Here is a 53,652-nt window from a genome sequence, read left to right on the forward strand (position 1 = left end):
GTCCCCGGCTCCGACGGCCTCCAGGGTCTCGCGCATCGGCACGGCCAGCACCGGATGCGGCCCCACCTCGACGAACGCCTCGCTGGCTTCGGCCAGGCGGCGCACCACCGGTTCCAGGAGCACTCCGTGGCGAAGGTTCCGGAACCAGTAGTCGGCGCCGAGCGAGGTTCCGTCCAAGGGCGACGCCGGGGGCTCGTCCCCCGCCCTCCACACCCGCTCGGGAGCGACAGTGGAGTGGAACGGCACGGTGCCCCGCCGAGGCTTGATCTCGGCCAGTGCGGCCCGCACCTCCTCCTCGACACGGTCGATGGCGAAGGAATGTGACGCGTAGTCGATCGGAAGCCGACGGACGAAGGTCTCCTCCGCCTCCCGAGCCGCCACGAAGGCGTCCACCGCCTCGGGGGTACCGGCGACCGTGCACGTCGTGGGGCCGTTGATCCCGGAGAGGACCAGTCGGCCCTCCATCCCGTCGAGCAGGCCCGCGACGGCGTCCGGGGCGAGTCCCACCACCGCGATGCCGCCCTCACCCGCGACCTTCGCCAGCGCACGGCTGCGAGCGACGACCACCCGGGCACCGTCCTCGATCGAGAGGATCCCGGCCACACAGGCCGCCGCCACCTCGCCCTGCGAGTGGCCGACCACCGCGGTGGGTTCGACCCCGGCGGCGCGCCACATCCGTGCCAGTGAGACCAGGAACGCCCAGACGGCGGGTTGCAGGACGTCGGCGGCGGCGCCCTCCCCTGTGAACGGAGGCGCCCCGGGCTCCTCGCGCAGGACGGAGGACAGGGACCAGTCGACCAAGGGGGCCAGGGCACGCTCGCACTCGGCCACGGAGGCCGCGAAGACCGGTGAGTCTGCCATTAGGTCCCGGCCCATGCCGGCCCACTGACCGCCCTGGCCCGGAAACACGAAGACCGGCCGTGCTGGGCGAGCGGACCGCCGAACCACTCCGGTGACCGCGCCCTCCGCGACCTCTCCGGCGGCCAGGCCGCGAAGCCCCCGCTCGATGGACTCCGGGCCACCGACGACGACCGCGCGTTCATCGAACCGCGCGCGCGTGGTGGCCAGGGAGCGAGCGATGCTCTCCGGTGACGGGGCGCCACCCGCGACGCCGGTGAACCGGTCGGCGAGGCGCGCTGCCTGGGCCCGGAGCGCGGATTCGTCGCGCGCGGACAGCAGCCACGCGGTCCTCCCTTCGACCAGCGGCCGTGCGTCCTCCGTCTCACCGGGGACGGTGTCGTCGGGCCCGGAGACGGGTACCGGGGCCTCCTCCAGGACGAGGTGGACGTTGGTACCGCTGATACCGAAGGCCGACACCCCTGCGCGGCGCACGCGTTCCCCCCGCGGCCAGTCCCGTGCCTCGGTCAGCGGTCGGACCCCGCCAGAAGCCCAGTCGACCAGAGACGTGGGCTGGTCGGCGTGGAGGGTCCTCGGTAGCCGTTCCCCGTTCAGGGCCAGCACCATCTTGACGATGCCGACCGCCCCGGCCGCTCCCTGGGTGTGTCCGACGTTCGACTTGACCGACCCCAGCCACAGGGGCTCCCGGCCGGGCCGTGCGCCGAACACCTCCAGGAGGGCGTCGGACTCGATCGGATCGCCCAGTTCGGTCCCGGTGCCGTGCGCCTCCACCACATCGATGTCGTCGGGCTCCACCCCGGCGTCGGCGAGCGCGGCGCGGATCACGCGGCTCTGCGCGGGGCCGCTCGGCGCGGTCAGCCCGCTGGAGGCGCCGTCCTGGTTGACCGCACCGCCCCGGATCACCGCCAGGACGGGGTGACCGTGGCGTTCCGCGTTCGAGAGCCGTTCCAGTACGAGGGAGGCGGCCCCCTCCGCGAAACCGGTTCCGTCGGCCCCGTCTCCGAAGGCCCTGCAACGCCCGTCATGGGAGAGCACACCCTGCTTGGCGGACTCCAGGAAGAGGGAGGGACCGGACATCACGGTCGCGCCCCCGGCCAGGGCCAGCGTGCACTCGCCCCGGCGCAGGGAACGCACGGCGAGAAGGACGGAGGCGAGCGAGGAGGAACAGGCCGTGTCCACCGTCAGCGCGGGGCCCCGAAGACCCAGCGTGTAGGCGATCCGCCCCGAGGCCACGCTCGCGGCGGTACCGGTCATCAGGTAACCCTCGGCCCCCTCCGGGGTGGGGACACGGCCCGAGGTCGTGACCCGGGCGTAGTCGGTGGTGCTGATCCCCGTGAAGACCCCCGTGCTCGACTCGGCCAGGGAGTGGGGATCGATCCCCGCGCGTTCCAGGGACTCCCAGGTCACCTCCAGCATGAGCCGCTGCTGCGGATCCATCGCCTCGGCTTCGCGGGGAGAGATACCGAAGAAGGCGGAGTCGAAACCTGCCACGTCCCGGATGAACCCACCTCCGGAGGACATACCCGGGCGACCCCGCAGATCCTCGATGTCCCAGCCCCGGTCTTCTGGCCAATCTCCGATGGCGTCGGTTCCCCGGTCCAACAGGTCCCAGAGCCCCTCGGGTCCGTCCACCCCTCCGGGCAGGCGGCACCCCATGCCCACCACGGCGATGGGCTCGGAGTCGCGTTCACGGAGTCGGTCGAGTTCGGCTCGGGTGCGGCGAAGGTCCGCCGTGACTCGTTTGAGGTAGTCGAGAACCTGTGCGTCGTCAGTCATGGTGGTGCCTTGCCGATTCGCTTCGCGGCGCTGGTGCCGGGTGGTCTGTGGTGGGGTGGATGTCCGTCATCGGCTCGTCTGCGGTGGGCCGGGAACCCTGGCCGGGCTCAGTCGGCCAGGGTCTCGTCGATGAGCGCGAAGAGCTCCTCTCGCGAGGCCGCCGCCAGTTCGGAGCCGTCGGTGTCCCGCCCGGTCTGGCCCGCTGCCCCCGGTTCCAGGCGCTTCAGAAGGGCGCGCAGTCGTTCCGCGACACGTGAACCGTCGGTCTCCTCGTACTCGTCAAGCGCGGTCGCGAGGCCGTCAAGACGCTCCAGTACGATCTGCTCCGCGCTGCCGAACACCCGTTCCTCAAGGTGACGGGCGAGTGCGTCACAGGTGGGGTGGTCGAAGGCGACGGCCGGGGCGAGGCGGACTCCGGTCAGCACCGTGAGCCGGTTGCGCAGCTCCACGGCGGTGACCGAGTCCATGCCCAGGTCCTTCAGTCCACGGTCCACCGGGACGGCGTCACCGGAGCCGTAGCCGAGGACTGCCGCGACGTGGTCGCACACCTGATCCGTGAGTGCACGGACACGGTCGGTGCGCCCGGCCCCGGCCAGTCGGGCCCTCAGGTCCCCGACCGGCTCCGACGTGGACCCGGCGCCCGCTCCGGGAACGGGTGCGGTGGTGCCGCCGGAGCCGACCGGGGCGACGTCGGTGATCAACGCGCTGGGACGGTTCGCCGTGAAGGCGAGCCGGAAACGCGGCCAGTCGATGTCGGCGACGGCCAACGCCGTGAGGTCGTGGTCCAGGACCCGGCGCAGTCCCTCCACTGCCAGGGAGGGCTTCATGGTGGGCAGTCCGTGCCTGCGCAGGAGCCCGGCCACGGCCTCCCGACCGGCCATCCCGGCACCCTCCCAGGCGCCCCACGCGATCGATGTCGCGGGTAGCCCCAGGGCCCTGCGGTGGTGGGCGAGGGACTCACAGAAGACGTTCGCGGGCGCGTAGTTGCCCTGCCCGGTCACGCCGAAGACCGCTCCCACCGAGGAGAACATCACGAACGCGGACAGGTCCAGCCCTCGCGTTAGCTCGTGCAGATGCACGGCTCCATCCGCCTTCGCGCGCAGGACACGGGCGATGCCCTCCAGATCGAGATCGGCCACGGGGGCGTCGTCGAGTTCCGCCGCCGTGTGGAAGACCGCTGTCAGAGGCAGGTGCGCCGGTACGGCGTCCAGCACCTCGGCTAGCCGGTCGCGGTCACCGACGTCACAGGCGACCAGGGTGACCTCGGCGCCGACCGCGCGCAGTTCGGCGGTGAGGTCCTCGGCGCCAGGGGCGTCCGGCCCCCTTCTGCTGAGCAGGAGGAGGTGCTCCGCGCCCTGTTCGGCGAGCCACCGTGCGGTGTGCGCGCCGAGTCCGCCGGTCCCCCCGGTGACCAGCACGGTGCCCTCGGGCCGCCACTCGCGTGCCGTGTCGGTGTCGAGGGACACACGCGCGAGCCTCCTGGCCAGCACCCTGGAGCCGTGCACCGCGATCTGGTCCTCACCGCAGGCGGCCTGACCGCTCAGGACTGAGGCCAGCGCGTCCCCGCTGTGCGGGTCCTCGGGATCGGGGATGTCGACCAGTCCGCCCCAGCGATCAGTGTGCTCCTGGGCCGCCACGCGGCCGAAGCCCCACAGCAGCGCGGCGGCGGGGTCGCCCGCTCCCCGGCCGCTCTCGACCGCACCGCTGGTCAGACACCACAGCGGAGCCGCGACACCCGTGTCGAGGAGGGCCTGGAGGAGGAGAACGGCGTCTCGGTGGGCGGGGGCGGCGGACGGAGGACGGACCGCTCCGGGGCCAGCACTCACGGAGGTGGCCAACAGGACGCCGGCGATGTCCCCGACACCCTTGCGCGCATCTCCGACCAGTGAGCTCACGGCGTGCCGATCCGCGCCGTCCGGAAGGTCGAGAACCAGGACGCGGTGGCCACGCGACTCCAGGCCCCGCACACACTCCTTGAGGGCGGGCCCGAACCGGGTCCCGACCAGCAGCCAGGTACCCCCGACCGTGGGAGGGGGGGACACGGCCCCCTCCGGGACGGGCACCCACTCCTCGCGATAGGTCCAGCCGTCGGGCGGAGCGAGCGAGGTGAGTGCCGCACCAGTGCCCCGCTCCGGGACCGAGCCGGGGCCCGGCCGCCAGTAGCGCTGGCGTTGGAAGGCGTACGTGGGCAGGGCGACCCGCGCGGCGCTCTGGTCGAACAGCGGCGCCCAGTCGAGGTCGACCCCGTGGGCGTGGGCCTGCCCGAGCGACGTCAGGAACCGGACAGGTCCGCCCTCGTGCCGACGCAGGGTCGCCATCGCCACCGCGTCGCGGGCCCCGGCCTCCTCCAACGTCTCCTGGACCGCCGGTGTCAGCACCGGATGGGGCCCCACCTCGACGAACACGTCGTGCCCGGCGTCGACCAGGGCGCGGGTCGCCTCGGCGAAGCGCACGGGTTCGCGCAGGCCCCGGAACCAGTACTCCGCGTCCAGCGGACGGTCGTCCACGGCCGCACCGGTCACGGTGGAATAGAAGGGGATCATCGGACGTCCGGGGGTGACGCCCGCGAGTCCCGCCGTGACACGGTCCGCCAGGACGTCCACCGCGGCGGTGTGGGAGGCGTAGTCGACGGCGATCGTCCGGGCTCGGAGACCGTCGGCCTCACACTCCTCGACCACCCGTGCCACGGCGTCGGGCACACCCGCCACGACCGTGTTCGTCGGGCTGTTGACCGCCGCCACGGAGACCGGACCCCGCGAGGAGGCGAGGCGGTCGCGCACGGCCCGCTCGGGGCTGGCGATCGAAGCCATCGCGCCGGTACCGGCCAGGTCGAGCACGGCCGCGCTGCGCAGCGCCACCACCTTCGCGGCGTCCTCCAGGGACAGGGCCCCGGCGATGTGCGCGGCGGCGACCTCCCCCTGCGAATGTCCGACCACGGCGGCCGGGGTGAGTCCGTGCGCCATCCACAGGCGGGCCAGGGAGACCATGACCGCCCACAGAACGGGCTGGACGACGTCGACACGGTCGAGAGAGGGAGCCCCCTCCCGGCGACGCAGCACATCGGTGAGACTCCACCCGACGTGGGGTTCCAGCGCTCGTTCGCAGGCGGCGACGTGGTGGGCGAACTCGTCGGAGGAGTCGAGCAGCTCGACGGCCATGCCCTCCCACTGCCCACCCTGCCCCGGGAAGACCAGCACGGGGCGGCGGTCGGGTCGCGCCCGGCCCGTGGCCGTGGTCGCCCCCGGCGTCCCTGACTCCAGGGAAGCCAGCGCGGCCAGGAGCTCCGCGCGGTCGCGACCCACGACCACGGCCCGGTGTTCCAACGCCGATCGTGTGGTGGTCAGTGACAGGCCGACGTCGGTCGGTGCGAGCTCGGGTCGGTCGCTGACGTGAACGCGCAGCCGGGCCGCCTGGGCGGTGAGCGCCTCGGAGTTCCGGGCGGACAGGGGCCAGACGGTGGCGCCGGTCACCGATGCGGTGACCGCGGGAGCGGTCTCCGCGGTCCCCGTCTCGACCGCCCGCGGCTCGGGGGCCTGCTCCAGGATCAGGTGGGCGTTGGTACCGCTCATGCCGAACGAGGAGACACCGGCACGGCGTGGCCTGCCGGTGTCCTCCCAGGGGCGGGACTCGTGGAGCAGCCGGACCCCGCCGTCCCAGTCCACATGGGTGCTGGGCGTCTCCGCGTGCAGGGTGGGCGGCATGACGCCGTGGCGCAGCGCCTCGACCGTCTTGACCACCGCGGCCACCCCGGCGGCGGCCTGCGGGTGACCGATGTTGGACTTGAGTGAACCCAGCCAGAGAGGCCGCCCCTCGGGACGACCGCGACCGTAGGTGTCGATCAGGGCCTGTGCCTCGATCGGGTCACCCAGCGGTGTCCCGGTGCCGTGCGCCTCGACCAGGTCGACGTCGGAGGGGGTCAGTCCAGCGTCGGCCAGCGCCCGGCCGATCACGCGGGCCTGTGACGGACCGTTCGGCGCGGTGAGTCCGTTGGAGGCGCCGTCCTGGTTGACCGCTCCGCCCCGGACCACGGCCAGGACCGGGTGCCCGTGGCGGCGTGCGTCGGAGAGGCGCTCCAGGACGACCATCCCCGCGCCCTCGGAGAAGGAGGCTCCGTCGGCGCCCCCGGAGAACGCCTTGCAGCGGCCGTCGGGGGCCACGCCTCGCAGGCGGGTGAACTCGGTGAGGGTGCCTGGGCCCGACATGACGGTGGCGCCCCCGGCCAGGGCGAGCGAGCAGTCGCCGTCGCGCAGGGCGCGCACGGCCAGGTGGAGGGCGACCAGGGAGGAGGAGCAGGCGGTGTCCACGGTCAGCGCGGGACCGACCAGACCCAGGCAGTAGGAGATGCGGCCGGAGGCGACACTGGCCGAGATGCCGGTCAGGGTCACCCCGTCCGAGGCCTCCCCGTGCACCGGGGGCCCGTACTCCTGGTAGGCGAGTCCGACGTAGACCCCGGTGTCGCTGCCCGCCAGGGAGGTCGGAGCGATGCCCCCGCGTTCGAGGGTCTCCCAGGCCAGTTCCAACAGCAGCCGCTGCTGGGGGTCCATCGCCTCGGCCTCGCGCGGCGAGATGCCGAAGAAGGCCGGGTCGAAGTCGAAGACGTGCCGGAGGAACGAACCACGGTCCATGGCGAGGCGCCGTTCGTCTTCCAACCCGTGCAGCAGCCCCGGGAGGTCCCACCCCCGGTCGTCCGGAAGGGGCCCCCGGGCCTCACGTCCCTGGGAGACCATGTCCCACAGCAGTTCTGGAGTGTCCACCCCGCCGGGGAGCCGACAGCCGGTCGCCACGATCGCGATCGGCTCGGGCTCGGGCTCGGGCCGATGGTCCAACTCGGCGCGAAGACGCGAGTTCTCCTTCATCGCGCTCCGCAGAGCCGTCACCAGACGTTCGTCTTCGCTACTCAACTCAAGCCTCCTCGTCATACGCTCGGGCCTCGCAGGGCGAGGTTCACCAGTTCGTCGACGTCCATGGCGTCGATGGCTTCTCCCCCGCCGTCCGTACCGGGAGGCGTGGTGGTCCGATACTGGCCGGTCCGCTCTTCCGGGGTCGGGGGCTCCGGTGTGAGGAGACCCGCGAGGAACCGTGCCAGCGCCCTGGGGTTGGGGTGGTCGAAGACGGCCGTGGCCGGGACACGTACACCCACGGCGGCGCTGAGCCTGTTCCGCAGTTCGACGCTGGTGAGTGAGTCCGTGCCCTGTTCGGTGAAGGGGCGATCCGGGTCCACTTCGGAGACCGATCCAGCCCGGTGGCCGAGCACCACGGCGGTGTGCTCGCGCACCGCTCGCAGCAGGGTCCGGGAACGTTCCCCCGGGTCCATCTCCGCGAAGCGCGCGGCCGGGTCGTGTTCCTCACCGCCGAGCCCCGGGGCACCGGGTGAACCCTTCCCCGCGGCCGGGATCGGATAGCGTTCCGAGTCAGGATCGGGCAGGAGGTCCCGGAGCACGCTGAGGCCGGGGACCGGGGAGAGCCACGCGGGTACCGCGTGAACCAGGTCCCGGGCCATGGCGGTGTCGAACAGGTCGAGGGCCGCCTCCGGCCGCATCGGAAGGAGTCCGCTCCGGCTGAGGGTGGCGAGGTCGTTCTCGTCCAGGTGGCCGGTCATGCCGCCGCCCTCCCACAGCCCCCAGGACAGCGACGTGGCGGGCTGACCGGCGTCCCGGCGCACGTGTGCCAGTGCGTCACAGAAGACGTTGGCCGCCGCGTAGTTGGCCTGCCCCGGGTTGCCCAGTACGCCCACGGCCGAGGAGAACAGGACGAAGGACGACAGGTCATCGGTGAGTTCGTGCAGGTTCCAGGCCGCGTCCACCTTGGGCCGCAGTACCGTGCGCAGTTGTTCGGGGGTCAGTGCCGTGACCGTGGCGTCGTCGAGTGCCCCGGCGGCGTGCACCACGGCGCGCACCGGCCGGTCCTCGGGAACCGCGTCCAGGACGCGGGTCAGGTCCTCGCGGTCGGCCGCGTCGCAGGAAACCGCGTCCACCCGGGCACCGAGCGCTTCCAGCTGCGCCGTTCGCTCCTCCTGTCCGGGGGTGTCGGGGCCACGGCGGCCAAGCAGTAGGAGGTGGCGGACCCCGTACGCCGAGACCAGGTGGTGGGCCAGGCGGTGTCCCAGGCCCCCGGTGCCACCCGTGATCAGCACCGTGCCCTCCTGGGGGAAGGGCGCGGGCACGCGAAGGACCAGCTTTCCTACGGTCTCACCGCGTTGGAGGGCTCGGAAGGCCGTCTGGACCTCGCTCAGGTCGTACACGGTGGTTGGCAGGGGCCGAAGGGCCCCCTCCTCGAACAACTCCATCACCCTGGCGAGCATGTGTCCGATCCGTCGCGGATCCACGTGGGGCAGGCTGAATGCCTCGTATTGGCAGCCGGGGTGGTCCGCCGCCACGTCCGTGGCGGCGCGCACATCGGTCTTGCCCATCTCCACGAACCGGCCGCCCGGGCCTCGCCCGTCCCTGGGCGAGCGAAGCAGGCGCAGGGACGCGTCCACGAACTCGCCGGCCAGCGAGTTGAGGACCACGTCGACGCCCCGGCCGTCGTTGGCCTCCCGCAGCCGGTCCTCGAACTCCAGTGTGCGCGAGGAAGCCAACCGCTCGGGGGCCAGTCCGTACTCGGCCAGTCCTGACCACTTGTGGGGACTGGCGGTACCGAACACCTTGGCACCCATGTGGTGCGCGAGCTGGACGGCCGCCGTTCCCACACCTCCGGCCGCGGCGTGCACGAGCACGCTCTCGCCCGGACGCACGGCGGCCAGGTCCACCAGACCGTGGTACGCGCTGAGGAAGGCCACCGGAACCGTCGCCGCCTGCTCGAAGGTCCACCCCTCGGGCATGTGAGCCAGGCGATCACGATCAGCCACGGCAAAGGGCCCGAAGGCTCCGTCGAACATGCCGACCACGCGGTCACCAGGGCCCAGGTCCGTCACCTCCGATCCGGTCTCCAGGACGACACCGGCGCCCTCGATTCCCACGCCGACGCCGTCGTCGACCACTCCAAGAGCGGTGACCACGTCGTGGAAGTTCACCCCTGCGGCCCTCACGGAGAGTCGGACCTCGCGGGGGGCGAGTGGTGCCCCTGCCTGGCGAGCGGGCACGGCCTCCAGCGCGTCCAGTGAGTCGGGGCCGCGAGTGTCCACGCGCCACAGGCGTCCACTCGGGGCGAGGACACCGTCAGGGGTCTCCACGGAGCGCCGTAGTCGCGGGACGAGTATGGAGCCCGAACGCAGGGCGATCTGTGGCTCGTCGAGACCGAGGGCCGCTGGCAGCACCCGGTGGGACTCCTCGGAACCGTCGGAGTCCAGGAGCACCAGACGACCGGGGTGCTCGCGCTGGGCGGCTCGGAGCAGGCCCCAGACCGGAGCGGCGGCGGCCCCGGGGAGCTGTTCACCGGGGAACGTGGCCACTGCCCTCCAGGTGACCAGGGCCAGGCGGGAACGGGCGGTGCGCTCGTCCGCCAACCACCCGCGGATGGAATCCAGGCCGGCCTCCAGCCCCTGGCGGACCGCGTCCGGAAGGGCGTCATGCCCGGAGTAGACGACGTGCGCGGGCAGTTCGGCGCAGACGACGTCTGGAACCGGCGCCCCCGGTGCCAGATCCTCCAGCGAGGGGAGGGCTCCGGGGATCACTTCCTCGGCGGCGGAATCCGACGTGGGGTCCACCTGCTCCCACCGGAGCTCGTACAGTTCGGAGACCTCGCCCGGCTCGGCTTCGGGGAGTGCATCCGCGGACAGAGGCCTCAGGACCACCTCGTCCACGGACCAGACCGTCCCCTCACCGTCGGGACCGGTGGCCAGCAGTCGGTACCGGTCGTCGCCCAACGGGGTGAGCCGTGCCCTCAGGCGCCGGGACGTCCGGTCGTCCTCGGCGCGCGCCAGCCGGACCCCGCTCCAGGCGAACGGCACCCTGGGGCCGCAGTCGCGCTCGGCGGCGCCCCGGTTCCCCAGTACGGCGTGCAGGACGGCGTCGGTCAGGGCTGGGTGAGGACCGTGGAAGGCCTCGCTCCCGCCCGCGGAGTCCGGTAGCTCGACCTCCAGGAAGAGTTCGTCCCCGTGCCGGTACACCGACCTCAGACCGAGGAAGGCAGGACCGTAGTGGTATCCCAGAGCCCGCAGGGAGGCGTAGTCGACCGGAATCCGCTCGGCGTCGTCCGGTGGGAGGGTACCGACGCCCTCCCCCGCGTCCGGAGCGTTCACCTCGGCCGTGCCTCCGGAGGTCGGGCCGGCGACGGAACCGGAGGCGTACCGTGTCCACGAGGCGTCCGTGCTCTCGCGGCGCGCGTAGACGTCGACCGCGCTGTGCCCCCGAGGGTCGCGGGAGCCGACGATGATCTGGATCTCGACGGCTCCGGTCCGACCCACCATCAGAGGGGCCTCCAGGACCAGGTCGGTGACGGTGTCCGCGCCGATCGCCGCCGCGGCACCGGCGACCAGGTCCACCAGCGCCGTACCGGGGATCATCACCCTTCCGAGCACACGGTGGTCCGTCGCCCAGGGGTGCCCGGAGGCGGAGACCCTGCCCCGGAACACCGTTCCCCCGTCGGCCAGACCGAGCCCGTCGTCGATCAGCCGTTCCACCGATTCCGCCGGTCGGACCTCGGGCCCACTCGGCAGCAGCCAGTGGCGGGAGCGTCGGAAGGGGTCGTCCGGCACCGTGACCGGGGCACCTTCGTCAGCCACCCCCTCCAGCACGACGTGTGCGTTGGTACCGCTGATCCCGAAGGAGGACACCGCCGCTCTCCGGGGCCGTCCGGTGTCGGGCCACTCGGCCTCTTCGGACAGCAGACGGACACCGCTGTCCCTCCACTCGACCCGATCCGTCGGCTCGTCCGCGTGCAGGGTCCGGGGCAGGCGGCCGTGGCGCAGGGCCTCCACGGTCTTGATCACCCCGGCGACGCCCGCCGCCGCCTGGGCGTGGCCGATGTTGGACTTGAGGGAGCCGAGGAGGAGGTCGTGTTCACGCTCACCGCCGTAGACCGACATCAGGGCGGTGGCCTCGATCGGGTCCCCAAGGCGTGTTCCCGTGCCGTGCGCCTCTACCGCGTCCACCTCGCCGGGGTCGAGTTCGGCCGCGGCAAGGGCCTGGCGGATCACCCGTTCCTGGGCCTCCGGGTTGGGCGCGGTCAGTCCGTTGGAGGCGCCGTCGGAGTTGACCGCGCTGCCGCGCAGCAGCGCCAGCACGGGCCGACCGTTGCGACGAGCCTGGGAGGCCCGTTCGAGCAGGAGGATCCCGGCTCCCTCGGCCCAGGCCGTTCCCTCGGCCCCGGCGCCGAACGCACGGCAGCGACCGTCGGCGGAGAGGCCGCGCTGGGCGGAGAACTCCAGGAACATGCCGGGGGTGGCCATGACGGTGGCGCCTCCGGCCAGGGCCATGGAGCACTCCCCCCTGCGCAGGGCGGAGGCCGCCTGGTGGAGGGCCACCAGGGAGCCGGAGCAGGCGGTGTCGATGGTCAGGGCGGGACCGTGGAGCCCGAGCACGTAGGCGATGCGGCCGGACGCCACGCTCAGGGTGCTCCCGGTCAGCCGGTATCCCCCGTCCGCGCTGCTGACGGGGTCGGCCAGGCGGGCGCCGTACTCGCTGGGCATCGCGCCCACGAAGACGCCCACCTGTTCGCCGCGCAGGCTGGCGGGGTCCATCCCGGCCCGTTGGATGGCCTCCCAGGAGGTCTCCAGTAGCAGCCGCTGCTGCGGGTCCATGGCGTCGGCCTCGCGGGGGCTGATCCCGAAGAAGCCGGGGTCGAACAGGTCGGCGTCGTGGAGGAACCCGCCGTTGCGCGTGTAGGTGCGACCGGGGGTACCGGGCTCGGGGTCGTAGAGGGCGTCCAGATCCCAGCCCCGGTTGTCCGGGAAGGCCCCGATGGCGTCGGTCCCCTCCTCCACCAGGCGCCACAGCTGCTCCGGGGAGCGCACCCCTCCGGGCAGTCGACAGGCCATCGCGGTGATGGCGATCGGGTCGTCACCGACCGGAGTCCCCACGAGCGCGGTCCCTGCTGGGGCCGCGCGGCGCGGGGCGGTGCCGCTGCGCTCAGGGGGGGTGGGTCCCTCGCCGCGTTCCCTCGCGACGTGCTCGGCGAGGGCGGCCGGGGTGGGAAGCTCGAAGAGGACGGAGTCCTCAAGCCGGACCCCCGTCTCCTCCTCCACCAGGTCGGCCAGTTCCAGCAGCATGATGGAGTCGAAGCCGAGGTCACGGAAGGCCCGTCCCTCGTCGGCGGGATCCAGTTCGTCCAGTTCCAGGACCCTGGCGCTCAGGGACGCCACGAGGCTCGCGGCTTCGCCACCCTCGGGGCCCGCCGGTTCGTCCGTGAGCGACGGCGCCACCGCGTCCAGCGGTTCGGCGGCACGCACGGCCGGGACCGAGTCGGGCCAGAAGCGGGTCCGCTGGAACGGGTAGGTGGGAAGGTCGATCCGTTGTGCTCCTGAGCCCCGGAACAGGCTCCCCCAGTCCACATCCAGACCCGAGGTGAAGGCCTGCGCGGCGGCGGTCAGCAGCTGGGCGGAGTCCCCGTGGTCCCGGCGCAACGTGGACAGCACCGTGCCCCGCACCTCGTGGGCGTCGAGAACGCTTTCGATCCCTCGGGTCAGGACCGGGTGCGGACCGACCTCCACGAACGTCGTGTGCCCGTCTGCCACGGCCCGCGCCACCGCCTCCGCGAAGCGGACCGGGTTGCGTAGGCCCTCGTACCAGTACCGGCCGTCCATGACCGGAGCGTCCGCGCCGGGGTCTCCGCCGGTCAGGGTGGAGAGCACCGGTATCCGGGCCGGACGCGGCGTGACGCCCGCCAACTGTTCGAGCAGGACCTCACGGACCCGTTCGACGTGCGACGAGTGCGAGGCGTAGTCCACGTCCACCAGGGCGGCGTGCACGCCGATGTCCACACAGTGGTCGACGGCGGCGCGTACCGAAGCCGGGGAGCCCGAGACCACCACGGACTCGGGCCCGTTCACCGCGGCCAGATGGAGGTCGGGCAGGGCATCCTGGAGCTCACGGGCCCGCTCCGGAGTGACTCCGAGGGAGGCCATGCCTCCACTGCCGCCGAGCGTGACGAGCGCCTGGCTGCGCAGGGCCACGACCTTGGCGGCGTCGTCCAGGGTGAGGACCCCGGCGACGTGGGCTGCGGCGATCTCGCCCTGGGAGTGACCGATCACGGCGGCCGGGCGCACGCCCACGGCCTCCCACACCCGGGCCAGCGCCACCATGACCGCCCACAGGACCGGCTGCACCACGTCGACGCGGGCCCCGGGCCCGACGTAGAGAGGGGCGCCGGGTTCCCCACGCAGAACGCGTGTGAGGGACCAGTCGACATGGGGCTCCAACGCCCGTTCGCACTCGCGCAGTCGCCGACCGAAGACCCTCGCCAGGCGGCCGTCGCCGTCCAGGAGCGTGCGCGCCATACCCGCCCACTGGCCGCCCTGACCCGGGAAGACCATGACCGGGCCGCGCCCGTCCCTCGCGGCCGTGGGGACACCGGAGGGCCGGATCGACTCCAGCTCACGGGTGCCGCTGCCGCCCGGAGCCAGGATGACGGCCCGGTGGTCCATGACCGTACGCGTCGTGACCAGCGAGTACCCGACGTCCTCGGGACGCAGGCCGGGCCGTTTCGAAACGAAGGAGTGCAGGACCGAAGCCTGGGCGCGCAGGGCGCTCTCCGAGCTCGCGGACAGGACCCACGGCACAGGGTCGAGCGCGCCCTCCCCCGGCGACTTCCGCGACGTGTCGGGCGATCGCCGGGGCGGCGGGGCCAGGACGAGGTGGCAGTTGGTACCGCCCATGCCGAAGGAGGACACCCCGGCCAGGGGGGTGTCGGTCGGCCAGGGTTCCCGCGCGGTCTGCGGGACCAGCCCCAGCCCTTCCAGGTCGATCGCGGGGTTGGGGGCGGAGAAGTTCCGGGTGGGGGGCAGCAGGCCGTGGGAGAGGCTGAGTACCACCTTGAGCAGGCCGACGATCCCGGCCGCGCCCTCCAGGTGACCGACGTTGGTCTTGGCCGAGCCCACTCGCAGGGCACCCTGGCGGTCGGCGAAGACCGAACCGAGGGCGGCGGCCTCGACCGGGTCGCCTGCCGGAGTCCCGGTACCGTGCAGTTCCACGTAGCCCACATGGGCGGGGTCGATCCCGGCCCGGCGGTGCGCCGCGCGCACGACCTCCGCCTGTCCCTCGGGTTCGGGGCGCGCGAGGAAGGCGGTGGGGCCGGAGTTGTTGACCGCCCCGCCGGACAGCACCGCGTGAACGTGGTCGCCGTCCGCCATCGCCCGGTCGAAGGGTTTGAGGACCACGACGGCGCCGCCCTCGCCCCGGACGTAGCCGTTGGCGCGGGAGTCGAACGTGTAGCAGTGCCCGTCGGGTGAGAGCCCTCCGAACTGCGCCACGTACTCGGTGCTCTGGGGCAGGAGGATGAGGTTGACACCACCGGCGAGGGCCAGGTCGCACTCGCCGTTGCGCAGGCTCTCCATTGCCGCGTGCACGCTGACCAGGGACGAGGACTGTCCACTGTCCACAGTCATGCTCGGCCCGCGCAGGCCGAGGGTGTAGGAGACTCGGTTGGCGATCATGCCGCGCTGGCTGCCGGTGAGACTGTGGTGCGAGGCGGGGACGTCGCGCAGGAGATGCGAGTAGTCCGAGGAGATCGCTCCGGTGAAGACGCCGGTCCGGGATCCGTGCAGCCTGTCGGGAGCGGTGCGCGCGTTCTCGATCGCCTCCCAGCTCAGTTCGAGCATGAGTCGTTGCTGGGGGTCCATGGCCACGGCCTCGCGCGGGGAGACCCCGAAGAACGCGGCGTCGAAGTCCTCGGCGCGGTCCAGGTAGCCGCCCCAGTGCTGGTCCCGCTGGGAGGACGTCCAGCCGAGGCGCTCGGGCGGCGGGGTGATGGCCTCCCGGCCCTCGCACAACAACCGCCAGAAGGAGTCCGGGTTCGATGCCCCGGGGAGGCGACAGGCCAACCCCACCACGGCTATGGGCGAGCGGGAGACGTCGCTGCCGTCAGCATCCCTGGTCATCGCGTTCCTCCGGTCGAACTCGACGTCCTCACCCCGAACGGGTCCTGGCCCGGGGTATGTTACGGGGTCGACCCGCGGTCCCGTGCGCGTGAATTCGCACCGCCGTCTCCGTGTGGGTCGGGTCGGTGGCAACAGGCACGAGTTCCCCGGCCGGGCTCCGCGTTCGGAAACCCGGATGGCCGACCGAAGGGACGGGCAGGCCGCGCACGGCTTGGTGAACGCCTGGGACAGACGCCCCACATGCGCTTTTGAGCCATACGCAGGGTGGATCGTATCGACGATTCAGGACAGATGACAACGGAACACTTGTTTTCGGTCATTTATTTGCCCACATTCAGAGCATGACAAAAACGAGATTTCCATGTGTTTGTTACCAAAAGGAAATGCCCGATGTCCGTAGACATCGGGCATGACACTGCGGACGCGGAACCGTCAGTCTCCGTGGCGCGCGCGGACCTCCGCGAGGAACTTCAGGGCTTCCTCCGGGTCGAGGAGCCAATTGGCGTAGTCAGGCGGGTAGTCCCAGCCCCGAATCCAACGATTCGCGACCTCCGGGTAGCGCTGGGCGCCCGCGATGAGCTCCGTGAAGTATTCCGGCAGGCCCTGGTCCCACATCGTGGAATTCATCTCGGACCACAGTTGATTGTGGAGACCGAATTCCCAGAAACGGTCGAACGCACTGACCAGGAAGTTCTCGTCGAACTCCCGGTCCCCGTGTTCCATGATCGCCTCGAGGTAGGCCTTGGCACAGTGCATGGAGTTGTTCCAGCTCTGACCGACGTACGGGTCCATGGTGACGACGACGTCAGCCATCCCGAGAACCTTGCCACCGGACGGCAGGGTCCCGACGGGGTTGCGCACCTGCGGCGTGACCTCGTCGGTCAGGGTGCTGCCGTTACCGTCCACCAGCGCCGCGTCCTTGACGCGCTCGTAGTACTCCGGCGCGTAACGCCGCAGCAGATCCTTCATACGACGCAACTGCTCCTCGGGACCGGGCCTGTCCGGCCAGGCGTCCATGGGACCGCCGCGCTTGTCCACCATAACCAGGGCGTGGCAGGGACCCTCCTGGCTGAGGATCGGCATGAGGATGGTGTTCCCCGCCTCTGCGGCGGAGGAGGCCCAACCCACGTTGACGTCGTCCTTGGAGTCCGGCCAGACGTCGTAGACCAGGGCCTGGGCCATGGACCGGGGCCTGGCCCCGCTGAACCGGCTCTCGTCGTAGTCGAAGAGCTGGCCGAGCTCCCCATGACCCACAGCGACGATGATCAGGTCGAACATGCGGGAGAAGTAGTCGAGGTCGGTCACGGTGACGCCGTGGATGACGACCTTGCCGCCGCGGTCCTCGAAGAACTCCAGCCAGTCGGCCATCTTCACCCGACGGTCCACCGACACCATGTAGTCGTTGTCCAGCCCGGTGCGGCCAGCGAAGGACAGGACCGGCTGGTCTCCTCCCGGATAGAGGTGGACCCGCTGGTCGCGCACCTGGGGACAGAGCACACTCCACAGGTCGAGGTCGTACTCGCGCTCGTGCTTCAGGGACGTGGGCAGGGTGAACTGCGTGACCGAGGATCGCCCCGTCCGGATCTCCGTCGAGGACTGCCCCGTGATCACCGTGACGTCGTAGCCATGGGTCAGGAGACCGTGGGCCAGGTGCAGACCGGCGTGGCCAGCGCCGACGATAAGGATCTTGCGCATTGTGTCGCTAACTTTCCTGGGAATCTACGGGGCCGCGGGGGGATCGGCCAGAGGGAGACCGAACGCCCCCGCCCGTCAGGCGACGGGCTCACTCGCTCGGTTGTGCTCCAGCGCGTACCGCAACAGGGTCTTGAGCACGTCGCCGCCGGACATCCTGTGTCGCGCGTCGAAGTCGATGATGGGCACCTCCGGACTGACCTCCAGAGCCTCACGGACCTGCTCGGCGGTGTAGTCCAGGTGCCCCTCGAACTTGTTCAGCGCCACGATGTAGGGGATCCGCTTGTTGGTCTCGAAGTAGTCGACCGCGTCGAAGGAGTCCGCGAGCCTCCGGCAGTCGACCACGACGACGGCGCCCACGGCGCCGCGGACCAGATCGTCCCACATGAACCAGAACCGGGCCTGCCCCGGCGTGCCGAACATGTACATGACCAGTTCGTCGTCGATGGTGATGCGGCCGAAGTCCATCGCGACGGTGGTCGTCGTCTTGTCGGGTGTGACCGAGGTGTCGTCGTGTCCGACGCTGGCCTCGGTCATGATCGCTTCAGTCGTGACCGGCGGAATCTCCGACACCGAGCGCACCAAGGTCGTCTTGCCGGCACCGAAGCCACCGGCGATGACGATCTTGCTCGACATCTTCTTGCGATTCGACCTGTTGTCACTGGAAAAGTCGTTCGAGACCACGAAGAGCCCTCTCCAGAACCTGGTTTTCGGACGGACTGCTGCCGGTGATGGTCGGGTGGATGTACACCAGGTCCTGCTCGGCCAGGTCACTGACCAGAACCTGGGTCACACCCAGGGGGATGTTCAACTCGGCCGACACCTCAGCGAGAGACCGCGTCTCCCGGCACAGTTTGTAGATACTGATCGACTCCGGCATGAGGGTGCCAGGAGGTTCCTGCCCGGGCTCGGACGTCGAGACCAGGGTCTGCACCATCAGCGGATGCCGTGACGGCGTCCGCCCACCTGTGAAGGTGAACGGGCGAACACGGTTACTCCTTCGCCTGCGGAAGCTCATAGCCGCGGCAACCTCATTCCTGCCGAACCGTTACGGGTCACCGTCGTCAGTTCTGGATGACCTCGCGCAGCTGCGAACGCAACTGCGGAGTGAGCACGTGGGCGACGTTGTCCACGAGCTTGGCCATCTGGAAACCGACGATCTTCAGCTCGGTACCGGGTGCGGTGAGCACCGCCATGCAGGAACCGTCACTGATGGCCATGATGAACAGGTGGCCGTGGTTGAAGCGAACCAGAAGCTGCTCGCACTCACCCCTCTGGAACAGACTCGCACCGCCGACCGCCAGGCTGTGCAGCCCGCTCGCGATGGCCGCGAGCTGTTCGGCGTGCACCTCGGGGAAGTCACTGGAGTGAGTCAGGACCAGGCCGTCGGAGGAGACCACCACGGCGTGCTCGACACCGCGCACGTCCCGGACGAACCGGTCGATGAGCCACGAGAAGTTCTCAACGCTGTCGTTCGTGGATTCAGTCATGGTTGTGCTCTACCTGCCTCGGCCGAAGGTCGTGTTCGCTGGGGGTCTGGGCTGTGAGGACCCGGACGGACTCCTGGGCCCCCGCTGGGAGGTTCATTCCTTGTCGTCCTCAAGGTCCTCGCCGTCGAGTGCGGCGCGTTCCCCGTCGAGGAAGTCGCCGAGCTCGTCACGAATCTGCTCCGCTCGGGCCTCACCGGTGAGTCGGGGCGGCGTGTCGTCCCGGCCCTTCGGCGGGGGCGGCGGGTTCTCGGACAGTGCGTCGGGGTGCGGCATCATCCGCAGAGGCGAACCGTGCGGGGTGGCGCTGCGCCGGGGCAGACCCGCCGAGGTGACCGCGGAGCTCCCTCCGGGAGCGGGCTTCGGCGGGGCCTTGGGCGCGCTGGTGCCCTTGAGCGCACGGTCGTCGGAGGACTGCTGCGGGATCGGGCCGGTCGAGGTCACGGGCGCGCTCGTGCTGGGAATCGTGGCGGTGCGGGGCTGCCCGGGCGTCCGGGGCGTGGCCACTCGCAGGAGTTCCTTGGGAACGATGGTGTAGGCGCTGACCCCCCGGAAGGAGCGCGACTCCAGCCTGGTCTCCAGGTTGTGCTTCCGCGCGATCCGGCTGGCCACGTAGAGGCCCATGTGCTTGGGCACCTCGTCGTCCAGGACGGGCTCGCCGTCCAGACGGCCGTTGAGCTCCCTCAGCTGGGCCTCGGGGATGCCCACGCCCTCGTCCTCGACGACGATCATGAGGCGGCCGTCGTCCAGCTCGCGGGCGCTGATCACCACCTGGGAGTGCTCGGGCGAGTTCGCGGTGGCGTTGTCCAGCAGCTCGGCCAGGAGGTGGCTGATGTCGTCGGCGGCCAGACCGGTGATGGAGGCCTGCGGTATCTTGCCCAGGCTGACCCTGGGGTAGTCCTTGATCTCCGAGGTCGCGGCGCGGGCGACGTCGAGCAGCGGCACGATCTCGTCGTGCGCATCGGACTCGCCGCCGTCGTGCCCGGTCAGCACCAGGAAGTTCTCACCGTTACGTCGCATACGGGTCGCGAAGTTGTCGATCTGGAAGAGCTTGTCGAGCAGGTCCGGGTCCTGGGCACCGGTCTCCAGGGCCTCGACCATCTCCAGGAGCGCATCGACCAGGGAGAGGTCCCGCATGGCCAGACCCGCGAGCGCCTCGTTGAGCAGGTCGCTCTGGGGGTCGTCCTGCCGCTCGGACGTGACCGCGGCCGACGCGGCGGTCTCCGGCTCCGGGGCGGGTGCTTCGGTGACGGCCTGGGCATCCCGCGCCTGAGTGGCCGACTCGGTCGGAGCCGTCCCGGACTCGGGTTCGGTCTCCTTCTGGGCCGGTTCGTCGGCGGTGGGTGTGTCCGTCCCGTTCTCCGAGCGGGTGAGCGCCCGGTCCTGGCCGATCTCCGGCGAGTCCGACGATTCGGCGCGCTCGGCGAAGAACGTGGCGGCGGAGTCGGCGGTGATCACCTGTGGCTGCTGCCCGGCGGCGAGCACGATGACGTGCTGGACCGGCTGGCCGTAGGGACTCATCTGCCCGTAGGGCGCGAACTGGCCCGGGTAGACGACCGGCTGGCCGGGGAGGACGTAGCCGGGCGGCTGGTAGGGCAGGGGGTAGGCGCTCTGGTACGGCAGCGGCGGCGGGTAGGACGGGTAGTGCGGCGCGGGCGGCTGCGGGGCGTAGTCGGCCCTGGGGTACCCGGGGTACGGGTGGCCCTGGGCCTCGTGCGGCGGCCGCTGGTAGCCGTGCGGCGCGGCCTCGGGACGGCCGTAGCCGTGCCCCTGGTACCCGGGGGCGTGGGTGCCCTGTTCCGGGTGGCCGGGGAGGTACCGGGGCTCCTGGTACCCGTACGCCTCCGGGTAGCCCTGGGGGTCCCGGTAGCCGTTGTGCTCGGGCTGGCCCTGGTAGCCGTACGGGGCCTGGGGGCCCTGACCGGTCGCCCGGTGGTCCCGGCCGCCCGGTTCCGGCACTTGGGAAGGGGCGGGCGCGGGGCGCGGCTGCTCGTAGGGCGAGTCACCCTGAGGGGGCGTCCACTGCGCCTGCAACGCGGCGGGGTCGGTGGCAGGCCACCGTGACGCGACCGGCGCCGCGGAACGCTGGGCGCCGCCCTGGGCGGCCTCGTGCGCGCCCGGGTCGACCCTGGGCGCCTCGACCCTCGGGGGCTCGTGGCTGGCGCGCTGACCCGGCGTGTGCCGTGCGGCTACCGCCGGTTCCGGTGTCGCCGGTGCCGTGGGTGACACAGGGGCCTCGGGCCGCTCTGTGTGCTCTGATGGTCTGGGGCTGTCGGTCATGGTGTCCGTGGTGGCGGGGATGTGTGGGCTGCGCGGTTCGGGCTCGTTGAGTCCGACGCCGCGCCACTGGCCGACCTGGTTGGCGCCGGTGTCGACGTCGTCGATCTCCAGGTTCCGGGTCGTGTAGGGGTTGGGGACGCTCACCCGGGAGGTGGGACGGTAACCGTTCTCGGCGGACGCGGAGAAGGGTCCGGTGGGGGGCTCCGTCGCGGCTGTCTCCTCGCCGTCCGACGTTCGGTCGGGGTTCTGCGAGTGCGGATGCACGGGCTGATGCACGGGATTTCCTTGCTCGGTCTCCGGTGACGGGGGTTCCTGGGACTTGACCATCCGGGAGATGGCCCGGCGGAACCTTCCTTCACGCCTGGTTCCACGCCCATCCTCCGTCGACATCATCTTGGCCAGGGAGTGGTCATCGCGTTCCTGCGGTGACTGCGCCTGTGCCACAATCTCGTCTCCTCGCATCAGGTGGGCGGATGGCGGTGGCCCCGCACCACCGCCCTGACCAGGGAGGAAATCGTTCCTCGGGTCCTTTCGGCCCGTGAGACGACCAGACGCCCCTAACGCCGGGGGGACGCCTCGACGGTTATGGCGGGAGGGGATCGTGGCGCGTGACCGGGGCCGGAGGAGAGCGCCCGATCCGGCGGACAAGTGTCCCCGCTCCACACAATTCCCGTACTTCCACCGGGAACCGTCGTTCGGTTCGTCAGACTAACAAAGGACGCCCAGCTTGACAGAAGAATCGAAGATCCGCCGAAAGGACCCCGGACGCCACCGGGGTGACGTGGGGAAACACTGGAAAAGTGACCACTGGGACCACTTTGGAATCGGTGCATTTGTCCTGGTTTGTCTGATTCTTGCCGGGTGTCACCTTCTCGCGAGGATACGCGGCGGCCACCCGCCACCAGTCGGCCCACGGTCGGCCCCGACCTGACCGGAACTGCGTTGACCAGCACCGACGCGTTTCCAGGAGACTCCCCGTCGTCCCGCGGCGACCGGGTTCCGTTCCGGTCTCGTCGAAGGGTACGGTCTTGGTCACACAGGGGTCGAATCCGCCCACTCACACGGTCGAACACCGGGCGGCACCCGCACGGGTGAGCGTGCGAACCCCCCGGGGGGCGATTCAGTCGCGTTCGGAGGAAGCTCGGAACGAGGTGCGCCCGTCGCGAGGCCGCCGAGCTCGCGGCACCCTCGACCTTCTCGAGTCGAGACCCACGGCGATCCGTCTGGTGCGCGAGTCGGATCGCGGAGGCCCCGGACGACCCCGAGCCACCCGCACCCCGCTTCGCCTCGAACGCGCACAAACGGTCTCTCGAGGGACAAACTCACGCATGCCCGTAATTCGCGCGACGGCGTCCGGGCACACCGGCGGGGGCGGGGCCCGAAGGCACCCGCCCCCGCCCGGGACCGGATCGGTTCACCCCCGGCTCACGGCCGGGGGCCCGTCTCTCAGCCCTCGACCGGCTCCAGATCGCCCTGGATCAGCGCCAGGATGACGTGGTTGTCCTGGTACTGCTCGTTCTGGGAGGTGGGGGTGTCCGTCGGGAACTCCTTGACGCGAACCCCCTCGACCGCCGGGGAGAGGTACTTGTAGGTCCAGATCGGAATGCGGGGAAGGAGCTCGTTGAAGACGACGGCCAGCGTCTTCAGGGCCTCCTTCTGCTCCTCCTCGTTCTCGGCCCGCTGGGCGGTGTCCACCAGCTCCGCGATGTCCACCTCTCCCTGGGAGGGGCTCTCGACCTGGAGGTCGAACCCCTGGCCCGGGGAGTCCTCCGTTCCGGCGTTCTCGGTGAGGAAGTTCATCTGGAAGGCACCCCAGTAGTCGGGCTGCTCCGGGTTGCCCCAGTGGCGCACGGCCACCTCGAAGTCGCCGGCGCCCCAGATACCCCACGGGTTGTCCTCGGGGACGTTGCGCGCCTCGGTCTTGATACCGAAGGCGTTCCAGGCCTCCTCGACCTGGGTGGCGGTCAGCTCGAAGTCACCCCAGCCCGCGACACCGATGACCTCGAAGCTGGCCTCCTCGCCGTCCGGGAGGAGCCACTTGCCGCCCTCCTTGGTCCAGCCGGCGTCCTCCAACAGCTCCGTGGCCTTGTCCAGGTCCTGGTCGAAGTTCTCGAAGTCCTCCAGCTCCTCGGCCGTGAGGATCTCCTCGGCCTGGATGTCGGCCAGACCCGCGTAGTGCGTGACGCGGCTGTAGCCGTCGCCGCGGGCCACCTGACCGATCTGGTCGCCGTCGAGGACGTAGGCGAGCGCCTTGCGCACACGCACGTCCTGGACCTCGGGCTTGGCCCGGTGGTTGAACATGATGCCGCAGCCGTCGTAGCCCGCGTGCTCGACCCAGCGGAAGCCCTCCACGTTCTGGAAGGCCTGCTGGTCGGCGGCGGAGGGGGCCAGGGTGGAGTAGTCCACCTCGCCCTGCTGGACCAGCAGTGCCGACTGCCGGTTGTCGCCCTTGTGGATGACGACCTCGTCGAACTTCACCTCGGCGCCCTGGTATCCGTCCTCGTTGCGCACCAGCGTGATGCGCGCGTCCGACATCTGCGCGTCGTCGAACATGTACGGGCCGCTGCACACGATCTCGTCCGGGTTGAACTCGATGAACTCGGCGTTCCACTCGGAGTGCTCGTCGTCGCCCTGGCGGACGCCGTCGTTGACCATCTCGACCGCCCGCTCGCCGAAGTTCTCGTAGGTGGCCTTCGAGACGATGCGGTGCTTGATGATGCTGCGCTCGATGTTGGGGAACGGGTTCTCGAAACCGAGGCGGACGCTGAGGTCGTCCAGCTTCTCCAGGTTCTGGACCTGGGGGAAGCCGAAGCCCCACGGCGGGGCCTCCAGGACGCGCATGGCGTAGCTGCGGATCATGTCGTCCGCGTTGAGGTCGTTGCCGTCGCTCCACTTCAGCCCGGAGCGCAGGGTCAGGAGGAGGTCGTTGCCATCCCACTCGTGGCCCTCCAGCAAGAGGTAGTCCCAGTCGTGCTCGGCCCAGTTGAAGACGCCGCCCGGACACAGGAACAGGTCCTTGTAGACGGAGCCGAGCAGCAGCGCGCCGTCCTCACGGTGGACGTTGCGCGTCATGGAGTCCAGGTCGTAGTCGAAGACCCCGGTGAACTGGGTGGCGTCGGAGCTGCCGCCGCTGTCGGCGGAGCAGGAGGACAGCAGACCGGCGCCCGCCACCCCGACCGAGCCGAGACCGACGGCCTTGAGGAGCCGCCTCCTGCTCAGATCGTTCAGGATCGCGTTGCGCGAGGGGGTGGAGGTCATTCTTGACGCTTCCTTTCCAGAAGGACGGCGAGCAGACCGAGGGCGAGTACGGCCAGGCCGACACCGACGGTGACGACGCTGATGACGAACTCGGCTGTGCCGGGGGATGTGATCACGGCCATGAGGGTGCAGGCGAGGGTGAGGAAGGCTCCGACGAACAGGCCGAAGCGTCCGACGAGGAGCAGCAACTCACCTCACCCCCGGGTCACGACGTGGCAGGCCAGCAGCCGGTCGTGGCTGCGGACCAGCGGCGGCCGCACAGTGTCGCAGCTGCCCTGGGCGTAGATCGGGCAGCGCGGGTGGAAGTCGCAGCCCGGTGGCAGGTCCGTGAGGTCGGGGATGTCAGAGCTGCGCAGCCGGACCCGCTCCTTGTTCTTCGCCAGGTCCGGGTCCGGTTCGCAGACCGCGGAGATGAGCGCCTTGGTGTAGGGGTGCCGGGGGTCGTTCACCACCTGCGGGGTGGGCCCGTGTTCCACGACCTTGCCGAGGTACATGACCGCGATCTCGCCCCGCCAGGCGAAGTACTTGGCCACGGCGAGGTCGTGGGTGATGAACAGAAAGCTCACGCCGAGTTCGTCGCGGAGTCTGCCCAGGGTGTTGAGGAGGCTCACGCGGATGGACACGTCCAGCATCGACGTGGACTCGTCGGCGATGATGACCTCGGGTTCCATCGCCAGGGCCCGGGCCACGGCGACGCGCTGGCGCTGGCCCCCGGACATCTGGTGGGGGTACTTGTCCAGGTAGTCCTCGGCCGGGGTGAGGTCGACGCGTTCCAGCAGGTCGGCGGCGACCCTGCGGGCCTCGTGGCGGTTCTTCACCAGCTTGTGGCGGCGCAGCCCGGCGGAGACCGTGGAGTAGACGGTGCGGACCGGGTTCAGGGAGGCGTAGGGGTCCTGGTGGATGTACTGGACCGAGCGCCGGAAGGCCGCCCGCTCCTTGCGGTCCATCGCGGCGACGTCCTTGCCGCGGAACAGGACCGAACCGGCCGTGGGGCTGGACAGGGCGGCGGCCATGCGGGCCGTCGTGGTCTTGCCGCAGCCGGACTCCCCCACCAGACAGAGGACCTGGCCGGGCCGGACGTCGAGGTCGACCCCGGCGACGGCGGGAACCTCGCCCCGGGACGTCCGGAAGACCTGCTGTGCCCCCTTGAGGGTCAGTACGGGGGGCTGGCCGCGGCGCTCGTCGGCCTCGATGGCCTCCGTGGTGCTGGCGGCGTCGATGACGGTGCCGGGAGCCGGGTCGCTGAGGGCGGGGGCTCCGCCGTACCCGACCGCGCTGGCGGCACGCGGCGCGGTGTCGTCGGGGCGCGGTTCGGCGTGGGCGGGGTTGACGGTCCGGTCAATCACGGGAGACCCCCTCGGCGTGGAGTGCGGCGTCGGTGGAGCGCAGGCAGGCGGCCGTGTGGCTCAGGCCCGCGTCGCGGTACTGGAGAACGTCGAGCACGGGGCGCGTGGCGGTGCAGGCGTCCAGGGCGTGGGCGCAGCGCGGCGCGAACGCGCAGCCCGGGGGCAGGGAGTGCAGACTGGGCGGGCCGCCGGGCAGGGACTCGGGGACGTGGAGGTCCCCCACGACGGGGGGCACGGAGTTGATCAGCGCCGAGGTGTAGGGGTGCCGGGAGCGGTAGAAGATGTCCCGGGTGGTCCCGGTCTCGATGAGCCGACCGGCGTACATCGTGCCGACGCGGTCGGCGAGTTCGGCGGCCAGGCCGAGGTCGTGGGTGATGAAGACCATCGAGAACCGCAGTTCCTCGCGCAGCTCGGCCAGACGCTCCACGATGGACCGCTGGGTGAGGATGTCCAGGGCCGTGGTGGGCTCGTCGAGGATGATGAGCTGGGGGTTGAGCGCGAGAGCCAGGGCGATGAGGCTGCGCTGGCGCATGCCGCCGGAGAGCTCGTGCGGGAAGCTGTCGAGGACGCGGGCCGGGTCGAGGCGCACCATCTCCAGCAGTTCGGCGGAGCGCTCGATGATCTCCTTGCGGGAGCGGCGGCGGCCGACGGATTCGTGGGCGCGGAAGGTGTCGAGGAAGTGCTCCTCGATCCTCAGCACCGGGTTGAAGGCGTTCATGGCGCCCTGGAAGACCATGGCCGCCTCGTTCCAGCGGAAGCGGCGCAGCTTCTCCTTCTCCAGGGTGCGCACGTCCACGCGGGTGCCGTCCTTGCGGCGGAAGAGGATCTCGCCCTTGGAGACGACGCCGGTGCGCGGGAGCAGGCGCAGCAGTCCCAGGCCGAGGGTGGTCTTGCCGCAGCCGGACTCACCGACCAGGGCCATCGACTGGCCGGGGTGGAGGTCGAAGGAGACGTCGTGGACGGCGGTGACCTGGGTCCTGCGCCCGGTCCGGTAGCCGACGTCGACGCCGCGGACGGACAACAGGGGGCCGGGGTCGCCCGGGGTGGCGGGGAGGTCGTTCACGGGGCTCACCTGTCCCGGAGTCGTGGGTTGAGGGCCTGTTCCAGGGAGCGGGTCATGGTCACGAGCCCGATCTGGAAGAGCATGATCATCACCATTGGGGCGATGAGGAAGGGCGCCGCCTGGGGCAGGAGGAAGGCGTTGTTGTCCCAGGCCTGCTGGATCATCAGTCCCCAGTTGTCGGCGGTGCTGGGCAGCAGGCCCAGCAGGTACATGCCGACGACCGCGTAGATGGCGTTGGTGATGGCGATGATGAAGTTGATGAAGATGTAGCCCAGCATGTTGGGCAGCACCTCGACGAAGAGGATGCGCGCGGTGCCGAGGTCCTGGAGCCGGGCCGCCTCGATGAACTCGCGTTCCTTCAGCGAGAGGACCTGTGCCCGGATGGACCTCATCAGGAAGGGCCAGGTGACCAGCCCGATGATGAGGGAGACCACCATCGGGGAGGAGGTGCGGTAGAAGGAGGCGATGACCAGCATCAGGACGATGAAGGGGATGGTCATCGTGATGTCGGTCAGCTGGAGCAGCAGGTGGTCCAGGCGGCCTCGGACGTACCCGGCCACCGCTCCCAGGACCACGGCGATGGCGACGGTGATGAGCGCGGCGACGAAGCCGACCAGGATGGGTTCGCGTCCGCCCAGGATGAGCTGGGTGAGGGTGTCCTTGCCCTCGTGGTTGGTTCCGAGCCAGTGCTCGGAGCTCATCGGTCCCCAGATCTTGCTGACGTCCGTGGGGTTGTGGTGGTCGATGAGCAACGGGCCCACGAAGGCGAAGAGGAGGACGCTGAGGACCAGGCAGAGCCCGACGAACCCGCTGGTGCTGCGGGTGATGCCCTGCCAGATGGTGCCCCAGACGCCCGTTGACTCTGGTGCGGTGGTGACTGCCATGGGGTCGTCCCTTTAGTGCGTGTTCGTTGGATGCCGCCCGTTGCGAGCGGGGCAGACGGGTGTCCCGCACCGAAGGCCTCCGTCGGGGGCGGTGGCGGGTGACGGGTGGGCGGTGCTGGCACTGGCCGAAGAAGGCCTACGCCTGCTGCGCCCCGCTCCGCGGTCGTCGCATCGCGGGGGCCCGCCCGGGTCGGGCTCTCGACTGATCAGAACGCCGTGCCGGTGCCGCTGGGGCGACGCGCGGCAGGGCTCGTGTCCGCCGGTCACGCCCTAGTTCCGAATGCGCGGGTCGAGCCTGCTGTAGAGCAGGTCGGAGACGAGGTTGGCGATCACCACGCACGAGGTGATGATGATGAGCAGCCCTTGGAGGAGCGGGTAGTCGCGGTAGTTGACCGCGTCGAGAAGCAGCCCGCCCACGCCCTTGTAGACGAGGACCTGTTCGACGAAGATCGCGCCGCCGACCAGGGTTCCGAAGGAGATCGCGATCTGGGCGACGAGCGGCAGAACGGCGTTGCGGCCGACGTAGGCGGTGGCGATGCGTCCGTCCCGCAGTCCCCGAGCGCGGGCCACGGTCACGTAGTCCTCGCCGAGCACCTCGGTGGTGGAGGCCTTCATGACGAGCATCCACGTGCCGATGATGGCCAGCACGTAGGTGCCGATCGGCAGGGCGGCGTGGAAGAAGGCGTCCCCGACGAACCTCAGCGTGAACTCCGGCTGGACACCGGGACTGAGGGTGCCGCGCAGTTCGATGGGGTTGAACCAGCCCAGGTACATGCCGCCGCCGACGACCAGAACCATGGCGATGAGGTAGTTCGGGACGGCACCGAGGACCGAGGCCACGACGCTGAGCACGTGGTCCAGGATCTGGTTGCGGCGGTAGGCCATGATCATGCCCAGGGCAAGGCCGAGGGCGATCGCGATGAGGGTGCCGACGCCGATGCTGAACAGGGTCCAGGGGAGGTAGGCGCCGATGGCGTCGGTGACGCTGAAGCCGGGGCGGTTGATGGTCCCGCCGAGGTCGAGCGTGAACAGCCCGACGATGAACTCCCACCACTGCCGGAAGAGGGGCGCGTCCGGGTCGTAGGCCAGCGAGTGGATCGCGATGGCCCGGGCCTCGTTCATCGACATGCCGCCCTGGGTGAGGCGGCCCGCCATGACGTCGATGGGATCGCCCGGCATGGCGCGGCCGAGGAAGAACGTCACGTTGGCCACCACGAAGACCACGACGAGGGCCTTGCGTACCTTCACGAAGACGTAGTTGCGCCAGATCCGGGTCAGGAGGCGTTGGATCGTCCCTGGGGCGGCGGGCGCGGGTTCACCTGTGTCCGGGGGTGGTGGGGAGGCCGCGATTTCGGTGGCCACGAGGCTCCTTCGAGCAGGGGGCACGGCGGTGGTGGGGGCAGGCACGGATCTATTAGGAAACTTTCCTAATAGAACATCACGGTAACGCCACCGCTGTGGCTCACGCCACCCTCGTGACCAAACGGCGTCTTTTGCGCGACAGGATCGGCATCACAAAAAGAACAAACAATGACATAACTACACAAATAGCCGAATGGTTTGTGGCCGTATTCGGCCACTCCTCCAAGACGCTACTTTTGATGGTTTTGCTGCTCTCTGGGCGCTTCGTACTGTCACGGAGTCATCACCAGCGCCTGCCGGAACGGGCCCGCTCCCCCACCGGCGGCAGGACTTCGGAGGGAACCCCCCGTGCCCCGAGCACGCACCACCATCCGCGCGGCCGCGGTGGCCACCGCCACCGGCCTCGCCCTGTCCCTGGCGGCGGCGCTCCCAGCCGCCGCCGACACCGTCCCCTCCCCCGGCTATCCGGTGGAGGAGTCAGCCCTGACCCCCTTCCTCGACCAGGAGATCGTCTGGGCCGAGTGCCCCGAGCCCGAACTCGTGGCGGCCGGCCTGGAGTGCACCGAGTTCGAGGTCCCCCTCGACTACGGCGACCCCGACGGCGCCCGGCTCACCATCGCCGCCAGCCGCGCCGCCGCCACCGACCCCGAGGAACGCCTCGGCCTGCTCCTGATCAACCCCGGCGGCCCCGGCGGACCGGCCCGCCACATGCCGGCCGCCCTGTCCGGGACGTCCGCGCACGGTGTGTACGACCTCATCGGCATGGACCCCCGCGGCACCGGGGCCTCCTCACCTCTCGACTGCGGTGTCGAGTTCCCGATGATCCGCCCCCGTGCCAGCGACGCCGAGATCTCGACCGACACGCGCGAGAAGATCCGGTACGCCCGGGCCTGCGACGCCGCCGAGGGCGACCGGTTCCCCCACATGACCACCGCCAACACCGCCCGCGACATGGACGTGCTGCGCGCAGCCTCGGGTGAGGAGCGGATCAACTACCTCGGCTACTCCTACGGCACCTACCTGGGCCCGGTGTACGGCTCCCTGTTCCCGGAGCGGCTCGACCGCAGCGTCCTGGACTCGTCCATCCACCCGGACGGGGTGTGGCGCGACGTCTTCCTGGGCCAGGCCCCCGCTGGCACGGCCAACATGGAGCGCTACACGGAGTGGCTCGCCGAGCACGACGACGTGTACGGGTTCGGCACCGACCCCGAGGGGATCGTCGCCCTCTTCGACGAGACCTCGGCGCGGCTCGACGAGGAGCCCCGTGACGACGTGCCGAACGTCGAACTGGTCGACGGCGCCACCTTCGACCTCCTGGCCTTCAGCGCTTCGCGCGACCAGGGCTACTGGGACGTCAACTCCTGGTTCCTCCGGCTGCTGGTCGACGGCGAACCGGTCCCGGGTGAGGAGTTCGAGCAGCCGGAGATGAACCCGGTGTTCGACATGAGCATGGACCTGTTCTCCGCCGTGGTCTGCGAGGCCGAGTGGCCCGACCGGCTCGGCCTGTACCACCAGCAGTCGCGTGAGTACCGGGACGCGCACCCGTACGGCACGGGTGCCCTGTGGACCGCCCCGCAGGCGTGCACCTTCACCCGGAACGCGCCGACCGAGAAACCCGTCGAACTCGTGCGGGACGGCTACCCCGAGACCCTGGTGATCGCCGCCGACCACGACGCCAACACCTTCTACGAGGGTGGACCGGTCATGGCCGAGCGCCTGGAGAGCCCCCTGCTCACCGTCACGGACGAGGGCGGCCACGGGTTCTACCTCATGCCCGACCCGTACACCGGGGAACCGGGCCACCCCTGCGTGAACGCGGTCGTGGACTCCTACCTGATCGACGGCGTGGTTCCTCAGGACACCGAGTGCGGCGGCATCCCCCGTCCGGGGAGCCCCGAGGTGTCGACCTTCGACGGAGACCCGGGGCTTCTCCTGACGGACGTCGAGCGTCCGAACGAGTGGCTGCTGCCGACCGCCCCGAGGTAGGGACCGTCCGATCGGCATGACGAGGGCCCGCGCCGTCTGACGGCGCGGGCCCTTCGTGTCACGGAGACACCGCGGCCGGGTGGTCCGCCGAGGCGGGCGCCCCCGGGTCAGCGGTTGGCGCCCTCCAGGCTCTCGGTGACGGGACCATCGTCGGACATCACGTAGCAGAGGATCTCGCGGTCGTCGATCAGGTCCCAGCTCTCGACCGTCGGACTGAACCCGCCCACGTAGAACTCCGACTCCTCGAAGTCGACGCCGACGAACTCCCCGAAGGCGCTGCCGGTGCAGACCTCGTCCACGGAATCCGACACGGACCCGTTGCCCGGGTAGTCACCGTCCGGGAGGTCCTCGGCGTGGAAGACCTCGGCGTCGTGCGGCTCGGAGCAGTCGACGACGGGGACACTGTCGACCTCCCCGCCGCCCATGGCGGTCCGCATCTCGCTGTCGGTGAAGCAGTCCCCCACCCCGATCTCCATCACGTTGCCCTCCCCGAGGAAGGAGTTGAGCACGCTACAGGCGGACAGGCTGACGACGGCACCGGCGACGACGACCGCGAGGGCGGCTCTGCGAAGGGCGGGGGAGGAGGAAGACATGAGGGAGCTCCGGGCTTTCTTACGTGCGGGGATTTCGCGGGGGACAAAGGTGGCGAGAACGAAAGATTTCACCAGGTGATAGCGATGTCAATCTGGTATTCCGACGACCCTCAATGGAACCCCGCCGACGCCGCTGACCCGACCGGCATGGCGAAGGCCCGCGCCGCCGACGGCGCGGGCCTTCGTCCACGTTGCGGGTCGGGCCCGGTCGGGCTCCGCCTACAGGTTGGTCTGCGCGAGGGTCCCGGTGGTCTGGGAACCGTCCATCTGACCGATGAGGCAGAGGTACTCGCGGTCGCCCAGCTCCCAGCCCTCCTCCATCGGGAAGAGGGTCTGGATGTCCAGGACCGACTCCTCGTAGGCGGTACCGACGAAGGTCTGGAAGGCCCCGTAGCAGTTCTCGTCGACCATCTCGATGACCTCGTCACGGCCCGGGTAGTCGAGACCGCTGTCCAGGAAGCCGCCGTGGTAGACCTCCAGATCGTGGGACTCGGAGCAGTCGACGATCGGCGCCGTGCTGACGGAGTCGTCGTACTCGACCTCCATCTCGTTCAGGCAGTCACCCACGGCCAGCGCGTTGACGTCCTGGTCCTCGGCGCCGACGGGCTCCTCGGTCTCGGTCTCCTCGTCGTACTCGGCTTCCTCCGCCGCCTCGGCGTCGTACGACTCGGTGGGTTCGTCACTGCCCCCGGTGAGGGCGGGCGGCAGGAGCGGCAGGCCACAGCCGGACAGCGACAGGGCGGCACCGGTGGCCAGGGCCGCGAGGGCGACTCGGCCAAGCAGGGGGCGGCGCGCTTCGGACAACATGACGACTCCACGGGGTATCTGGTTGCTCACCGACTCGGGAGGGGTATCGGCGGTATCTATCCAGACGCGTCCCGAAGTGAGAAGGTTCTGACGATTCGGGAGTTCGTTTCCGCGGAGTCCGCCCTGACCAGGGCGGGAGCGGCTCACCGGGCACACGGAAAAGGGCCCTGGTCGGAGGAGACGAACTCCGCCCACCAGGGCCCTTCGCTGTGCGTCATCAGGGACTCGAACCCCGGACCCGCTGATTAAGAGTCAGCTGCTCTAACCAACTGAGCTAATGACGCCGGTCTCCGCTCCGAACCTTGCGGCTCCTTGCGGCAACGAGTTAACTCTACCGGAACTTTGGAGCACACGGGGCCGGAAACGGTCCGATGTGCCCCAGAACACGAAGGAGACCCGCGATCACCCCCCCAGCCTCACCGGGCACACGGAAAAGGGCCCTGGTCGGAGGAGACGAACTCCGCCCACCAGGGCCCTTCGCTGTGCGTCATCAGGGACTCGAACCCCGGACCCGCTGATTAAGAGTCAGCTGCTCTAACCAACTGAGCTAATGACGCCGGTCTCCGCTTCGGGCCTCGCGGCTCCTTGCGGCAACGAGTTAACTCTAGCAGGACCACGGGGTGGCCGCGAACCGGTTCCGGACCGACCCCTGGTCGGCCCCGTCACATCGCGGCCCTGGCCCGGAAGGACGAACCCACCGGGCACGGTTCGTGCCGCTCCGACTAGAAGAAGGCCACGAACAGGGCGACGATGATGCCGACGGTCAGGGCGACACCGACGCCGGCGAGTACCAGCGGCAGGATCGGGCGGCGTGGAGCCTCCTCGGGCTCGGGGTTGTCGTCGACGAAACGGCGGAAGTGCTGGGTGGTTCCCGCCGGGTCCAGGTTGGGATCGTTGTTCTGCGTCATGGCCTTGACACTAGCGACTCATCTGACCGCTGAGCACCCCTTGGGCAAGATCCGGTCGATCTCACAACCCTCTCTTGGGATGACCGAAACCCGCACTTTTCGAAAGTCCCAGGTCACCCACGGCCGTCTCCGTCGTCGATCCGTGTCCGAAGACTTCGCCCGGACGAAAGCCGACCGTAAGACGGATCGCCCAGACTCAGGCGCGGGGTTGCGGACCCGGTCGGTACTTCCCTGCGACCGCGCCCGCCCCCAGGGGCCCGGCGCGCAGGACCGCGGCCATCCGGGCCGTGGGCGAGACCCCGTGCGCCGGGTCCTCCCTCTCCACCAGACGCACCAGTTCCGCCGCGGACTGATCGGGGTGGGCGTCCAGCCAGGCCACCGCCATCCGCAGGGACAGCGGAAGACAGCCCGCCAGCTCGGCCACGCGCCGCAGCGCCTGCGGCGTGCAACGGTCGGGGCCCACCAGCGACCGCAGCAGGGTGACCGCGTGCTCTTCCGGCAGGGCGTCCACCGGCAGGGCACGCAGGCCGTCACGGACCAGGAGGTCGGTCAGCCAGCCGCGACTGGCCACGACGGCGCAGCTCCCCTGGCCGCCCGGCAGCAGGGGGCGCACCTGATGCGCGGTGGCGGCGTTGTCCAACAGGATCAGCACCCGGCGCCCCGCCATCAGGGATCGGGCCCGGGCCGCCACCTCATCGGGTTCGGGTGCGGGATCGTCCGGGCTTCCGGCGTCCACCGTCCCGGCGGACAGCGAACGGACCAGGCGGCGCAGGACCTCCCCCGGCTGGCGCGGACTGCCGTCGGGGGCGCGCAGGTTCACGTACAGCTGCCCGTCCGGGAAGTGCGCGGCCACCGAGTGCGCCCATCGCACGGCCAGGGCACTGCTCCCCGAACCGGCCGGTCCCCGGACCAGGACGCTGCCGGGCACCGGCGAGCAGGGGTCGACGAGGCGGTCGAGCTCGGCCAGGGCGCCGGACCGGCCCACCAGGGTGCGGGGGGCGGAGGGGAGTTCGGCGGGCACGAGACCCGCGCCGGTCCGGGCGGTGCGGCGTGCGGCGCAGGGCCGGGTCTCGTTGTGGGTGCGCGGGCGCGGCACGAGGGTGCCCGTGGCGGCGCCGGCCACCGGACCACCGGTCACCGGGCGGGTGCCGAGCCGGGAGTCGAGGTCTCCGCGCAGGATGCCGTGGAAGGTCTCCTGGAGTTCACGTCCGGGGTCGGCCCCCAGACGCTCGGACAGCACGCTCCGAGCCCTGTCGTAGACGCGCAGCGCCTCGCTCTGGCGGCCGGAGCGGTAGAGGGCGATCATCTGGGCCCGGATGAGGGGTTCGCGTTCAGGGTGGTCGGCCACGAGGGAGCCGATGCGGGCGGCGACGTGTTCGTGCTCGCCCCTGGCCAGGGCGGCGTCGAACCCCCGCTCGGCCACGCGCAGGAGTTCCTCGTTCAGTCCGGGCACGTCCCGGGCGTGCAGGAGGGGCGCGGTGACGTCGCTCAGGACCGGGCCGCGCCACAGCGCCAGGGCACGGCGCAGGAGGTCCGCGTGCGTGTCGGCCTCGCCCCGCGCGGCGGCGAGCTCGGCCTGCCGGGCCAGGGCGCGGAAGAGCAGGAGGTCCGAACGGTGCTCGTCGAGGTCGATCCGGTACCCGCCGTCCGCGCCCCGGATGAGCGGCGTGCCCAGGAGGGGTTCGAGGAGGGCGCGTGCGCGGGCCACGTGGACCTGGAGCGCGCCCTTGGCCGCCTGGCCGGGGGTGTCCCAGACGCGTTCGATGAGTTCGTCGGTGGACACGGTCCGGCCCGCGTTGAGCATCAGGGTGGCCAGGAGGGCGCGGCGGCGGTCGCCGCGCAGTCTCAGCGGAGCGCCGTCGATCTGAACGCCGAAGCGGCCGAGGAGGCTGACGTGGAGTCCGTGGGAGGCCGGCTCGGGCGGGTCCCGGGGATCGACGGTCGCCGCGCCGCGTACCTCTGGCGGGTCGTACAGCGGCACGGCTTCATCCCCCCTGTGAGGCGGACACGGGTGTGTTGGGTGGGAACGTGCCGCCTCGCCTCCAAGGGTGCCGTCTGAGCTGGGATACCGCAATCAGAACGGGTGCACTTGCCGCACGGGCCGTCCCTTGAAATCCTTGAATCTCCCGGTTTTTCCCGTCAGTGCGTTGACTCTGCACCACGACCGAAAGAAACTTTCCTCCATGGCGCAAATCCCGAAGCCGTCTGGCGGCCGTGGCGACGTCCCATCACCGCCGGTCCCCACGACGGTCCTGCGGATCAGGTCGTTGCTCCCCTCGTTGGCCCCGGCCGAGCAACGAGTGGCCCAGCGGGTCGTCGACGACCCCGAACGCGCCGCCGCGTCCTCCATCACCCAGCTGGCCAAGGACTGCGCGACCTCCGAGGCCACGGTCATCCGGTTCTGCCGCACGATCGACTTCAGCGGCTACCGCGAGCTGCGCCTGGCGCTGGCCACCGAGGCCGGGCAGGCCAGGGGCGCGCGCGGCAACACCGCCGAGCTGGCCAGTGACATCAACCCCGACGACACCCTCGTCACCGTCGTGCAGAAGATCGCCTACACCGACGCGCGCGCCGTCGAGGAGACCGGCGCCGCCATGGACGTGGAGGTGCTGCGCGCGGTCATCGACGCCATGTCGAACGCGCGCCGGATCGACGTCTACGGAGTGGGTGCGAGCGCGTTCGTCGGCGCGGACCTCCAGCAGAAGCTGCACCGGATCGGGCTGACCTCGTTCGCGTGGTCGGACGCGCACGTGATGCTGACCAGCGCCGCCCTCCTCGAGGCGAGCGACGTCGCGATCGGCATCTCGCACAGCGGAACCACCATCGACACCGTGCAGGCGTTGACCGAGGCGGGCAGGCGCGGCGCCCGAACGGTCGCGATCACCAACTTCCCCCGGTCTCCGATCGGTTTCGCCGACCACGTGCTGACCACGGCGGCGCGGGAGACCATGTTCCGTTCGGGGGCCACGGCCTCCCGGCTGGCCCAGCTGACGGTGGTGGACTGCCTGTTCGTCGGGTTGGCCCAGATCCGCTACACGGACAGCAGGTCGGCGCTGGAGACCACCTACGAGGCGGTCCGCGGTCTTCGCCTGAGTGATGACCGCAGACGACGGCGCAACGACGCGTCCGCCGCGAGGAACACCCCCGCTGGAAACGACGACTGACCCGCAGAGGGTGCGGGCCGAACAGGAGAGCGCAGTGCACGGTGGCACGGAGCAGGACCCCGGGAACTCCGGGGGATCAGACGGGCGGACACCCAACGGTGAGGCCGTGATCGTGCGGGCGCCCACCGAGGCCCGCAACTCGGGAACCTACGACATCGACCTGCTTCCCGCGTTGGACGTGCTTCGGCAGATCAACGCGGAGGACACCACTGTCGCCGCCGCGGTGGCCGCGGTACTGCCGGAGCTGGCCCGGGCCGTGGAGCTGGGTGTGGCGGCGCTGGAGCGCGGCGCGGGCATCCACTACTTCGGGGCGGGCACCTCGGGGCGGATCGCGGCGCTGGACGCAGCCGAGCTGCCGCCGACCTACGGTGTCCCCCCGGAGTGGGTGGTGGCCCACCACGCGGGCGGCGGCGAGGCCCTCGTGCGCGCCGTGGAGGGGATCGAGGACGACTGGGAGTCCGGCCGGATCGACGCCGCCGCCGTGGCGCCGGGTTCCCTCGTGGTGGGTCTGGCCGCCAGCGGCCGCACCCCGTACGTGGGCGGTGCCCTGGAGGCGGCCCGTGAGAGGTCGGCCGCCACCGTGCTGATCAGCGCGAACCCGGACGCCCCCCTGGCGTCCGGTGCCGACGTGCACGTGGGGGTGTCCACCGGAGCCGAGGTGATCGCCGGTTCGACCCGGATGAAGGCGGGAACCGCGCAGAAGCTGCTCCTGAACGCCTTCTCGACCGCCGTGATGGTGAGGATCGGCCGGACCTACTCGAACCTGATGGTGGGTGTGGACGCCACCAACGGCAAGTTGCGCGGACGCGTGGTGACCATCCTTGTGGAGGCCACCGGTCTGGCCGAGGAGGCGTGTGCCGAGGCCCTCTCCGAGGCCGAGGGGGACACCCGGGTGGCCCTGGTGTCGTTGCTGGCCGAGGTGGACGCCACCACGGCCGCGAGGTCCCTGGAGAAGGCTCGCGGCCGGGTGCGGACCGCCCTGGCGAACCTGGGCCTGCCCGGCCAGGAGACCCCCGGAGCCTAGGGCGCGGGCGCCCGGTGGCCCGTACGCTCCGCGCTTGCGGGAAAGGACCGGGCGTCGACGCGGGCAGTTTCACGACGGTCGACCGGGCCCGTGGGCACCGGGTGCGGTGTTCCACGGGCCGGGGCCCGCTTCAGTCGTCCAGTGCGGCGCCGATCAGGCCCAGGGGCGGCGAGCCCAGCTGGAGGAGCGCGCGGTGGAAGCGGGGCAGCGAGAACCCGCTCCCCCACTGCTCCCTGGCTCGCTCTCGCAGCGCCATGATCTCCAGCTTGCCCCAGGTGTAGCGGCCGTACGTGGGATCGAAGGTGGCCCGCCTGGCCTCGGAGAGCGCCGCGGGTCCCTGCAACGGGGTGTCCTCGGAGAAGCGCGCGGCCGCCTGCTCCACCGTCATCGTTCCGGTGTGCATGCCGATGGCCACGGAGAGCCGGGTGACGCGGATGAGCGCCTCCAGCCACACACCGATCTCGTAGTGGTCGGCGGTCCAGCCGGGGTCACCGAGCCGCTCGGCCGCGTACGCGCCGAACCCCTCCTCCAGGCACATCTCCTCTGCGTAGTGGGCCCAGCCCTCGGCGAAGGTCATGGAGTGCAGGGCCCGGCGGACCTGGCTCGGTGCGCGGCGCAGGGCGCGGCCGTGGGAGAAGTGGCCGGGCGCGACCTCGTGGACGCTCACGGCGGGCAGGGTGGTGTGGCTGAACTGCTCCAGCCACTCGGCGGCCTCCTGCTCCGACAGTTCCGGGGCGGGCGGGGTGACGTAGTAGAAGGACGGGTTGTCCGCCTCCCACGGGCCGGACCAGGCCATCATCGCGGTGGCCCAGCGGAGCGCGGGCGGCGGCACGTCGATCCGGCACTCACCGTCGTTGAAGGGGGCCAGCTGGCGTTCCTCGGTGAAGTCGAGGCAGATCCGGGTCCACGTGCGGGCGGCGTCCAGGACGCCCTCGGCGTCGGGGTGCTGGCCGGTGAGTTCCCGGCTGAACTCCATCGGGTCGCGGCCGGGGGCCAGCCGCGCGGCGGCCTCGGCGAGTCCGGCACGCAGACGGTCGCGTTCGGCGTCGGCCCGGGAGGCCAGGGAGTCGAGGTCGACCTCCATGGCCTCTCCGACGCCCATCAGGCGGCTCAGCGCCTCGGCTCCCAGCGACGCGCTCTCGGGGCCGTGTTCTGCGGCGTGCTCGACGTGGGCGAGCAGGCGGGCGTGCGCGGCCAGGGCGTCGCGGCGCACGTCCTCGGGGAGGCCGTCGGGGAGTTCGGCCAGACCCCGGACCGGTCCGAGCAGGGACCGGGCGACGGGAGCGCTGAGCCGGTCCAGGGCGGCCACGGCGTTGTCGGCGAGGGTCGGCCAGAGGCGCAGGTGCTCGATCCGCGCGGCGGCGCGTTCGGCCTCGGGGGCGTACTCGCGTTCGTAGCTGGACAGGTCCATCTCGCCCACGTGGTGGAGCGGGTTGGTGCGGTGTGTCTCCAGTTCGCCCAGTTCGTAGCGGAGACCGTTCTCGAAGGCGGTCAGATGGGCCTCGTCGTACGGGTCCCCCAGGGGCTCTCCTCCGAGCCCGGCGAGGGCGGCGCGCACCCCGTCCGGGGAGAGGTCCGCGGCCCTGCCGTCGTACTCGTGCATCCCCGCGCCCTCGCGCAGGGATCCGGGCATGAGGTCGGCGATGGCCCGCAGTCTCGGCGGGAGTTCGTCGTGGGGTTCGTGCGGCTGTGGGGACATGCGCCGACTCTAGCCCGGGCGTTCGGTCCCGCACAGGCGGGTTTCCGGGGGCGCGGTTCCGGAACTCCGCTCGTTCGCCGTGCGTCTCCCCTGATGTGACGACCTCCGCGACACCCACCCCCGCCGAGAACAGCGAACCCGAGAGCGGGAGGCGGCTCCGGCGCCGCCTGGCGCTGCTGGCCGTGTCCCTGGTGCTGCTGGGGTGTGTCCCGTTCGTGTGGGTGCTGGCCTCCACCGGCGATCAGCGGCACTCCGTGAGCTCCGTGCCCGACCGACCGGTGGCCATCGTCCTGGGCGCCGGAGTCCGTCCCGACGGCCTGCCGAGCTACCTGCTGGCCCAGCGGCTGGACCTGGCGGCGGAACTCTACGAGGCCGGGAGCGTCCGCGCGGTCCTGGTGACCGGCGACAACGGGGTCGAGCACTACAACGAGACCGACACGATGCGCGACTACCTCGTGGCGGCCGGCGTCCCGGAGGACCGGGTGGTGGGCGACCACGCCGGTTTCTCCACCTGGGACTCCTGCGCCCGCGCCAGGGAGGTCTTCGGCGTGGAGGAGGCCACGGTCGTCACCCAGGAGTTCCACCTGCCTCGCGCCGTGCGCCTGTGCCGGGCGGCGGGCATCGACACGGTCGGTGTGGGCGGGGCCAGCATGGACCAGCGCGCCGTCGCCACGGTCTACGGCTGGGCCCGCGAGGTCGCGGCGGCGGTGGCGGCGCTGGGCACCGTGGTCCTGCGGCCCGACCCCCGCTTCCTCGGCGACTACGAGACCGGTGTGGACGACGCCCTCGCAGTGGAGTCCACCCCCTGACAGTCGAACCCGCTCCCGGCGTCCGGGAGCGGGTTCGACGGCCGCGGCTCGGCGGGGTCGGGCTCAGCGGCCCCCGCCGAAGAGGCGGCCGAACAGGCCGGTGGGCGCCTCCGGGGCCTGCTGCTGCGGCGCGGCCTCCTGCGGCTCCTCCGCCTCGGGCTCGGGCTCCACACCGACCAGGGCGCAGTACTCCTCGGCGTTGTCGGGCAGCGCCCAAGCGCGCAGGGTCTCCGTGAACTCCTCGTCCTCCCACGCGGAGGCGGGCAGCTCCGCGATGGCCCACAGGACCTTCAGGGTCTCCTCGTCGTAGTCGGCCTGGGCGTGCTCCTCGACGGTGTACCCCTTGGAGCGCGGACCCAGGACCAGCTCGAGACCGGCGCCGGTGACCAGGGCGCGGGACTCCTCCTCGCTCTTGAGCAGCCCGGACAGGATGTCCAGGCGCAGGCGGCGGGCGCGGTCACCGGCGCGCCCCAGCGCCAGGAAGCCCAGGACCTGAGGGGAACGCTGTCCGCAGTGCGGCCACGACTCGTTGAACAGGCCCTCGTAGCCCACGGTGGTGCCGCCGCCGCGACCGACCCGGCGCAGCCCCTCCCTGGGGGTGTTCTCCCCGTGGATCAGCACCAGTGCCACCGAGGCGGCGAAGGAGTTGTACAGGTTGCCGCCGGCCATCTGGTGGGTGAGACCGATGGTGGTGTCCACGTCCTGCGGATCCGCGACCTGACCGAGGGCGAACAGCTCGGCGGGCAGCGGCTCGCCGCTGTCCATACCCTGCGTCATGATCTCGCGCATCGACGTGGGGGCCTTGGGGGCGGAGCGCAGGTCCTTGGCGAGGAGCACCTGGGAGGCGCCCGTGATCTCGGAGGAGATCCGCTCGGCGTCGGCGGGGAGGAAGCCCAGCAGGTAGCTGACCCACTCCCCCGCGCGGTCGAGGCCGCCGCGGTTGGTACCGCCCTGGAGGAGGGTGACCAGGTCGGGGACGCGGGCCAGGACGGCGTCGTAGGTGTCCAGCTCGGCCTGGAGCAGCTCGGCGCCGTCGTCGGCCTCCATCACGGCCAGGCGGTTGCGCATCCGGTGGAAGTGCTGCTCGTCCGGAGCCTCCTCCATCCAGGCGCGGTACTGCTCGCGGACCTTCGCGGCGTCGTTGGAGACGGCCCAGGCCACCTCGTCGCGCCACTGGTCGAGGTCGCGGTGCTGGGGGAAGCGGTCCTCGGCGTGGGCGCTGACGAGTTCGAGGAGGAGGCTCAGGGGGCGCCACCGGTCGGTGGGCGGGGTCTCCTCCGCGGTCGCGATGTCGACCAGACGGTCCACAACCTTGGGGGCGGCCCGGTGGCCGGGGGCGGGGAAGTGGATGAGGTCGTGGAGGTCGGACAGGGCGCTGTCGCTGGCCGCGACCTGTTCGAGCAGCTCGGGGACGCGCTCACCGCCCTCGGGGACCAGGGCGGTCCAGTCCGTGTCCGCCGTGTTGTCGTGTGGTTCGTTTCCGGAGGTCGCGTTCATGTGCCGATTATCCCGGCTTGACGCCCGGGCGCGAATCGGCGCCCGGCGTCGTGCTTCTCACCGGCTGCCGGGGAACTCCTCGCCGGGTGTGCGGGGGGCCTGGGGGTCGGAGTCGGTGAGTTCGCCCCGGAGGGGGTCGGGGCGCAGCAGGGCGTCCTTCAGGGCCTTCCCGGCGGCGCCGACCTCCCGCGCGTAGCCGATGAGCGTGGACCGGCGGCGCGCCCCGAGGCTGGGGTCGCCCACCCCCACGGCGTCGATCCCGGCGGCGCGCGCCAGGGAGACGGTGCGCGGGAGGTGGAAGGACTGCGTGACCATGGTCGCGGCGTCCACGCCGTAGAGCCCGCGCATCCGCACGCAGGTGTCCCAGGTGCGGTAGCCGAACGGGTCGGCCGTCACCAGGTCGGCGGGGACCCCGTGGGCCACGAGGTAGTCGGTCATGGTGTCGGTCTCGCGGCGGGAGACCTCGCGGTTGTCTCCGGAGACGATGACGCGGTCGACCCTCCCGGCCTCCACCAGTCGGACGGCGAGGTCCAGGCGGCGGGCGAGCAGCGGGGAGGGTCCGTCGGACCAGGCCGCGGCGCCGAGCACCACCGCGACGGGCCGGTGCGGCACGGAGTCGACGGTGCGCCGTCGGCGCGCGCTCGCCAGGTAGGTCCAGGCGAAGGGTGCCAGTGCGAGGGCGCACAGGCCCGCCAGGCTCGCCGCGATCCAGATGCCCACAGCCCCGAGTCCTCCCGCTCTCCGCACGGCCCCTGCCGCGCGGCCACACCATCATGGCGCACGACGGGGGCGGGCGGCCCGGGTCTCGGGTTCCCGGGTCACCCGAAGATGTCGGTCCAGCCGCCTGACCTCTTGTGACGCACCTTGAGGCTGCCACCCTGGTTCTTACCGGTGATGACGAAGTGCGGGGCGTCGTGGCGGGCGATGGAGTCGACGTCCGAACGCTGGCTGCCGAACCACGAGGTCTCGAGGTTGACCTCGGCCGTGGCGCCCTCGGGGATGATCAGGTCGCCGGAGCCCCAGGAGACGTCCAGCCAGATCTCCGTGACGGGGGCGGTCAGGCGGGCCTCACGGAAGTCGAGTTTGGCCTCGCCGAACCGCACGTTCACCTCGACCCGTTGCGGAACGGTCCACTCCTTCTTGCGCACGACGGAGTCGCCCTGGCCCGTGAGGTACAGCGTCTGACCTCCCGAGGAGGGCGGGCTGGGGACCTGGGGTGCGAGCGCGCCGGGGCGGCTCGGTCCGGCGGGCGCGGGGCCGCCGAAGCCGCCGGCCCCGGCGGGCAGGTCCGCCACGATCGGCTGGATGTCGGCGTAGGTCTTGGCGGCGTAGACGGCGTCGAGGCGTTCGTCCAGCTCGTCGAGGCCCAGCCGTCCCTCGCCCGCGGCCTCGCGCAGGATCTCGGCGACCTGGTCGCGTTCGGTGTCCGAGATACGCAGGTGGTTCTTGTCGTTGGGGGCCACGTGCTCGTCCCGCTCCTTCCGCCCGGTTTGTCACCACCAACGTTAGAGCATGCGCCGGGCTCCGCGCCTCAGTGGACGGTGGTGACCGCGGCGCTCGGGGGCCTTGGTGGTCACGCGTCGGGAGTCCGAATGTCACACCCGGACGGCAGGATGCTTCTCGGAGTTCGAGGTCCCGGAGTGTCGACCGGGCCGTCCTTGGAAGGAGGTGCCGCGTGGAACCGGCGAGAACACGGAGTCCCGTCGTCGAGGAGGTCGCCGCGAAGCCCGAGCCCTTCGCCGGAGTCCGGCTTTCGGCACTGCCAGGGCTTTGGGGAGACCGGGGACGGGGTACCGCTTCTCTAGGGTGGTTGGGGTCCCCGCTCACCGGAGCGGTCGGCGGCCGCACACGCTGCGCGGACCGACGACCTCGCCCTCCGGGTGGTTGAGGACTCTGCCGGGGTAGGACGGACCCCGGCAGAGTCCTGAACCACGCGTTGTGCGCCCCGGGTCCGTACACGATCTCGCACCGCACGGCCCCCTGCACAGAGAGTGTCCGGTACCGGCCAGAGTGTGAGCCCGTAGCCGGTGACCTCTCATGTTTGGCGGGTCCTTCCCACCTCTGGCCCATTCCGGTTTTCGGTCACCCTGTTCTCGCGCATCCGACCACTCCCATCCCGCCAACCCTCCCCAGGGGGAACAGCGAAGCCCGCACTCGATTCACGGGTTTCGGACCAATACACAACCCCACTTTCGGACATCACGGACCACCGAGGAACCGCAGGTCAGTCGAGACCACTTCGACGGCCACTCAGAGGCCCCGGAAACCCATCGAACTCCCTTACGCAAAAACGCCACTGACCTGCACATACGAGACGAAGGAAGCCTCCCGGAAAACGGCCGTGAATCCGCCCTCAGGCGGCGTTTGCCCAAATTCCGCCGCGAGCATGTCTCAGGTGAGAGCGAAGCCCGCCGGCTTCCTCGAACGACACCATCCGCTCCGACCGTCCAGCAGAGCCACCACCAGGTCGAAGACCGGAGGAATCCACCACGTGTCCGCCCTTGCGATCGCCCCGACGTTTCTCAGCGACTTCAGCCGCCTCACGCCCGAGATCCAGCTCGACACCCTGGCCGTGATGCGCGCCTACCAGGCCGGTGACCACCCGGGAACGGAGTCCGTCCCGGGCGCCGCCGACCCCCGGGTCCGGGTCGTCAGCATCGCCCCCGACTGGTCCGGCGTCATCGTCCCCGACCCCGACGCCGGGACCGAACCGGCCGAGGACGCCAGCGCCGGCGTCGACACCGACGACACCCCCTACCGGCTGCTCACCGTGCGCCCGCGCGACGAGGCCCTGCGCTACGCCCGGAGCCTGCGCCCGCACGCCACCGCCACCCTCACCGAGGTCGGGGCCGAGGGCGTCGACCCCACTCCCGTCGGCCCGCCCGAGCTCGCCGGGGCCCTCGGCTCACCGTTCTCCCAGTGGCGGATCACCCTGCACCCGGACCAGCACCGGGTCACCGAGGCGCACTTCAGGGGATCGGCGCAGGTCACCGGTGGCCCCGGGACCGGCAAGACCGTCATGGCCCTCTACCGAGCCGCGTACCTGGCGGAGCTGGACGCCGCCGCCCACCCCGAGGACCAGCGCGAGTCGGTCCTGCTCACCTCCTACAACCGAGCCCTGGCCCAGTCCCTGTCCGAGCGACTCGACCAGCTGCTGCCCGATCCGGGCACGCGTTCCCGGGTCAGGGTGGCCACCATCGACAGCCTGGCCCGGTCGATCGTCCAGTCGCACACCAGCGTGGCCCCGCGCATGGCGAGCCGGGACGAGCTGGCCCAGCGCTGGCGCGCGGTCGCGCTCGCCGACGGCCTCCCCTTCTCCGGGCGCTTCCTCGTGGACGAGTGGGAGCAGGTGATCCTGGCCAAGGGCCTCGAGCTGCTCCCCGACTACATCCGCTGCGAGCGCAGCGGCCGGGTCCAGCACCTGGCGCCCGAGCACCGGCGGCAGGTGTGGGAGACGGTCCGGCGCTACGTGGGCGCGATGCGCGTGGAGGGCCTGTGGTCCTTCCCGCAGCTGGCCGGCGAGGCCGCCCGGCTGGTCGGCCGCTCCGGACCGCTGTACCGGCACGTGGTGGTCGACGAGGCCCAGGACCTGCACCCGGCGCAGTGGCGGATGCTGCGGGCCGCGGTCCCGGAGGGCCCCGACGACCTGTTCATCGTGGGCGACCCGAACCAGCGGGTGTCCGACAACCGGGTGTCGCTGGCCTCGTTGGGGATCAACGTGCGCGGCCGGGGCCACCGGCTGCGGGTCAGCTACCGGGTGACCCAGGAGATCCTGGACTGGAGCATGCCGATCCTGGGCCGACGGTCGGCCCTGGGGATGGACGACGACGCCGACACCCTGGCCGGTTACCGTTCACTGCTGCGCGGCCCCGCCCCGGTGGTGCGCGGCTGCGAGAACCGCACCGAGGAGCTCGACGCCCTGGGTGAGTGGGTGCGGGTGTGGCTGGAGGCCGGGGTGAACCCGTCCGAGATCGCCGTGGCCGGGCGCAACCAGTGGGTCGTGCGCGGTGTGACCAAGGAACTGGAGGCCCGTGGCGTGCGGACCACCCCGTTGGAGGGAGCCGCCGACACCTCTGCGGTCCGGGTCGGCACGATGCACGGGATGAAGGGCCAGGAGTTCCGCTGTGTCGCGCTGGTCGGGGTGAGTGACCACCTGCTTCCGCCCAAGGCCGCGCTGGAGGCGGCCGACGGCGACCAGGTGGCCCTGGAGCACGCCCGCCAGCAGGAGCGCACGCTGTTGTTCGTGGCCTGTACCCGGGCCCGGGACGCCCTCTACGTGTCGCACGTGGGCCAGCCCAGCCGTCTGATCTCGGAGAACTGGTGAACCGGGGGCTGGTCGGCTGAGCCGTCGCCGATGAGGCCCTGAGCGGGCGGGCACCCCGAGCGGGTGCCCGCCCCTTCGGGGCGCACGGGAACGGGGACGCCGCGGTCGCGGCGTCCCCGTCAGGGCGCTGCCGGTCCCCCGCGTCCCGGCCGGGGACGGCTACCCGCCGTACTGGCCGTTCAGGTCGGGGATGGTCATCGTGTCGGTGTAGGCGATCGGGTTGTCCACGTCCACGTCCGTGAGGTACATGATCGGGAGCAGGAGCGGCGGCGGGAAGTCCGGTGTGAAGGTCAGCGGGATTCCGAGCAGCCGGACGTGCATGCGGGTCACGTGCATCTCCACGTCCCCGGTCATGTTCATGGTGGGCAGCCCGAGACTCCGGCGGGTGCCGAGGTCGTCGAACCACAGCTCACCGCCCCGGACGTCGCCACTGCTCATGGTGAGGCGGATGTAGCGCTGGGGCCCGTCCTCGGTGGGGCACTCCACGACGCCCCGGTAGCGGGCGCCGTACATGGTGAGGCTGTCGGCGGTGAGACCGGAGTCCCGGACCGAGCCCCGGAAGCAGTCGTAGTCGGAGTCGACCAGGACCTCCGGGTACTGTCCCTCGTCCTGGGCGGCCTGGCAGGCCAGGACCGCCGCGAGGAGGTCCTCCTCGTCCTCGATGAGGGCCGCCTCGCCGACGCGCAGCTCGCAGTCCTCGGCGTCGCCCTCCTCCGGGTCGGTCTCCTCTTCCTCCTCGTCGGTGCCGTCCTCGGGCTCGTCGGTCTCGGTGTCCTCGTCGGCCGGGTCCTCCGCGGGGTCGTCCTCGGGGTCGGTGCCGCCGGGCCGCTCGGTGGGCTCGTCCGAGGGTTCCTCGGACGGCTGTTCCTCGGTCTGCTCCTTGTCGTCGCCGGGGAGCAGCCAGTCCCAGGGCCAGCCGAGGGTGGGAGCGGGCGCCGAGGCGATCGTGACGGCGGCGGCGAGGGGCAGGGCGACGGCGGCCAGGTAGCGCGGGTGATCGCGCGGTTCGGCCCGGTCGACGGTTTCGGTCAGCGTGTCGTCCCCGCCGGGCCCCTCGGTGCGGTCCCGGGTGCCCGCGGTCCCGTTGTCAGTGTCGGTGTCGGTTCCCGTCCCGGTGTCCTCGGGACCGGTGTCCTCGGCCTTCCCGGTGTCGGCCCCGGTCTCCTCGGAGGCGGGCGGCCGGGCACCCCGGCGTCGGCGGGGACGGCGTCGCACCTCGGGCGACCACGCGAACACCAGGGATCCGCCGACGATGCCGAGCAGCATGCCGATCACGAACCCGCCGAAGTTGGAGGTCGGGAACGACACGAGCGCGAGCATGAGCCCGACCAGGCCGAAGAACACGTGCTGCGCGGGCTGGAGCCAGCTGAGCACGCCGAGCGAGATCAGCAGGAACGCGATGAGGGGTCCGTAGACCCCGGCGATGCCCGCGTAGATGACCAGGTCGATCGGCAGGACCAGGCTCTGTGCGGCCGGTGCGACCAGCAGCTCGACCCCGGCGGCGACAAGCAGGAAGCCGCCCCAGAACGGGCGGCTCCGTCGCCAGTCACGGAACCATCCCCACGCTGAGCGGATCGGCGTCAGTGCGTGCGCCATGGCTCAGAAGCACTCGTGGTTGCCGGGCTTGATCGCCAGGTTCAGCCCGGTGAGGCGCAGCGAGCCCGAGCTCACCGCCCACGTGGTCATCTCCATCTCCGAGACGGTGATGGTGTCGGCCTGGAGACCGAATCCACCGGTGGGCCCCTGGCCGCCCTCCGCCTTGTCCAGGGTGCTGGCGTCCCGGCCGATCTCGATGGCGCTGAACTCGGCGTTGCCCTGGAGCTGTTCGATGTCGATGACGAGGTTGGTGCCCTCGACCGGGTCGCTGGCCCCGGCGTTGATGACGAGGGTGGCCTCACCGATGGGAAGGTCCCACAGGGAGGACATGCACAGGTTCTCCAGCTCGGCGCTGTTCACGGTGGACAGGCCGACGGCGCGGGCGGAGCCGTCCACCGAGTTGGCGACGTCGCCGTACTGGCTGAACCCGGTTCCGGCGAGCGAGTCCGCGGACATCTTGAAGCTGTCCCCGGAGACCGCGAAGGAGGCGGCGAGGAGGCCCTGGGTGGTCATCGCGCCGAGGACTCCGGCCGCCAGGAACCCCGGCACCACAACGAGGGCGAACCTGCGCCAGCGCGTTCCACCACTGCCTTCGTGCTGCTCAGGCGCGTCCTGTGGCGCCTCGGGCACCTCTTCGGGGGCCTTGGGCATGTGAACCTCCAGTGATCCGCCGCCGGGGGGAGCGGCGAGGGGAGCGATACTTGCGCCGAAGCACGCCTCGTGTGTTATATGGAACACACCTTACTCGGCGGTAGTGACGAACATTACAATATCGAATGTCACATTTCTAGTTGGCGCATTCATCGTTGCGGACTCGTATCCGGCGCAATACGGGCCCCGCATCCGACCTGGAGAGAGACCCGAGACATGTCCCCTCAGCGCACGGAAGACCCCGCCGAAGCACCGCACCGCACCCAGGGCCCCTTCGACTACGACGTGGTGGTGATCGGCTCCGGTTTCGGAGGATCGGTCAGCGCCCTACGCCTCACCGAGAAGGGTTACCGCGTCGGCGTCCTGGAAGCGGGCCGACGATTCACACCCGAGACCCTGCCGTCATCATCCTGGGATGTACGGAACTTCCTCTGGGCCCCGGGAGCCGGACTGTACGGAATCCAGCGCATCCACCTCCTGCGGGACGTGATGATCCTGGCCGGAGCGGGAGTCGGCGGCGGTTCGCTCAACTACGCGAACACGCTGTACCACCCGATGGACGCCTTCTTCGAGGACCCGCAGTGGCGCCACATCACCGACTGGAAGTCGGAGCTGGCGCCCTTCTACGACCAGGCCCGCCGCATGCTCGGCGTCCGCACCAACCCCACCGTCACCCCGTCTGACGTGCACCTCAAGGCGGTCGCCGACGAGATGGGAGTCGGTGACACCTTCCGCCTCACCCCGGTCGGCGTGTGCTTCGGCGACGGGAGGGACGGTGACGGCGCCAAGGCGGCCCCCGGCGCGTCCGTCGGCGACCCCTACTTCGGTGGTGCGGGCCCCGACCGCCGGGCCTGCACGGAGTGCGGTGAGTGCATGACCGGCTGCCGCCACGGCGCCAAGAACACCCTCACCGAGAACTACCTCCACTTCGCGGAGCGCGGCGGCGCCGAGATCCACCCGCTGACCACCGTCGAACGGCTGCGCGAGCGCCCCGAGTCCCAGGGCGGCGGCTACGCGGTGGACACCCTGCGGACCGACGCGCCCCGGCGCCGCTCCAACGCCCGCACCTTCACCGCCCGCCAGGTCGTGGTCGCGGCCGGGACCTACAACACCCAGTCCCTCCTGCACCGGATGCGCTCCGACGGACTCCTCCCCCGGCTGTCCGAGAAGCTGGGCACCCTGACCCGGACCAACTCCGAAGCGCTGGTGGGCGCCATGAGCAAGCGGGTGCCGCCGCCGGAGGACCTCACCCACGGCGTGGCGATCACCTCCTCGATCCACCCCGACGCGAACACCCACATCGAGCCCGTCCGCTACGGCAAGGGCTCCAACGCGATGGGCCTGCTCACCGCGATCCAGGTTCCGGGCGGCGGCTCCATCCCGCGCTGGCTGCGCTTCCTCGGCCTGGCCGCGCGCCACCCGACCGTGTTCCTGCGCAGTTTCTCCAACCGGCGCTGGTCCGAGCGGATCATCATCGGCCTGGTCATGCAGTCCCTGGACAACTCGCTGACCACCTCGGTCCGGCGGGGGTTGCTGGGCAGGAAGAAGCTCACCTCCCGGCAGGGCCACGGCGAGCCCAACCCGACCTGGATCCCCGCGGGCCAGGAGGTGGCCACCCGGCTGGCCGACCGGATCGACGGCCACCCGGGCGGCACGGTCGGCGACATCTTCAACATCCCGATGACCGCCCACTTCCTGGGCGGCTGTCCGATCGGCGACAGCCCCGAGACCGGGGTGATCGACCCCTACCACCGGCTCTACGGGCACCCCGGCCTGCACGTGGTGGACGGTTCGGCGGTCACCGCGAACCTGGGTGTGAACCCGTCCCTGACCATCACCGCCCAGGCCGAGCGGGCGATGTCGATGTGGCCGAACAAGGGCGAGGAGGACGCCCGTCCGGCGTCGGGCGAGGGGTACCGGAGCGTTCGTCCGGTCTTCCCGAAGGAGCCGGCGGTCCCGAGCGGCGCCTTCGCCGAACTGCGCTTCACGACCTCGCTTCCCCTGACCGTGGTCGACGGCACGACCGTCCCCGCTCCCGAAGCCGCGAAGGTCAACGACTGACGGACCGGCCCCGTGCACGAACGGGCCCGGACACCTGCTCCGGTGTCCGGGCCCGTGGTTCGTGTGGAGGGGGATGGTGGGGATCCGGCTGGCGGTCCGGGTGTGGGGCCCGGCGCGGAGGGACGGGAGGAGGCTGGGGTGGGGGTGGGGGCCTGGGCTGTCGGGGCGACGGGGGTCCGGGGTCCGAGGTGGCCGGAGAGCGGGTCCGGCGGGAGTGGGCTGGCGCTGTGCCGGTCAGGGGCCGTGGGGGCCGTCGGTGTCCTGGGTCGCCTGGTCCTCGCTCCGGAGGTGCTCCATGGCGACGGCGAAGTGGTCGCCCATGACATTGGTGAGGTGGTGGGCCATCTCCTGGGCCAGGACCGCGTCCACCGCCTGCTGTGCGAGGGGGCGCACCTGGCGGATGAGCTCGGCGATCTTCGCGACGTCCTCGCTCTGGATCACGGTGCCCGGGGCGTGCTCGGCGAGGATGTGGTCGGAGACCTGGCGGACCATGTGTTCGGAGACGTCACCGATCCTGTCCCGCAGGTTCTCCGCGATGTCCAGCACCGCCCCCACGCTCATCCCCAGCTTGACCAGCTCGACGCCGGCGTGCAGCAGGCGCGGGCTCGGGACCCGGAAGCGCAGACCGTCGCGCTCCAGCACACCGAGGTCGAGGGCGCGCTTTATGGTCTTGGGCGTCACCCCCTTGCCGAACAGGTCCTTGAGGTCGCCCATGCCGATGTAGTCGGCGATCTCGTCGCTCCAGGCGTCACCAACGGCGGACTCGAAGCCGAGGATCTCTGACAGGTCGCCGCCGCGCTCCCACACCTGGAACATCTCACCGATGTTGGCGAAGGTGTAGCCGCGGCGGAGGAGCTGGCCGATCAGCCGCAGACGCGCGAGGTGCGCCTCGGAGTAGATGCCCACGCGGCCCTGGCGCCGGGGCGGGGCGAGGAGACCTCGGTCCTGGTACACCCGGACGTTGCGCACCGTCGTGTCGGCGAGCCGGGCGAGTTCGTCAATACGGTATTCGGCCATGGAACCCAGCCTAGAGACCCTGGAGTGCCGTACTCATCAGTAAATCCGCTCCCCGGCGCCGTTGAACGATGACAACGGAGATTGTAACGTTCTAGGTGATCGGAGTGAACGGGGTCACACCACTCGAACCGCCCGTTCGGCGCGCCTCCGGCACGGAACCCCCTGGAGGGACCCATGTCCGTGGGAAACGCGCCGACACCGAGACTCACCGACCGCGAGGACATCGCCAAGCGCCTCCTGCGCGGCTCCGCCAAGGCCTCCTTCGACCCCCTCGTGGAGATCGACTGGGAGGCTCCCCTGGAGGACCTGTGGGGGATGCGCCCCGAGCGGGTCTCCCTCTACGGCACCCACCTGTGGGACCGCCTCAGCGAGGACGAGCGCCGGGAGCTCTCCCGGCTGGAGATGGCCAGCACCATGGCCACGGGCATCTGGTTCGAGACGATCCTCATGCAGATGCTGGTCCGGCACGCCTACCACAACGACCCCACGAGCCTCCACGTCCAGTACGCCTACACCGAGATCGCCGACGAGTGCCGCCACACGGTCATGTTCGCGAAGGCCATCGAGAGGCTGGGGTCCCACGCGTACCGACTGGACCCGGTCGCGCACGTGCTGGGCAACTTCTTCAAGGCGATCGCGCACGGGCCACTGATCTTCGCCGGCGCGCTCTTCGTGGAGGAGATCCTCGACCAGCTCCAGCGGGAGATGATCGACGACGAGAGCATCGAGCCGGTCGTGCGCGCCACCTCCCGCATCCACGTGATCGAGGAGGCACGCCACATCCGCTACGCCCGCGAGGAGTTCCACCGCGACTGGGTGCGGCGCGGCCCCGTGGACCGGGCCTACTCTCGGCTCGTACTGGGCCTGGTCACCTACTACGCGACCACCCGGCTGATCCACGCGAGGGTCTACGAGCGCATCGGCCTCGACCCTCGGGAGGCGCAGCGGGCGGCCCGCCGCAACACCCGCTTCATCGACAGCAAGACCGAGCTGTCGCGCAAGGTGGTCAGGACCCTGGACACCGCTGGGGCCGTCTCCGGCCTGGGCCGGTACTTCTGGCGGAAGGCGGGGCTGCTCGGACGGTAGGGCGACCGCCGAGCCGAGCGCCGCCGGGGGCCGTGCGTGCGCGCGCACGGCCCCCGGCGGCGTGGCCGCACACCCCTCCGCACCCCTGTCACACCGCCGGAACACGGACCTTACTCGTGAGTAAATTTCCCGTGTCCACCCATTGCATTGTGACAATGCTCGTTGTAACGTTCCGGCAATGACTGTGGAGGAGATCACATGACGACCCCCTTGCCTCGCCACCTGAGTCGGTTGCCCGGACAGAACGCCATCGTGACCGGCGCCTCCGGTGCGTTCGGCAGCGCCACGGTGGCGGTCCTGCGCCACCTCGGCGTCAACGTCGTCGGGATCGACCGCAAGCCCGCCCCGGGCGTCGTCGCCTGCGACATCACCGACGACGAACAGGTGCGCGAGGGGGTCGCCCAGGCGATCGACCAACTCGGCGGAAGCCTGGACCTGCTCATCCACTACGCGGGGGTCGGCCCCTCCGTCGACATCGGCCACCTGCCCGACACGCACGCCCACCAGGCGCTGGAGGTCAACCTCCTCGGCACCTGGCGGGTGACCGCCGCCGCGATGCCCGCCCTGCTCCGGAGCCGCGGCCGCGTGATCGTCACCGCCTCGCTCCTGGCCAACCTCCAGTTGCCGCTCGCCGGGGCCTACACGGTCTCCAAGCGCGCGGTCACCGCCTACGCGGACAGCCTGCGCGCCGAGTACGGCACGCACGTCGGGGTGACCACGGTCTACCCCGGCTACGTGGACACCCCCATCCACGAGAGCTCCCGCGCCACCGGCGCCTCCCTCGACGGCCTGGTGCCCGCCGAGACCGAGCGCGACACCGTGATGACGGTGGTCCGCGCCGCCGGTGCCCGGCGCGCGCCCCGCGACGTCGCCTGCACGGCGTTCGGGACGGCCGCCCTGCACCTGACCAAGCACTTCCCCGGAACCACCGAACAGATCGTGTCGCTCCAGCTCGGCCTGCTCCTCAGCGACGGCGCCTTCGCGGACGCGGAGATCGCCCGGGGGCTCCATGCGCGCCACGGTTCCCCGCACGCCCTGACCAGCGCCTCCTGAGGAGGAACGAGATGACCGCCGAAGTCGTCGCCAAGCCGAAGACCACCGACCGCGAGGACATCGCCAAGCGCCTCCTGCGCGGCTCCGCCAAGGCCTCCTTCGACCCCATGGTCGAGATCGACTGGGACGCCCCCGTGGACCCCGAGATGTGGGCGATCCGCCCCGAGCGCATCTCCCTCTACGGCACCCACCTGTGGGACCAGCTCAGCGACGAGAAGCGCAAGGAGCTCTCCCGACTGGAGGTCGCCAGCGTCGCCACCATCGGCATCTGGTTCGAGACGATCCTCATGCAGATGCTGGTCCGGCACGCCTACCACAACGACCCCACGAGCCTCCACGTCCAGTACGCCTACACCGAGATCGCCGACGAGTGCCGCCACACGGTCATGTTCGCGAAG

Annotated in this window: 34 protein-coding genes and 2 tRNA genes (1 of these 36 running past the window's edge); 9 read left to right on the forward strand and 27 right to left on the reverse strand. The window is 71.0% G+C overall.

The features are described from left to right. The 14 genes from BDW27_RS28055 to BDW27_RS02240 all read right to left on the reverse strand — a co-directional run. Window positions 1-2,634 carry the 5' portion of a type I polyketide synthase gene (locus tag BDW27_RS28055; RefSeq protein WP_110048003.1) on the reverse strand. 4,482 nt of this gene lie to the left of the window's left edge, so 2,634 of the gene's 7,116 nt are visible here — the first part of the coding sequence; the start codon lies at window positions 2,632-2,634; its stop codon lies beyond the left edge, outside the window. Between the two features lie 107 nt (window positions 2,635-2,741). Continuing rightward, window positions 2,742-7,490 carry a type I polyketide synthase gene (locus tag BDW27_RS02180; RefSeq protein WP_110048004.1) on the reverse strand — a complete coding sequence of 1,583 codons (4,749 nt, stop codon included), beginning with the start codon at window positions 7,488-7,490 and terminating at the stop codon, window positions 2,742-2,744. 59 nt (window positions 7,491-7,549) lie between these two features. Continuing rightward, window positions 7,550-15,607: a type I polyketide synthase gene (locus BDW27_RS02185; RefSeq protein ID WP_110048005.1), complete on the reverse strand. Its 8,058-nt coding sequence runs from the start codon at window positions 15,605-15,607 to the stop codon at window positions 7,550-7,552. Between the two features lie 432 nt (window positions 15,608-16,039). Then, window positions 16,040-17,302 (reverse strand): styrene monooxygenase/indole monooxygenase family protein, encoded by a 1,263-nt coding sequence (locus BDW27_RS02190; protein ID WP_110048006.1) that lies wholly within the window; start codon window positions 17,300-17,302, stop codon window positions 16,040-16,042. Between the two features lie 75 nt (window positions 17,303-17,377). After that, window positions 17,378-17,935 carry an ATP/GTP-binding protein gene (locus BDW27_RS02195; protein ID WP_110048007.1) on the reverse strand — a complete coding sequence of 186 codons (558 nt, stop codon included), beginning with the start codon at window positions 17,933-17,935 and terminating at the stop codon, window positions 17,378-17,380. Between the two features lie 22 nt (window positions 17,936-17,957). Further along, on the reverse strand, window positions 17,958-18,317 hold the full coding sequence (locus BDW27_RS02200) for a DUF742 domain-containing protein (RefSeq protein ID WP_110048008.1): 360 nt from the start codon (window positions 18,315-18,317) through the stop codon (window positions 17,958-17,960). A 46-nt stretch (window positions 18,318-18,363) separates the two neighbouring features. Next, complete coding sequence (locus BDW27_RS02205) at window positions 18,364-18,789, reverse strand: roadblock/LC7 domain-containing protein (RefSeq protein WP_017543700.1); 426 nt, start codon at window positions 18,787-18,789, stop codon at window positions 18,364-18,366. Between the two features lie 93 nt (window positions 18,790-18,882). Continuing rightward, window positions 18,883-21,342, reverse strand: coding sequence for a sensor histidine kinase KdpD (locus BDW27_RS02210; RefSeq protein ID WP_233515596.1), 2,460 nt, complete (start codon window positions 21,340-21,342; stop codon window positions 18,883-18,885). A gap of 1,170 nt (window positions 21,343-22,512) precedes the next feature. Beyond that, window positions 22,513-24,324 (reverse strand): ABC transporter substrate-binding protein, encoded by a 1,812-nt coding sequence (locus BDW27_RS02215; protein ID WP_110048009.1) that lies wholly within the window; start codon window positions 24,322-24,324, stop codon window positions 22,513-22,515. After that, complete coding sequence (locus BDW27_RS02220; protein WP_017543697.1) at window positions 24,321-24,512, reverse strand: membrane protein; 192 nt, start codon at window positions 24,510-24,512, stop codon at window positions 24,321-24,323. Before BDW27_RS02220 ends, BDW27_RS02215 begins: the two co-directional genes overlap by 4 nt. Before the next feature lie 6 nt (window positions 24,513-24,518). Then, window positions 24,519-25,670, reverse strand: coding sequence for an ABC transporter ATP-binding protein (locus tag BDW27_RS02225; protein WP_110048010.1), 1,152 nt, complete (start codon window positions 25,668-25,670; stop codon window positions 24,519-24,521). After that, the gene (locus BDW27_RS02230; protein WP_110048011.1) at window positions 25,663-26,733 is read right to left on the reverse strand and encodes an ABC transporter ATP-binding protein; all 1,071 of its coding nucleotides are present in this window, start codon (window positions 26,731-26,733) and stop codon (window positions 25,663-25,665) included. Before BDW27_RS02230 ends, BDW27_RS02225 begins: the two co-directional genes overlap by 8 nt. Window positions 26,734-26,738: 5 nt before the next feature. Continuing rightward, a complete protein-coding gene (locus BDW27_RS02235) occupies window positions 26,739-27,617 on the reverse strand; it encodes an ABC transporter permease (protein ID WP_017543694.1) in 879 nt (292 codons plus the stop codon). A 270-nt stretch (window positions 27,618-27,887) separates the two neighbouring features. After that, window positions 27,888-28,979, reverse strand: a complete 1,092-nt coding sequence (locus BDW27_RS02240; protein WP_017543693.1) for an ABC transporter permease — start codon at window positions 28,977-28,979, stop codon at window positions 27,888-27,890. A 348-nt stretch (window positions 28,980-29,327) separates the two neighbouring features. Between BDW27_RS02240 and BDW27_RS02245 the strand changes: the two genes are divergently transcribed. After that, a complete protein-coding gene (locus BDW27_RS02245; RefSeq protein WP_110048012.1) occupies window positions 29,328-30,965 on the forward strand; it encodes an alpha/beta fold hydrolase in 1,638 nt (545 codons plus the stop codon). Between the two features lie 107 nt (window positions 30,966-31,072). Here BDW27_RS02245 and BDW27_RS02250 read toward each other — a convergent pair whose 3' ends face one another. From BDW27_RS02250 to BDW27_RS02275, 6 genes are all read right to left on the reverse strand, one after another. Then, the gene (locus tag BDW27_RS02250) at window positions 31,073-31,558 is read right to left on the reverse strand and encodes a septum formation family protein (RefSeq protein ID WP_110048013.1); all 486 of its coding nucleotides are present in this window, start codon (window positions 31,556-31,558) and stop codon (window positions 31,073-31,075) included. A gap of 219 nt (window positions 31,559-31,777) precedes the next feature. Beyond that, the gene (locus tag BDW27_RS02255; RefSeq protein ID WP_110048014.1) at window positions 31,778-32,365 is read right to left on the reverse strand and encodes a septum formation family protein; all 588 of its coding nucleotides are present in this window, start codon (window positions 32,363-32,365) and stop codon (window positions 31,778-31,780) included. 210 nt (window positions 32,366-32,575) lie between these two features. Then, window positions 32,576-32,649: transfer RNA gene (locus BDW27_RS02260), tRNA-Lys, on the reverse strand. Between the two features lie 199 nt (window positions 32,650-32,848). Beyond that, a tRNA-Lys gene (locus BDW27_RS02265) sits at window positions 32,849-32,922 on the reverse strand. Window positions 32,923-33,087: 165 nt separating this feature from the next. Further along, window positions 33,088-33,273 carry a hypothetical protein gene (locus tag BDW27_RS02270; RefSeq protein WP_049578766.1) on the reverse strand — a complete coding sequence of 62 codons (186 nt, stop codon included), beginning with the start codon at window positions 33,271-33,273 and terminating at the stop codon, window positions 33,088-33,090. Between the two features lie 196 nt (window positions 33,274-33,469). Further along, a complete protein-coding gene (locus BDW27_RS02275) occupies window positions 33,470-35,254 on the reverse strand; it encodes a BTAD domain-containing putative transcriptional regulator (protein WP_110048015.1) in 1,785 nt (594 codons plus the stop codon). A 202-nt stretch (window positions 35,255-35,456) separates the two neighbouring features. On the opposite strand from BDW27_RS02275, the gene BDW27_RS02280 reads away from it, so the two are divergent. Both BDW27_RS02280 and BDW27_RS02285 read left to right on the forward strand, forming a co-directional pair. Then, window positions 35,457-36,437: a MurR/RpiR family transcriptional regulator gene (locus tag BDW27_RS02280; RefSeq protein WP_110048016.1), complete on the forward strand. Its 981-nt coding sequence runs from the start codon at window positions 35,457-35,459 to the stop codon at window positions 36,435-36,437. A gap of 10 nt (window positions 36,438-36,447) precedes the next feature. After that, the gene (locus BDW27_RS02285; protein WP_110048017.1) at window positions 36,448-37,461 is read left to right on the forward strand and encodes an N-acetylmuramic acid 6-phosphate etherase; all 1,014 of its coding nucleotides are present in this window, start codon (window positions 36,448-36,450) and stop codon (window positions 37,459-37,461) included. 130 nt (window positions 37,462-37,591) lie between these two features. Here BDW27_RS02285 and BDW27_RS02290 read toward each other — a convergent pair whose 3' ends face one another. After that, a complete protein-coding gene (locus BDW27_RS02290; protein WP_110048018.1) occupies window positions 37,592-39,160 on the reverse strand; it encodes a DUF885 family protein in 1,569 nt (522 codons plus the stop codon). Between the two features lie 95 nt (window positions 39,161-39,255). Here BDW27_RS02290 and BDW27_RS02295 point away from each other — a divergent pair, with 95 nt between their 5' ends. Then, window positions 39,256-39,969 (forward strand): vancomycin high temperature exclusion protein, encoded by a 714-nt coding sequence (locus tag BDW27_RS02295; protein WP_110048019.1) that lies wholly within the window; start codon window positions 39,256-39,258, stop codon window positions 39,967-39,969. Between the two features lie 63 nt (window positions 39,970-40,032). Here the strand turns inward: BDW27_RS02295 and BDW27_RS02300 are convergent, their stop codons facing one another. From BDW27_RS02300 to BDW27_RS02310, 3 genes are all read right to left on the reverse strand, one after another. Beyond that, complete coding sequence (locus BDW27_RS02300; protein ID WP_110048020.1) at window positions 40,033-41,466, reverse strand: hypothetical protein; 1,434 nt, start codon at window positions 41,464-41,466, stop codon at window positions 40,033-40,035. 57 nt (window positions 41,467-41,523) lie between these two features. Next, on the reverse strand, window positions 41,524-42,186 hold the full coding sequence (locus BDW27_RS02305; RefSeq protein ID WP_110048021.1) for a vancomycin high temperature exclusion protein: 663 nt from the start codon (window positions 42,184-42,186) through the stop codon (window positions 41,524-41,526). A gap of 98 nt (window positions 42,187-42,284) precedes the next feature. Continuing rightward, window positions 42,285-42,929 carry a DUF1707 domain-containing protein gene (locus BDW27_RS02310; RefSeq protein ID WP_110048022.1) on the reverse strand — a complete coding sequence of 215 codons (645 nt, stop codon included), beginning with the start codon at window positions 42,927-42,929 and terminating at the stop codon, window positions 42,285-42,287. Window positions 42,930-43,957: 1,028 nt separating this feature from the next. Here BDW27_RS02310 and BDW27_RS02315 point away from each other — a divergent pair. Further along, window positions 43,958-45,790 (forward strand): UvrD-helicase domain-containing protein, encoded by a 1,833-nt coding sequence (locus tag BDW27_RS02315; protein ID WP_110048023.1) that lies wholly within the window; start codon window positions 43,958-43,960, stop codon window positions 45,788-45,790. Between the two features lie 159 nt (window positions 45,791-45,949). Here BDW27_RS02315 and BDW27_RS02320 read toward each other — a convergent pair whose 3' ends face one another. Both BDW27_RS02320 and BDW27_RS02325 read right to left on the reverse strand, forming a co-directional pair. Continuing rightward, the gene (locus BDW27_RS02320; protein WP_110048024.1) at window positions 45,950-47,386 is read right to left on the reverse strand and encodes a DUF6114 domain-containing protein; all 1,437 of its coding nucleotides are present in this window, start codon (window positions 47,384-47,386) and stop codon (window positions 45,950-45,952) included. A gap of 3 nt (window positions 47,387-47,389) precedes the next feature. Then, the gene (locus tag BDW27_RS02325; RefSeq protein ID WP_110048025.1) at window positions 47,390-48,037 is read right to left on the reverse strand and encodes a DUF6230 family protein; all 648 of its coding nucleotides are present in this window, start codon (window positions 48,035-48,037) and stop codon (window positions 47,390-47,392) included. Between the two features lie 216 nt (window positions 48,038-48,253). Here BDW27_RS02325 and BDW27_RS02330 point away from each other — a divergent pair, with 216 nt between their 5' ends. Beyond that, window positions 48,254-50,098 (forward strand): GMC oxidoreductase, encoded by a 1,845-nt coding sequence (locus BDW27_RS02330; protein ID WP_110048026.1) that lies wholly within the window; start codon window positions 48,254-48,256, stop codon window positions 50,096-50,098. 234 nt (window positions 50,099-50,332) lie between these two features. Here BDW27_RS02330 and BDW27_RS02335 read toward each other — a convergent pair whose 3' ends face one another. Then, entirely contained in the window at window positions 50,333-51,115 is a 783-nt protein-coding gene (locus tag BDW27_RS02335; protein WP_017543676.1) for a MerR family transcriptional regulator, read from the reverse strand. 174 nt (window positions 51,116-51,289) lie between these two features. Between BDW27_RS02335 and BDW27_RS02340 the strand changes: the two genes are divergently transcribed. From BDW27_RS02340 to BDW27_RS02350, 3 genes are all read left to right on the forward strand, one after another. Further along, window positions 51,290-52,201 carry a diiron oxygenase gene (locus BDW27_RS02340; protein WP_110048027.1) on the forward strand — a complete coding sequence of 304 codons (912 nt, stop codon included), beginning with the start codon at window positions 51,290-51,292 and terminating at the stop codon, window positions 52,199-52,201. A gap of 198 nt (window positions 52,202-52,399) precedes the next feature. Further along, window positions 52,400-53,254, forward strand: a complete 855-nt coding sequence (locus BDW27_RS02345; RefSeq protein ID WP_026129721.1) for an SDR family oxidoreductase — start codon at window positions 52,400-52,402, stop codon at window positions 53,252-53,254. 11 nt (window positions 53,255-53,265) lie between these two features. After that, on the forward strand, window positions 53,266-53,652 hold a 387-nt coding region (locus BDW27_RS02350), incomplete at its 3' end, for a diiron oxygenase (protein ID WP_146223240.1).

Origin of the sequence: Nocardiopsis sp. L17-MgMaSL7 (genome assembly GCF_003182025.1) — a bacterium.
Classification (GTDB): Bacteria; Actinomycetota; Actinomycetes; order Streptosporangiales; family Streptosporangiaceae; genus Nocardiopsis; species Nocardiopsis prasina.

What these genes read in the sequence shown, in the direction of transcription:
- BDW27_RS02335 (WP_017543676.1), bottom strand. Translation starts at nt 51,115, where the DNA reads ATGGCCGAATACCGTATTGACGAACTCGCCCGGCTCGCCGACACGACG.
- BDW27_RS02320 (WP_110048024.1), bottom strand. Translation starts at nt 47,386, where the DNA reads ATGGCGCACGCACTGACGCCGATCCGCTCAGCGTGGGGATGGTTCCGT.
- BDW27_RS02215 (WP_110048009.1), bottom strand. Translation starts at nt 24,324, where the DNA reads ATGACCTCCACCCCCTCGCGCAACGCGATCCTGAACGATCTGAGCAGG.
- BDW27_RS02270 (WP_049578766.1), bottom strand. Translation starts at nt 33,273, where the DNA reads ATGACGCAGAACAACGATCCCAACCTGGACCCGGCGGGAACCACCCAG.
- BDW27_RS02180 (WP_110048004.1), bottom strand. Translation starts at nt 7,490, where the DNA reads ATGAAGGAGAACTCGCGTCTTCGCGCCGAGTTGGACCATCGGCCCGAG.
- BDW27_RS02185 (WP_110048005.1), bottom strand. Translation starts at nt 15,607, where the DNA reads ATGACCAGGGATGCTGACGGCAGCGACGTCTCCCGCTCGCCCATAGCC.
- BDW27_RS02325 (WP_110048025.1), bottom strand. Translation starts at nt 48,037, where the DNA reads ATGCCCAAGGCCCCCGAAGAGGTGCCCGAGGCGCCACAGGACGCGCCT.
- BDW27_RS02250 (WP_110048013.1), bottom strand. Translation starts at nt 31,558, where the DNA reads ATGTCTTCCTCCTCCCCCGCCCTTCGCAGAGCCGCCCTCGCGGTCGTC.
- BDW27_RS02290 (WP_110048018.1), bottom strand. Translation starts at nt 39,160, where the DNA reads ATGTCCCCACAGCCGCACGAACCCCACGACGAACTCCCGCCGAGACTG.
- BDW27_RS02190 (WP_110048006.1), bottom strand. Translation starts at nt 17,302, where the DNA reads ATGCGCAAGATCCTTATCGTCGGCGCTGGCCACGCCGGTCTGCACCTG.
- BDW27_RS02235 (WP_017543694.1), bottom strand. Translation starts at nt 27,617, where the DNA reads ATGGCAGTCACCACCGCACCAGAGTCAACGGGCGTCTGGGGCACCATC.
- BDW27_RS02255 (WP_110048014.1), bottom strand. Translation starts at nt 32,365, where the DNA reads ATGTTGTCCGAAGCGCGCCGCCCCCTGCTTGGCCGAGTCGCCCTCGCG.
- BDW27_RS02205 (WP_017543700.1), bottom strand. Translation starts at nt 18,789, where the DNA reads ATGACTGAATCCACGAACGACAGCGTTGAGAACTTCTCGTGGCTCATC.
- BDW27_RS02280 (WP_110048016.1), top strand. Translation starts at nt 35,457, where the DNA reads ATGGCGCAAATCCCGAAGCCGTCTGGCGGCCGTGGCGACGTCCCATCA.
- BDW27_RS02195 (WP_110048007.1), bottom strand. Translation starts at nt 17,935, where the DNA reads ATGTCGAGCAAGATCGTCATCGCCGGTGGCTTCGGTGCCGGCAAGACG.
- BDW27_RS02200 (WP_110048008.1), bottom strand. Translation starts at nt 18,317, where the DNA reads ATGAGCTTCCGCAGGCGAAGGAGTAACCGTGTTCGCCCGTTCACCTTC.
- BDW27_RS02300 (WP_110048020.1), bottom strand. Translation starts at nt 41,466, where the DNA reads ATGAACGCGACCTCCGGAAACGAACCACACGACAACACGGCGGACACG.
- BDW27_RS02340 (WP_110048027.1), top strand. Translation starts at nt 51,290, where the DNA reads ATGTCCGTGGGAAACGCGCCGACACCGAGACTCACCGACCGCGAGGAC.
- BDW27_RS02345 (WP_026129721.1), top strand. Translation starts at nt 52,400, where the DNA reads ATGACGACCCCCTTGCCTCGCCACCTGAGTCGGTTGCCCGGACAGAAC.
- BDW27_RS02330 (WP_110048026.1), top strand. Translation starts at nt 48,254, where the DNA reads ATGTCCCCTCAGCGCACGGAAGACCCCGCCGAAGCACCGCACCGCACC.